The 55,500-nt window shown below is 63.1% G+C and carries 57 protein-coding genes and 2 pseudogenes (2 of these 59 only partly in view); 29 read left to right on the forward strand and 30 right to left on the reverse strand.

The features are described from left to right. The 6 genes in view from ACZ41T_RS06375 to ACZ41T_RS06400 are tightly spaced (at most 40 nt apart) and all read right to left on the reverse strand, a layout consistent with a single transcriptional unit that may run on beyond the window. Positions 1-862: the 5' portion of a 4Fe-4S binding protein gene (locus ACZ41T_RS06375; RefSeq protein ID WP_464923638.1), read on the reverse strand. 125 nt of this gene lie to the left of the window's left edge; 862 of the gene's 987 nt are visible here — the first part of the coding sequence; it begins with the start codon at positions 860-862; its stop codon lies beyond the left edge, outside the window. Beyond that, a complete protein-coding gene (locus tag ACZ41T_RS06380; protein WP_464923639.1) occupies positions 849-1,886 on the reverse strand; it encodes a hypothetical protein in 1,038 nt (345 codons plus the stop codon). The genes ACZ41T_RS06375 and ACZ41T_RS06380 overlap by 14 nt, the downstream gene beginning before the upstream one ends. A gap of 30 nt (positions 1,887-1,916) precedes the next feature. Then, positions 1,917-4,100 carry a TonB-dependent receptor gene (locus ACZ41T_RS06385; RefSeq protein ID WP_464923640.1) on the reverse strand — a complete coding sequence of 728 codons (2,184 nt, stop codon included), beginning with the start codon at positions 4,098-4,100 and terminating at the stop codon, positions 1,917-1,919. A 40-nt stretch (positions 4,101-4,140) separates the two neighbouring features. Then, the gene (locus ACZ41T_RS06390) at positions 4,141-4,554 is read right to left on the reverse strand and encodes an ExbD/TolR family protein (RefSeq protein ID WP_464923641.1); all 414 of its coding nucleotides are present in this window, start codon (positions 4,552-4,554) and stop codon (positions 4,141-4,143) included. Positions 4,555-4,563: 9 nt separating this feature from the next. Beyond that, positions 4,564-5,301 carry a MotA/TolQ/ExbB proton channel family protein gene (locus ACZ41T_RS06395; RefSeq protein ID WP_464923642.1) on the reverse strand — a complete coding sequence of 246 codons (738 nt, stop codon included), beginning with the start codon at positions 5,299-5,301 and terminating at the stop codon, positions 4,564-4,566. Between the two features lie 10 nt (positions 5,302-5,311). Next, positions 5,312-6,013, reverse strand: coding sequence for an energy transducer TonB (locus ACZ41T_RS06400; protein ID WP_464923643.1), 702 nt, complete (start codon positions 6,011-6,013; stop codon positions 5,312-5,314). A gap of 528 nt (positions 6,014-6,541) precedes the next feature. Between ACZ41T_RS06400 and ACZ41T_RS06405 the strand changes: the two are divergent. Further along, positions 6,542-6,748 (forward strand): annotated as a pseudogene (locus ACZ41T_RS06405) (ROK family protein); the annotation flags it as partial. Between the two features lie 65 nt (positions 6,749-6,813). Beyond that, positions 6,814-8,313 (forward strand): helicase HerA-like domain-containing protein, encoded by a 1,500-nt coding sequence (locus ACZ41T_RS06410; RefSeq protein WP_464923644.1) that lies wholly within the window; start codon positions 6,814-6,816, stop codon positions 8,311-8,313. A 93-nt stretch (positions 8,314-8,406) separates the two neighbouring features. Here ACZ41T_RS06410 and trpC read toward each other — a convergent pair whose 3' ends face one another. From trpC to ACZ41T_RS06440, 6 genes are all read right to left on the reverse strand, one after another. Then, positions 8,407-9,195 (reverse strand): indole-3-glycerol phosphate synthase TrpC, encoded by a 789-nt coding sequence (gene trpC, locus ACZ41T_RS06415; RefSeq protein WP_464923645.1) that lies wholly within the window; start codon positions 9,193-9,195, stop codon positions 8,407-8,409. A gap of 5 nt (positions 9,196-9,200) precedes the next feature. Continuing rightward, on the reverse strand, positions 9,201-10,232 hold the full coding sequence (gene trpD, locus ACZ41T_RS06420) for an anthranilate phosphoribosyltransferase (RefSeq protein ID WP_464923646.1): 1,032 nt from the start codon (positions 10,230-10,232) through the stop codon (positions 9,201-9,203). After that, the gene (locus tag ACZ41T_RS06425; RefSeq protein ID WP_464923647.1) at positions 10,229-10,798 is read right to left on the reverse strand and encodes an anthranilate synthase component II; all 570 of its coding nucleotides are present in this window, start codon (positions 10,796-10,798) and stop codon (positions 10,229-10,231) included. Before ACZ41T_RS06425 ends, trpD begins: the two co-directional genes overlap by 4 nt. Positions 10,799-11,015: 217 nt before the next feature. Then, entirely contained in the window at positions 11,016-11,702 is a 687-nt protein-coding gene (locus tag ACZ41T_RS06430; RefSeq protein WP_464923648.1) for a Rieske 2Fe-2S domain-containing protein, read from the reverse strand. Between the two features lie 95 nt (positions 11,703-11,797). After that, positions 11,798-13,153, reverse strand: coding sequence for an FAD-dependent oxidoreductase (locus ACZ41T_RS06435; protein WP_464923649.1), 1,356 nt, complete (start codon positions 13,151-13,153; stop codon positions 11,798-11,800). Between the two features lie 234 nt (positions 13,154-13,387). Then, on the reverse strand, positions 13,388-14,656 hold the full coding sequence (locus tag ACZ41T_RS06440; protein ID WP_464923650.1) for an NAD(P)/FAD-dependent oxidoreductase: 1,269 nt from the start codon (positions 14,654-14,656) through the stop codon (positions 13,388-13,390). A 155-nt stretch (positions 14,657-14,811) separates the two neighbouring features. On the opposite strand from ACZ41T_RS06440, the gene ACZ41T_RS06445 reads away from it, so the two are divergent. Beyond that, the gene (locus ACZ41T_RS06445; protein WP_464923651.1) at positions 14,812-16,125 is read left to right on the forward strand and encodes a sigma-54 interaction domain-containing protein; all 1,314 of its coding nucleotides are present in this window, start codon (positions 14,812-14,814) and stop codon (positions 16,123-16,125) included. 13 nt (positions 16,126-16,138) lie between these two features. On the opposite strand, the gene trpE is transcribed toward ACZ41T_RS06445, so the two are convergent. The 3 genes from trpE to rpe all read right to left on the reverse strand — a co-directional run bounded on the left by trpE (position 16,139) and on the right by rpe (position 19,174). Further along, positions 16,139-17,614, reverse strand: coding sequence for an anthranilate synthase component I (gene trpE / locus ACZ41T_RS06450; protein WP_464923652.1), 1,476 nt, complete (start codon positions 17,612-17,614; stop codon positions 16,139-16,141). Positions 17,615-17,723: 109 nt separating this feature from the next. Continuing rightward, on the reverse strand, positions 17,724-18,407 hold the full coding sequence (locus tag ACZ41T_RS06455; protein ID WP_464923653.1) for a phosphoglycolate phosphatase: 684 nt from the start codon (positions 18,405-18,407) through the stop codon (positions 17,724-17,726). An 83-nt stretch (positions 18,408-18,490) separates the two neighbouring features. Further along, positions 18,491-19,174: a ribulose-phosphate 3-epimerase gene (gene rpe / locus ACZ41T_RS06460; RefSeq protein WP_464923654.1), complete on the reverse strand. Its 684-nt coding sequence runs from the start codon at positions 19,172-19,174 to the stop codon at positions 18,491-18,493. Between the two features lie 95 nt (positions 19,175-19,269). Here rpe and apaG point away from each other — a divergent pair, with 95 nt between their 5' ends. The 3 genes from apaG (at position 19,270) to ACZ41T_RS06475 (ending at position 23,447) form a co-directional block, all read left to right on the forward strand. Further along, positions 19,270-19,653, forward strand: a complete 384-nt coding sequence (gene apaG, locus ACZ41T_RS06465) for a Co2+/Mg2+ efflux protein ApaG (protein ID WP_464923655.1) — start codon at positions 19,270-19,272, stop codon at positions 19,651-19,653. A 108-nt stretch (positions 19,654-19,761) separates the two neighbouring features. Further along, complete coding sequence (gene mltA / locus ACZ41T_RS06470; RefSeq protein ID WP_464923932.1) at positions 19,762-21,018, forward strand: murein transglycosylase A; 1,257 nt, start codon at positions 19,762-19,764, stop codon at positions 21,016-21,018. A gap of 86 nt (positions 21,019-21,104) precedes the next feature. After that, positions 21,105-23,447, forward strand: a complete 2,343-nt coding sequence (locus ACZ41T_RS06475) for a heavy metal translocating P-type ATPase (protein WP_464923933.1) — start codon at positions 21,105-21,107, stop codon at positions 23,445-23,447. 150 nt (positions 23,448-23,597) lie between these two features. Here the strand turns inward: ACZ41T_RS06475 and ACZ41T_RS06480 are convergent, their stop codons facing one another. After that, the gene (locus tag ACZ41T_RS06480; protein WP_464923656.1) at positions 23,598-24,350 is read right to left on the reverse strand and encodes an energy transducer TonB; all 753 of its coding nucleotides are present in this window, start codon (positions 24,348-24,350) and stop codon (positions 23,598-23,600) included. 85 nt (positions 24,351-24,435) lie between these two features. Between ACZ41T_RS06480 and ACZ41T_RS06485 the strand changes: the two genes are divergently transcribed. The 11 genes from ACZ41T_RS06485 to ACZ41T_RS06535 all read left to right on the forward strand — a co-directional run bounded on the left by ACZ41T_RS06485 (position 24,436) and on the right by ACZ41T_RS06535 (position 33,954). Beyond that, positions 24,436-25,158 (forward strand): dienelactone hydrolase family protein, encoded by a 723-nt coding sequence (locus tag ACZ41T_RS06485; RefSeq protein WP_464923657.1) that lies wholly within the window; start codon positions 24,436-24,438, stop codon positions 25,156-25,158. 475 nt (positions 25,159-25,633) lie between these two features. Further along, on the forward strand, positions 25,634-26,203 hold the full coding sequence (locus tag ACZ41T_RS06490) for an ANTAR domain-containing response regulator (protein WP_464923658.1): 570 nt from the start codon (positions 25,634-25,636) through the stop codon (positions 26,201-26,203). Positions 26,204-26,460: 257 nt separating this feature from the next. Beyond that, entirely contained in the window at positions 26,461-27,732 is a 1,272-nt protein-coding gene (locus ACZ41T_RS06495; RefSeq protein ID WP_464923659.1) for a CmpA/NrtA family ABC transporter substrate-binding protein, read from the forward strand. Between the two features lie 35 nt (positions 27,733-27,767). After that, a complete protein-coding gene (locus tag ACZ41T_RS06500) occupies positions 27,768-28,181 on the forward strand; it encodes a globin family protein (protein WP_464923660.1) in 414 nt (137 codons plus the stop codon). A 67-nt stretch (positions 28,182-28,248) separates the two neighbouring features. Further along, positions 28,249-29,163, forward strand: a complete 915-nt coding sequence (gene ntrB, locus ACZ41T_RS06505) for a nitrate ABC transporter permease (protein ID WP_464923661.1) — start codon at positions 28,249-28,251, stop codon at positions 29,161-29,163. Positions 29,164-29,260: 97 nt separating this feature from the next. Continuing rightward, a complete protein-coding gene (locus ACZ41T_RS06510) occupies positions 29,261-30,058 on the forward strand; it encodes an ABC transporter ATP-binding protein (protein ID WP_464923662.1) in 798 nt (265 codons plus the stop codon). 107 nt (positions 30,059-30,165) lie between these two features. After that, on the forward strand, positions 30,166-30,912 hold the full coding sequence (gene minC / locus ACZ41T_RS06515) for a septum site-determining protein MinC (protein WP_464923663.1): 747 nt from the start codon (positions 30,166-30,168) through the stop codon (positions 30,910-30,912). Between the two features lie 23 nt (positions 30,913-30,935). Next, positions 30,936-31,751, forward strand: a complete 816-nt coding sequence (minD, locus tag ACZ41T_RS06520) for a septum site-determining protein MinD (protein WP_464923664.1) — start codon at positions 30,936-30,938, stop codon at positions 31,749-31,751. A 1-nt stretch (position 31,752) separates the two neighbouring features. Then, complete coding sequence (minE, locus tag ACZ41T_RS06525) at positions 31,753-32,007, forward strand: cell division topological specificity factor MinE (protein WP_464923665.1); 255 nt, start codon at positions 31,753-31,755, stop codon at positions 32,005-32,007. Positions 32,008-32,174: 167 nt separating this feature from the next. After that, entirely contained in the window at positions 32,175-32,747 is a 573-nt protein-coding gene (locus ACZ41T_RS06530; RefSeq protein WP_464923666.1) for an acyloxyacyl hydrolase, read from the forward strand. Between the two features lie 259 nt (positions 32,748-33,006). Further along, positions 33,007-33,954 (forward strand): IS110 family RNA-guided transposase, encoded by a 948-nt coding sequence (locus tag ACZ41T_RS06535; RefSeq protein ID WP_464922210.1) that lies wholly within the window; start codon positions 33,007-33,009, stop codon positions 33,952-33,954. 283 nt (positions 33,955-34,237) lie between these two features. On the opposite strand, the pseudogene ACZ41T_RS06540 reads toward ACZ41T_RS06535, so the two are convergent. Beyond that, positions 34,238-34,643, reverse strand: a pseudogene (locus tag ACZ41T_RS06540) (helix-turn-helix domain-containing protein); the annotation flags it as partial. Between the two features lie 143 nt (positions 34,644-34,786). On the opposite strand from ACZ41T_RS06540, the gene ACZ41T_RS06545 reads away from it, so the two are divergent. The 5 genes from ACZ41T_RS06545 to ACZ41T_RS06565 are packed head-to-tail and all read left to right on the forward strand — an operon-like array spanning position 34,787 to position 37,789. Continuing rightward, on the forward strand, positions 34,787-35,155 hold the full coding sequence (locus ACZ41T_RS06545) for a nucleotide pyrophosphohydrolase (protein WP_464923667.1): 369 nt from the start codon (positions 34,787-34,789) through the stop codon (positions 35,153-35,155). Then, positions 35,152-35,469 carry a (2Fe-2S) ferredoxin domain-containing protein gene (locus tag ACZ41T_RS06550; RefSeq protein WP_464923668.1) on the forward strand — a complete coding sequence of 106 codons (318 nt, stop codon included), beginning with the start codon at positions 35,152-35,154 and terminating at the stop codon, positions 35,467-35,469. Before ACZ41T_RS06545 ends, ACZ41T_RS06550 begins: the two co-directional genes overlap by 4 nt. After that, a complete protein-coding gene (locus ACZ41T_RS06555) occupies positions 35,466-36,095 on the forward strand; it encodes an alpha/beta hydrolase (protein ID WP_464923669.1) in 630 nt (209 codons plus the stop codon). Before ACZ41T_RS06550 ends, ACZ41T_RS06555 begins: the two co-directional genes overlap by 4 nt. Continuing rightward, positions 36,089-36,994 carry an ATP-binding cassette domain-containing protein gene (locus ACZ41T_RS06560; protein WP_464923670.1) on the forward strand — a complete coding sequence of 302 codons (906 nt, stop codon included), beginning with the start codon at positions 36,089-36,091 and terminating at the stop codon, positions 36,992-36,994. The genes ACZ41T_RS06555 and ACZ41T_RS06560 overlap by 7 nt, the downstream gene beginning before the upstream one ends. 3 nt (positions 36,995-36,997) lie before the next feature. Next, the gene (locus tag ACZ41T_RS06565) at positions 36,998-37,789 is read left to right on the forward strand and encodes an ABC transporter permease (protein ID WP_464923671.1); all 792 of its coding nucleotides are present in this window, start codon (positions 36,998-37,000) and stop codon (positions 37,787-37,789) included. A 25-nt stretch (positions 37,790-37,814) separates the two neighbouring features. On the opposite strand, the gene ACZ41T_RS06570 is transcribed toward ACZ41T_RS06565, so the two are convergent. Beyond that, positions 37,815-38,387 (reverse strand): hypothetical protein, encoded by a 573-nt coding sequence (locus ACZ41T_RS06570; RefSeq protein WP_464923672.1) that lies wholly within the window; start codon positions 38,385-38,387, stop codon positions 37,815-37,817. Positions 38,388-38,557: 170 nt separating this feature from the next. Then, positions 38,558-39,484 (reverse strand): lipoyl synthase, encoded by a 927-nt coding sequence (gene lipA, locus ACZ41T_RS06575; RefSeq protein WP_464923673.1) that lies wholly within the window; start codon positions 39,482-39,484, stop codon positions 38,558-38,560. 49 nt (positions 39,485-39,533) lie between these two features. Here lipA and ACZ41T_RS06580 point away from each other — a divergent pair, with 49 nt between their 5' ends. Together ACZ41T_RS06580 and ACZ41T_RS06585 are read left to right on the forward strand one after the other, a co-directional pair. Next, positions 39,534-40,094: a hypothetical protein gene (locus ACZ41T_RS06580; protein ID WP_464923674.1), complete on the forward strand. Its 561-nt coding sequence runs from the start codon at positions 39,534-39,536 to the stop codon at positions 40,092-40,094. Beyond that, entirely contained in the window at positions 40,081-40,629 is a 549-nt protein-coding gene (locus tag ACZ41T_RS06585; RefSeq protein ID WP_464923675.1) for a TlpA family protein disulfide reductase, read from the forward strand. Before ACZ41T_RS06580 ends, ACZ41T_RS06585 begins: the two co-directional genes overlap by 14 nt. Before the next feature lie 57 nt (positions 40,630-40,686). Here ACZ41T_RS06585 and lipB read toward each other — a convergent pair whose 3' ends face one another. The 10 genes from lipB to ACZ41T_RS06635 form a co-directional block, all read right to left on the reverse strand. Then, positions 40,687-41,238 (reverse strand): lipoyl(octanoyl) transferase LipB, encoded by a 552-nt coding sequence (lipB, locus tag ACZ41T_RS06590; protein WP_464923934.1) that lies wholly within the window; start codon positions 41,236-41,238, stop codon positions 40,687-40,689. Between the two features lie 95 nt (positions 41,239-41,333). Next, positions 41,334-41,600, reverse strand: a complete 267-nt coding sequence (locus ACZ41T_RS06595) for a YbeD family protein (protein ID WP_464923676.1) — start codon at positions 41,598-41,600, stop codon at positions 41,334-41,336. Continuing rightward, on the reverse strand, positions 41,597-42,460 hold the full coding sequence (locus ACZ41T_RS06600) for a D-amino acid aminotransferase (RefSeq protein WP_464923677.1): 864 nt from the start codon (positions 42,458-42,460) through the stop codon (positions 41,597-41,599). Before ACZ41T_RS06600 ends, ACZ41T_RS06595 begins: the two co-directional genes overlap by 4 nt. Further along, a complete protein-coding gene (locus ACZ41T_RS06605; protein WP_464923678.1) occupies positions 42,457-43,572 on the reverse strand; it encodes a D-alanyl-D-alanine carboxypeptidase family protein in 1,116 nt (371 codons plus the stop codon). The genes ACZ41T_RS06600 and ACZ41T_RS06605 overlap by 4 nt, the downstream gene beginning before the upstream one ends. 14 nt (positions 43,573-43,586) lie before the next feature. Beyond that, a complete protein-coding gene (locus tag ACZ41T_RS06610) occupies positions 43,587-44,420 on the reverse strand; it encodes a septal ring lytic transglycosylase RlpA family protein (protein ID WP_464923679.1) in 834 nt (277 codons plus the stop codon). Between the two features lie 17 nt (positions 44,421-44,437). After that, the gene (rodA, locus tag ACZ41T_RS06615) at positions 44,438-45,538 is read right to left on the reverse strand and encodes a rod shape-determining protein RodA (protein WP_464923680.1); all 1,101 of its coding nucleotides are present in this window, start codon (positions 45,536-45,538) and stop codon (positions 44,438-44,440) included. Next, complete coding sequence (gene mrdA, locus ACZ41T_RS06620) at positions 45,525-47,417, reverse strand: penicillin-binding protein 2 (protein ID WP_464923681.1); 1,893 nt, start codon at positions 47,415-47,417, stop codon at positions 45,525-45,527. Before mrdA ends, rodA begins: the two co-directional genes overlap by 14 nt. A gap of 6 nt (positions 47,418-47,423) precedes the next feature. Next, positions 47,424-47,924, reverse strand: coding sequence for a rod shape-determining protein MreD (gene mreD, locus ACZ41T_RS06625; protein WP_464923682.1), 501 nt, complete (start codon positions 47,922-47,924; stop codon positions 47,424-47,426). Next, a complete protein-coding gene (mreC, locus tag ACZ41T_RS06630; RefSeq protein WP_464923683.1) occupies positions 47,921-48,766 on the reverse strand; it encodes a rod shape-determining protein MreC in 846 nt (281 codons plus the stop codon). The genes mreD and mreC overlap by 4 nt, the downstream gene beginning before the upstream one ends. Positions 48,767-48,803: 37 nt before the next feature. Continuing rightward, positions 48,804-49,844: a rod shape-determining protein gene (locus ACZ41T_RS06635; RefSeq protein ID WP_464923684.1), complete on the reverse strand. Its 1,041-nt coding sequence runs from the start codon at positions 49,842-49,844 to the stop codon at positions 48,804-48,806. Between the two features lie 102 nt (positions 49,845-49,946). On the opposite strand from ACZ41T_RS06635, the gene gatC reads away from it, so the two are divergent. The 5 genes from gatC (at position 49,947) to gatB (ending at position 55,015) form a co-directional block, all read left to right on the forward strand. Then, positions 49,947-50,234, forward strand: a complete 288-nt coding sequence (gatC, locus tag ACZ41T_RS06640) for an Asp-tRNA(Asn)/Glu-tRNA(Gln) amidotransferase subunit GatC (RefSeq protein WP_464923685.1) — start codon at positions 49,947-49,949, stop codon at positions 50,232-50,234. A 3-nt stretch (positions 50,235-50,237) separates the two neighbouring features. After that, a complete protein-coding gene (gene gatA / locus ACZ41T_RS06645) occupies positions 50,238-51,689 on the forward strand; it encodes an Asp-tRNA(Asn)/Glu-tRNA(Gln) amidotransferase subunit GatA (RefSeq protein ID WP_464923686.1) in 1,452 nt (483 codons plus the stop codon). Between the two features lie 48 nt (positions 51,690-51,737). Then, positions 51,738-52,613, forward strand: a complete 876-nt coding sequence (locus ACZ41T_RS06650) for a DNA-methyltransferase (RefSeq protein ID WP_464923687.1) — start codon at positions 51,738-51,740, stop codon at positions 52,611-52,613. A gap of 94 nt (positions 52,614-52,707) precedes the next feature. Further along, entirely contained in the window at positions 52,708-53,574 is an 867-nt protein-coding gene (locus ACZ41T_RS06655; protein WP_464923688.1) for an XcyI family restriction endonuclease, read from the forward strand. A gap of 13 nt (positions 53,575-53,587) precedes the next feature. Continuing rightward, entirely contained in the window at positions 53,588-55,015 is a 1,428-nt protein-coding gene (gene gatB, locus ACZ41T_RS06660) for an Asp-tRNA(Asn)/Glu-tRNA(Gln) amidotransferase subunit GatB (protein ID WP_464923689.1), read from the forward strand. Positions 55,016-55,182: 167 nt separating this feature from the next. Here the strand turns inward: gatB and ACZ41T_RS06665 are convergent, their stop codons facing one another. Beyond that, positions 55,183-55,500, reverse strand: the 3' portion of a protein-coding gene (locus ACZ41T_RS06665) for a DUF4124 domain-containing protein (protein ID WP_464923690.1). The gene runs 276 nt beyond the window's last position; 318 of the gene's 594 nt are visible here — the last part of the coding sequence; its start codon lies beyond the right edge, outside the window — the gene reads right to left on this strand; it ends in the stop codon at positions 55,183-55,185.

A 55,500-nucleotide genomic window follows, 5' to 3' on the forward strand; every position in this document is an offset into this window, starting at 1 on the left:
CGACGCACTTCAGGCACAGGGTGCAGTCGTCCATCATGATGCGCGGGTTGGTCACATCGTCGGCAATCTCGCGGATGTCCATGTCGCAGACGTTGTAGCAATCGCCGCAGCGGGTGCATTTGTCGCCGTCTTTCTTCAAGGTCAGCAACGCCGGCTTCGAGATCAGATACATGAAGGCGCCCATCGGGCAGAAAAAGCAGAAAAAGCGCTTCTTGATGAAGCCACCGACGAAAAACAGGGCAACAACGACCATGCCCAGCGAGGTCAGCACCATCTTGGACGTGGAGGAAAAATCGATCGTCCAATGGGTGAAGTTGAGGTCGAACATCGGGATGATCATGCGGGCGGGGCAGATCATGCAGAAAGGCAGGCCCATGTCCTTGGAGAACCAGCCGGCGCCGATGCCCAGCGGGATCAGGAACATCAGGGCCAGCAGCACGTATTTGATCTGGCCGAGGACGCGAAACTGGCCGATGGTGTAGCGCCCATAGCGCACCCCAAGCCGGCGGCGCAAGGCGGTCATCCAGTCCTGAATGGTGCCGAGCGGGCAAATGAGCCCGCACCAAAGCTTGTTGATAGCGATGAACCACGCCACAAAAGTGAGAAACCCGGTCAGGATCACCAGCGCCGCTGCGGAAAACAGCTTCTCCCAAGGCCACGCCATCTGGTGTTGCAGGATGCTGAGGTAGCACGCGCCGCCCCTCGCCCCCGTGTTATAGATGCAGGAGAAGGTCGGCAGGTGCTTGCCCAGTTCGAGCCCCCAATAGCCGCCGTAGACCAGCAGCAGAAAACAGGACATCTGAAACCAGAAGCGAAAACGGTTCCAGTCGATGAGGTCGAAGCGTCCCTTAAGGCTTCTCATCGAAGCGCACCTCCTGGAAGGGCTTCACCCGGCGACGGCGATAGAGATAGACCCCCAGGCCGCCGAAAGCGAGAACGAAGACGGCGATGCCCAGACCCCAGGCGTAGGACTTGTAGTCATGAGGCGTGGGGGCATACTTGCCGGAAAGCGTCGCCTGGTAAGCCACCTTGGCATAGGGCTGGCCCTGATGCGTGCCCGATTCGGCTTTCTCAGTCTCGGCCACGACCACGAAGCTTTCCTTGGTACGCCGCTTGAAGTCGTCCCAGGCCGGGAAATAGTCGCGGATCATGGTGAACTCGACGCGTCCGTTTCCGTCACTGACCGCCTTCCTCTGCCAGCCCTGCTGGGTCAGCATGGTGACCTGGGCGCCCGGCAACGGTTTTCCCAGGCTAATGACAGTGAAATTAATCTTGTCGCCGGACACGATGCGAGTGAAGAGCTTCTCGTCGGGCTTGTGTTCCCTGACGATTTCCAGGGGTAGCGTCGGGTCGCTGATGGCTCTTGTCTGGGCCGGATCGACGTCCCTCGCCTTCATGCAGCAACTGCCCTTGAGCAGTTCGGCCTTGGCCAGTTGCATCCGCAGCACGCCGTCCTGCACCGATTCGCGCGCCACATGGGCGTTGTAAAAGCCCATTTCCTCGAACTCGAAGTTGGCGTGGGCCAGGCCGCCCATCGGCGTCTGGGCAACCTGGGAGCGGTTGCCTTTGGCATCGATTAGGTTGAACTCCGAGGACAGGGTGGCAGCATTGACATAACCCGCGCTGGCGGGATCGTCCCCCTGCCGCAGCCAGAGGCGCTTGTCGCCGCTATGCAGGCTGCCGCCCTCCTCGCCGCCGATGACCGCATCCAGGTTGTCCTTTTGCTTACCGGTCTTGTCGTGGTTGGCGTGGCCCGTTTCAGCCGCTTTCTTGACGCGCTTGGGTGCCACGTCGGAGAGCCAGAGGATATCCGATGGGTTCGCGGCTCCGGCGGCGGGTGCCAGGCACAACAGTGCCAGGAGAAGATATATTGATCGCTTATTCATGAATTGCCTCCGGTAACTTGCGTCGGCCGCTCAATGTTTGAAGCCGATGCCAAGATAAACGCTACGGCCATCCGCCTTGGAACTGCCCATGAAGTACTCGCGGTCGAACAGGTTCTTGACCGAAAGAGAAGCCGTGAGCGCCTTGTTGACTTTGTAGGCGATTTTGGCGTTGGCCACGAAGTACGGATCGTAGGAGCCGGGCACGTCGTTAAAAGTGTCCGAATTGTCATCGTTGCCATACATCTTGCCAACGTAGGAGCCAATGACGGAGCCTGACCACGGACCGCAGCTGCCTTCCAGACCGATATTGGCCATCTTCTCCGCCTGCAACGGGACCTGTTTCCCGACGGAAGTCGGTCTGACGGAGTTTTCCGTGATCGTCGTACTGACAAAAGTCGCATTGATGAATGCGGTTAGTCCGCCCAGAAGCTTTTGCCGAGCTTCCAGGTCGATCCCCTCTGTTTCAGCCGTGCCGGCGTTGAATTTGTACCTGTCGGCACCGGATGTAGTCGAATAGATGAGATCGGTAATGTCGCTCCGGTAATAGGTGGCGCGCAGCAGTGTGCCTATCTTGAATTCGTGTTCCGCACCGATTTCCGCCGTAGTGACTTTCTCCGGCTTCAGGTCCGGGTTGGACCAGTAGATCGTGGTTGTTCCCCAAGTGGAATACATGTCCGAAAGGTTGGGCGCGCGGAACGCCTTGCCGATCGCCCCCTTGATCACCGTACCCTGGTCGAGCCTATATACCGCGGATACTTTCGGACTAACTGCGGAACTGGTGCGGGTGTCGTATTTATTGAGTGTACTGTTGATGTTGATAGTGCCATCGGTCGACCAGCGGTCATACCGCGCTCCACCATAGACCGTCAGCTTGTCCGAGATCGCAATTTCATCCTGGGCATAGACCGCCATGGACTGGGAGTTGCCGTCGGCCCAGTCGCCAACCGCGCCCTTGTTGTCCTCCTCGCGCCAGTTAGCCAGGCTATAGACCTTTTTGTTCAGGGTTGAATCATTGGCCGACACGCCAACGACCAGGTATTGGTTACTCGCAACCGGAAAACTGACTTGCAACTCTCCGTCGATCTTTTTGGCAGGTATGTCACTTAATTTTCCAGTTCCACTGGTGTTGGTCGCATGGGAATCAATCGAGGTGTACCAGTACTGGTTGTCCTGGGAGCTCAGATTGGCCTTGAGCTTGACGTCGTTGGCAAGCCGGGTTTCGTAAGTGGCAGCATAGCGGGTCAGATCTTCGCCGTTCGTGGCCTTCAGGAAGTCGGTGGCTTTAATGACGGATTTCTTGCCATCGATCAAGGCATCTCCGCTTGTAAAAGGGATGCCGCCGGCGGTCAAATAGGTGTTGCCCTGACCATCCTCGGTCCGGTGAGTGAGGTAGGAGGTATCCAGGATGAGCTTGGATACGGGGGACAGTTTCAGGAAAAACTTCGCCCCGTAATTATCCTGTTCCCATGCCTCCTCCCCCTTATCTCCGATGATGTAAGTCGTGGTGCCGGTGCTGGTGGTGGTTTTTTGCCATCCAGTTACGACGGTTCCACCGCTACCGCTCGGCATCTTGGTCGCATATTCTTTCACATAGCCGTCGCTCTCCTTGTGGCCGTAGGACAGGCTGATGCCGAGGGAATCCGAAAGCTTGTCGCGAAAGCCGAGATCGAGGCTCTTGAAATTGTGGCTTCCACCTTCCCCCTTGATTGAGATTTCTCTTTTTTCAGGAACCTTGGTAATGATGTTGACCACCCCTGCCATGCCGGCGCCGCCGTAAAGCGAGGAGAACGGGCCGGGCACGACTTCGATCTGCTGGATGTCGTCGATCGGCACCACAGACATGTTGACGCCGCCACTGAAAGCATTGTTGATGGAGACCCCGTCGACCAGGATGCCCGTCCGGTAATAGCCGGGAATGCCACGCAGGGTGATCTGATTCTGCCAATTGCTGGGCTGTTCGCCGCCCAGGCTTCGGATAGATACACCGGGTACGCCAGCCAACGCTTCGTCAACCCGGTGTACATTCTTGTTCTCAATTTCCTTGGCCGTCACCACGGTGACGGTCGCAGGCGCCTCGGAAACAACCTTGGCCGTCTTCGTCGCCGTCACCACCATTTCGGGCAGAGTCGCATCGGCCTCATCGGCTTGAGCGCTCTGTTGGCATGGGAATACCGCAGCCAGGGCGAGGGCAAGAACATTTTTTCTGTATTTCATGAAAGTCTCCGGGTTTATTGAAATGGTGCTTGCAGGTTGATTACTTCCCAGCCGCCTCGGTAACGAAGGCGATCTTCATCACCCCGGCGCGCTGCGCCACGGCCAGGATGTCGGCCACCTTTTCATAGGGCGTGACCCGGTCGGCGCGCAGGTGAAGTTCTGGCTGCGACGGGGCCAGTTCGGCGAGGTGGGCCTGGACGCCCTCGCGGCTCGTCGGAACGCCGTCGAGAAACAGGCCGCCCTGGCCGTCCAGCGCCAGGTTGACGACAATGGGCTTGTCGTCGAGGGGGGTCGAGTCCACCTGGGGCAGGTCGATGGGCACCGCCTGATGGAACAGCGGCGCGGTGATGATGAAAATGACCAGCAGCACCAGCATCACGTCCACCAGGGGCGTGGTGTTGATTTCAGCCATGGGCTGGGTGGTGCCGCCGCTGTCAAAGGAACCGAAGGCCATGTCCGCTCCTCAGGCCGCGGCTGGAACCGGGACCAGGCGCGCCGAGGCGGCTTGTCCGGTGACGGCAGGCAGGTGTACGCCGGTGGTCAGGTAGGCGTGCAGGTCGTGAGCGAAGCCGTCCAGCTGGGCAAAGATCAGCCGGTTGGCGCGGGTCAGCGCGTTGTAGGCCAGCACGGCGGGAATGGCGACGAACAGGCCGGCGGCGGTCATAATCAGCGCTTCGCCCACCGGGCCGGCCACTTTGTCGAGCACGACCTGGCTGGAACCGGACAAGGCGACCAGGGCGTGGTAAATGCCCCAGACGGTGCCGAAGAGTCCGATGAAGGGCGCGGTGGCGCCGACGGAGGCGAGAAAGGTCAATCCCGATTCGATGCCGACCTGGGAACGGACGATCTGGCTGCGCAGGGCGCGGGTGACCGTTTCACTGAGGTTGACGCCGGCGCCGATGCCGCGATCCGCGTGACGCTGGTGCGCTTGCGCCGCCTGAACGCCCGCCTGCGCCAGCCCCGCGAACACGCCAGTCTTGTCTTCCCGCTCAATTTTGTCGAGGGCGACCCCGATGCTGTCCGCTCCCCAGAATGAAGCGAAAACGCCGTCCATGGTGCGGTTAAAGCGCAGTTGCTGGAAAAAGCGGGTGATGGTCAAAGACCAGCTGGCGATGGAAAGCACCAGCAGCAGGATGGCGACGCTGTGGGTGACGATGTCGCCCTGTTGCCAGAAATGAGCTAATCCGAGATTGGATGGCATGGCGGTATCCTCAACTTTCATTGTCCAAATTAAATACGATGGGCACTACAACCCAGGCGGTCACAGCCTGTTCGCCGCGCTTTGCCGGCACGAAGCGCCAGCGGGAAACAGCCTTTTCGGCAGCCAGGTCGAGACGTTGGAAGCCGCTGGAACGCTTCACCTCCACCCGCTTCGCGTCGCCATCCGCACTGACAAAGACGCGCAATACCACTTTCCCTTCCTCGCCGAGACGACGGGAGGCACGGGGGTACAGCGGCTTGGGGTTGTCCAGATAATCGGCGTCGAAACGGGCGTCGACGAGAGCGGGCGCGGGCGCCGGGGCGGGGGCGGCAACGATGGCCGGCGCTGAAACAGGAGCGGGGGGCTGCGGCGCGATGGTGAAGGAAGCCGCAACCGGAGACTCAACCGGGCTGGCCACGGCGAGAACCGGCGGGGGAGCCGAAACCGGCGTGACCGGTTTCGGCCGGGGTGGTGGTGGTTTTGGTAGGGGCGGTGGTGGTTTTGGTAGGGGCGGAGGCGGCGCCTCAGGCGCCAATTCAATCAGGCGCACCGCAATGGGGCGAGCCAGTTCCGCCAGTCGCTCGGAGGGTACGGCAACCGCCAGCAGCCCGAGAATGGCGACGTGCGCCGCCGCTACCGCCGCGGCAAAGAGCAGTCTTTGATAGCCAGACCGGCCTGCGGGAACCCCGCAGCTGGGAAAGAAAATTCCCATGTGCGCCTAAGCCAGGAGGAAGGCTTGGCAGCCCCCGCGGGGGAATGCGCCGCAACAGGTAGCGGCGAGCATGGTTCGCTGACTGTTTGAAGATTTTGAATGTTTGTCGAACACCGCAGACATCGGCCTTTGTTTTTTTGTGTTTTGAGAGAAAAGTTCCTGACAACCAAAGTCTGGGCTGTGGCTGCCCGAAATATTTTGGGTGCGCGCAAAGAACATGCGAATATTAAAGGGCATGTTCGGAGTAGGGAATTAGACAAATTGTCGCACCCCCCGGCGGCGAGGCACTTTCTTTGTCAATGCGCCAAATAAAGTGCCTCAAGAACATACCCCCGCATCTCCGAAAACCGAGCCTGCCGGGTGGGCGCCGAAGGACTCGCCACGCGTTGGTAATGCTAGTGTTGCATTAGCCCCACCCCCTTTGAAAAGGGGGAAGTCCACGCCGTGAGAATGGCGCAGAGACATATTGATTTTTGTGAGCGGGCAGTTTGCATGCTTGTGTGAGGACAGCCTGCGGCGCAACGCTGGCGCGCGCTCGCCAGCGTCATCAACCTGCTCGACCAGGACATGATCGTGCTCGGCGGCGGGCTGTCCAACATCGCCCGGTTGTACGACACGGTGCCACGGTTATGGCCACGCTATGTGTTTTCCGACCGCATCGACACCCGGCTGGCGCCGCCCAAGTACGGCGACTCCAGCGGGGTGCGCGGCGCGGCCTGGCTGTGGAACGATTAAGGCAAACGCAGCAGGCAGGCGTCCGGACCCGCTAGAATTCCTGCATCACGCCCACGGGAACCGATATGACCGAACCGCTGCTCGTCGCCCGCGACGCCACCACCGATCTCGTCCTGCTGCCGCAGATGGCCAACCGGCACGGCCTCATCACCGGCGCCACCGGCACCGGCAAGACCGTCACCCTGCAGACGCTGGCCGAACATTTCTCCCGCATAGGCGTTCCATGCTTCATGTCCGACGTGAAGGGCGACCTGTCGGGAATTTCGCAGCCGGGCGGCGGTAACGCCAAGGTGGCCGAGCGGGTCGAATCGCTCAAGCTCGAAGGCTTTGCCTACCAGGGCTTTCCGGTCACCTTGTGGGATCCCTTCGGCACCAGCGGGCATCCGGTGCGTGCCACCGTATCCGATATGGGCCCGCTGCTGCTGGGGCGCATGCTGAACCTCAACGACACCCAGAACGGTGTGCTTAATCTGGTGTTCAAGGTGGCGGACGACAACGGCTTGCTGCTGCTCGACCTGAAAGATCTGCGCGCGATGCTCGCCTTCGTCGGCGAGAATGCCAGGCAGTTCACCACCGATTACGGCAATGTGTCATCCGCCTCGATCGGCGCCATCCAGCGCGGCCTGCTGACGCTGGAATCGCAGGGTGGCGAGCAGATTTTCGGTGAGCCGATGCTGAATATCGACGATCTGCTCCAGGTCGACAGCGGACGCGGCGTCATCAATATCCTGTCGGCCGATCGGCTGATGCAGTCGCCGAAAATGTACGCCACGCTGCTGCTGTGGCTGCTGTCCGAACTGTTCGAGAACCTGCCGGAGGCGGGCGATCTCGACAAGCCCAAGCTGGTGTTTTTCTTCGACGAGGCGCATCTGCTGTTCACCGACGCACCCGGCGCGCTGGTGGAAAAAATCGAGCAGGTGGTGCGGCTGATCCGCTCCAAGGGCGTCGGCGTATTTTTTGTGACCCAGAATCCGGCCGACGTCCCGGACAAGATCCTCTCGCAGCTCGGTAACCGGGTGCAGCATGCGCTGCGCGCGTTCTCGCCGCGCGACCAGAAGGCGGTCCGGGCCGCCGCCGAGACCATGCGCGACAATCCGGCCCTGGATGAAGCGTCTGCCATCACCGAACTCGGCGTGGGCGAAGCGCTGGTGTCGCTACTCGACGAGAAAGGCCGACCCGGCGTGGTCGAACGCGCCTTCATCGTGCCGCCGCGGGGGCAGATCGGTCCCATTACCGACACCCAGCGCCGGCAGCTGATGCAGACCTCGCTGGTCGCCGGCGTCTACGACAAAACCGTCGACCGCGAATCCGCCTACGAAATGCTGAAAGTGCGCGCGGAGCAATCGGCGCGGGCGGCGCAGCAGCAGGAAGTCGGAACCGCCACCCAGCCCGCAGCAGGCGGCGGACTCGGAGACGTGCTGGGCGATCTTCTGGGCGGGCGCGGCGGGCGCCGCGAAAGCGCGGTCGAGGCAATGACGAAATCCGCTGCCCGTTCCATCGGCAGCCAGATCGGGCGCAGCCTCATACGCGGCGTGCTGGGGAGCCTCTTTGGCGGCAAGCGCTGACGCGCAGCTGCGCTGCGCGAGGTTCAAGATTCAAGCTGCAAGATTCAAGAGACAGGCTTTCCTTGAATCTTGCGTCTTGAATCTTGCATCTGTTCAAGCGAACAGCCGTGCCAGTTCGGCGCCGGGGTCGTCGGCGCGCATGAACGCCTCGCCGACCAGAAATGCGTTGACCTGATGGTCGCGCATCTTCACGACGTCCGTCGGCGTGAGGATGCCGGATTCGGTGATGACGATGCGCTCATTACCGATACGCGGCAACAGCGCCAGCGTGGTGTCGAGACTGACCTCGAAGCTGCGCAGGTTGCGGTTGTTGATGCCCTGCAAGGGCGTTTTCAGGTGCAGCGCGGCGTCGAGTTCTTCGGCATTGTGCGCTTCAACCAGTACCGCCATCCCGAGCTCGAATGCCAGCGCTTCCAGCGCCTGCATGGCCGGCAATTTCAGCGCGGCGACGATCAACAAAATGCAGTCCGCCCCCATCGCGCGCGCCTCGTAGACCTGGTAGGGGTCGATGATGAAATCCTTGCGCAGCACCGGCAGTGCGCACGCGACGCGTGCCTCTCTCAAGTATTTGGCGCTGCCCTGGAAATAGTCGCGGTCGGTGAGTACAGACAGGCACGTGGCGCCGCCCTTTTCATAACTGGCGGCGATCTCGGCCGGTTTGAAGTCGGGGCGGATCACACCTTTCGACGGGCTGGCCTTCTTGATTTCGGCGATCACTGCCGGCTGCCCGGCAGCCAGCTTCGTGCGCAGCGCGCCGACAAAATCGCGTGGCGGCAATGCGGCGGCGGCACGCGCGCGCATCTCGGCCAGCGGCACCGTCGCGAGCCCCGCGGCAATTTCGTCGCGCTTGGTGGCGAGGATCTTTTCGAGGATGTCGGACATCGTGCCTACGCTTCCGTGCCGCGATGGGAGAACGCCACCAGCTGTCGCAGCTTTTCGCGCGCGGCACCGCTGCGGATGGCTTCGCGTGCCAGCTCGATGCCCTCGCCCAGGGTGTCGGCACGGTCGGCCACGTAGATGGCGGCACCGGCATTGAACAGCACGATGTCGCGCGCCGGCCCCGGCAAGTCGTCGAGCACGGACAGCAGCATGTGCTTGGCCTGCGTCGCGTCCCACACCCTCAACACCTCGCTGCCGCGGGTCTCCAGCCCGAACTCGCGCGGATGGATCGTGTATTCCCTGATCTCGCCATCTTTCAGTTCGCCGATCAGGGTCTCGCCACTCAGGGTGATCTCGTCCATGCCGTCGGAACCGTGCACGACCATGACGTGGCGGCTGCCGAGACGCTGCAGCACGCGTACCAGAATGCCGACCAGGTCCGGGTGGAACACCCCCAGCAACTGATGCGGCGCGCCCGCCGGGTTGGTCAGCGGGCCAAGGATATTGAACAGGGTGCGCACGCCCAGTTCACGCCGCGCCGGCGCGGCGTGCTTCATGGCGCCGTGGAAATTGGGTGCGAACATAAAACCGATGCCGACAACATCGATGCTCTCGCCCACCTGCTCGGGGGTCAGGTTGAGATTCACGTCCAGCGCCTCCAGCACGTCGGCACTGCCGCTGGTGGAGGAGACCGAGCGCCCGCCGTGCTTGGCGACGCGCGCGCCGGCCGCGGCGGCGACGAAGGCAGCGGCGGTGGAAATATTGAAGGTGTGGGCAGCGTCGCCTCCGGTGCCGCAGGTGTCGACCAGGTGTGTGCTGTTGCGTGCCGGCACCTGGGTGGCGAATTCACGCATCACCTGTGCCGCGGCAACGATCTCGCCGACGGTCTCCTTTTTCACCCTGAGGCCCGTGATGATGCCGGCGATCTGTACCGACGTGAGTTCGCCGCGCATGATCTGACGCATCAGCGACAGCATTTCGTCGTGGAAGATTTCGCGCTGTTCGACCAGCCGCGTGAGCGCCTGCTGCGGCGTGATCATGACGTACCTTTCAGAAAATTCGCGAGCATGGCATGGCCGTGTTCGGTGAGGATGGACTCGGGATGAAACTGCACGCCCTCGACCGCCAGCGTCGTGTGGCGCACCCCCATGATTTCGCCGTCGTCGGTCCAGGCGGTGATCTCCAGGCAGTCCGGCAGCGTCTCGCGCTCGATCACCAGCGAATGGTAGCGGGTGGCGCGGAAGGGGTTGGGCAGGCCCTTGAACACGCCGCTGTCGGTGTGATTGATCATCGAGGTCTTGCCGTGCATCAGTTCCTTTGCGCGCACGATGCGACCGCCGAAAGCCTGGCCGATGCTCTGGTGGCCAAGGCAGACGCCGAGGATGGGAATCCTGCCGGCGAATTCCCGGATCAGCGGCACCGACACGCCCGCCTCGTTGGGCGTGCAGGGACCGGGCGAGACGACGATGTGGTCGGGTTTCAGCGCGGCAATGCCGGCGAGGTCGATTTCATCGTTGCGGATCACCTTGACGTCCTCGCCCAGCTCGCCGAAATACTGCACGAGGTTGTAGGTGAAACTGTCGTAGTTGTCGATCATTAGCAGCATGGTGCCGGTATCCTTTTGACTTGCATGCTGCGCATCCCCGTCGGGGCAGCAAAGTCTGCGATTTTCGCCCAGATCGAAGATGCGGGAAAGCCCGCGATCGGCTCGATGAAAAAAGCCCGCGCGAGTGGCGGGCCTTCTCCTCCCACCGCCCGCTTGAATCAGGGCGAGTTTCAGGATGCGACGCGGAACAGGCAGGCTACCCAAGCGCCACCTTGCCTCAGCAGGTAGGCACCAGCCCGCTATATTGGCTGATCGGAATGCAGGCGGTTTTGTCGCCGACATCCTGGCGATAGCCGCCGGGCCCGAAACGGGCGATCAGGTCGGCCTTGTAGGTTGTGAAGAAACGCTTGATGTAGGCCATTCCCATGATCCCGTCGGCGGACAGTTCGTCGCTGCCCGGGTCATAGACCAGACGAATCGGCATCAGGGGCATGGGGGCCGGTCCTATCACCACCTTGGCGCCATCGGCGGGATCGTACACGCTGCCATGCGCGCAGCACACGATCCTGCCGGACCCGCCTGCCAGTTCGCTGCCGCTGGCCGCATAGCGCAGATAGGACACCTTGGGTTGGGGATAGCTCATCTGGTGGGTACAGATGGCCACGAACGCTACGAACTGTCCCTTGGGACCTACGCCGCCCCGCCAGGGGTAATCACCCTCTTCATTTTTCAGGGCGATATTTGGCTTGGTAGGCCGATCTCCCAGATTGATCAGGAAACAAGGCACGCCCGCAAGCGGATAGGCAAATACCAGCGCCTCTTTGGTGGGGATGTCCGTGCCCTTGAGCGGGGCTCCGGCGTGATCGATCAGTTTCGCAACTGGAAACGTCTCGAAATCGGCAGCGACCGCCGTTCCGTTCCAGCTGGCCAAAGCCATCGCTGCGCTGCCCGCGCACACCTTCATGAATCCACGTCTGTGCATCTTGCTTTGCTCTCCCTCAGGAAAAACCGCCCCAAAGGGCGGCAGTATCGGTGACCGATGAACTCCGGCATGACGGATCAGGCGTTAAACATGTCGCGATAAATGCCACGCGCCCACTCCAGAGTGGCCTGACCTTTGGCCACGTCACGCGTCTCGAAGGTCTTGGTATCCTTGGAAAAGCCCGTGATGGCATCCTTCTCGGTGCTGTAGTCGTAACCGGCATCGACACTGATGGCTTCCATCGGGTGAGCATTCACCATCGAGTAGCAGATGGTGCGCGGACTGGTCCAGCTGATTTCCTTGCCCTGAGCCCTTGCCGCCAGCACCTTGGCGATGAAATGGCCTTCACTGTTGGAGGTATTGGCGCTCTTGGAATACGGATGTGGACGCGAGTCACCCGTGACATAGACATGCGGGTCGCCGATGATGTTGTAAAAGCGCGTGTCGATATCGGCTTCCTTCTGGTTGCTCTTGCTCGGTGGCGCCATCAGGCCGAGCTGCTCGATCAGCGTGGAGCCGCGCACGTTGGCATAGATGGCTGCGTCGTCAAACTTGTATTCGTCGAATTCGGTCTTGATGATTCTCTTTTCGACGTCCACACCTGTCACGCCCTTGGACGGCAGCCACTCGATGTAGTCCTTGTACAACTCGTTGAAGGCCGCGTGGAAGCCGTCCTTCTTGATGGTGATTTCCGGGTTGGCGTCCAGTATCAGCACCTTGCCCTTGATCTTGTTTTTCTTGAAAGTAGAGGCCAGAAGGCAGGCACGCTCGTAAGGGGCGGGCAAGCAGCGGTAATTACCGGAAGGTACGGTCTGCACGAAAACACCGCCTTCGAATTCCTTGGTCTTGCGGTGAATGGTGGCATGCTCGGTAGGCGAAATGAAACCGCCGGGATACGTCTGGCGCAGGGCTGTCATCACCTCCACGTCGTTCACACCTATCTTGCTGTAGTCGTAGGAAATACCTGGGGCCATAACCAGGAAATCGTAGTGAATGTCGCCTTCACTGGTTACCAGTGTGCGGCTGGCGCGATCCAGGCCGGTAACCGTTGCGTTGAAGTAGACATAGCCGTTGTTGACGGCTGCATCCAGGAAGCTGTGGTCGGCCAGGAACTCCAGGTTGACGAGACCGGCGTACCACAGGTTGCTGGAAAAACAAGACGAATACATGTCGCGCTTTTCCACCAGGACCACGTCAAAATTCGGGTATTCCTTCTTGGCATGTTTGGCGATGGTCAGACCGGAGGTGCCGCCACCGACGATGACCAGACGCGGGCCTTTGGCTTTTGGAAGTGCCGCCATCATGTGGGTGGCAACCGCTGGCGCTGCGCTGGCCATGGTCGATCGAGATATGCCAGTAATACCGGCAGTACCCGCGGCAAGCACGACACCACTCATTTTCATGAAATTACGTCTGCTATTGCTCTCTTCCATTTTTGTCCCCTTTTATTACAACGCATGAATGCTCAGCGCCCAGACCCCGGAGCCAAGCTCGGCACAACTCCTTGTATTGAACAAGTGAATCCCGGCGGATCACCTGGTAGTTATTCGTTGCTTGCGAGGACCCTCCAAAATGCCAGGCAACATGGTCCCGCATAGAGGAAGGCCATTCGAGAATCCCGCATCAGGCCTGATCGGCTAATCAGTTCCCGGACGGCATGAATTAAGTCACTTAAGCTTTTTGACACCCAATAAACTGAGTACGTATTTTTCGTACAACGGCTCGGTCGAACCTTTTTTCATTTTCCGCATGAAGTATTTTTCGAACGCGATCTTGGCCAGATGCACCCACTTGCCTTCCTTGAACCAGTTGACGTTGCGCGGCGGAATCTGCGGCAGCGCCACGAAGGCCGCGCCGGTGTCGCCGAAGTCGGCCAGACAGATGGCGTTCCAGGTGGCTTTCTCGGTGGGTTCACGGCCATCGAGCACGGCGCGGATATTGTGCGAGGTGGCGGTGACCATGGATTCGATCATGTAGCCGGTCTTCGGCGTTCCGGTTGGCACCGGGGTGACCTCGACCGGCGGAATGGCGACACATACGCCCACCGAATAGACATTGGGGAATTTCGGGTTGCGCTGGAAGGCATCGATGGTGATGAAGCCGCGCGGGTTGGTCAGCCCCTCGACACCGAACACCGCGTCGATACCCTTGAATGCCGGCAGCATCATCGAGTAGGCAAACGGCAGTTCGTGCTCCTTGATGACTTCGCCCTTGTCGTTATGCTCGGCGACGAACATTTTGCCGGCTTCGACCTTGGTGACCTTGGCGTTGCAGATCCACTTGATATGGCGGTCGCGCATCGCCGATTCGAGCATGCCCTTGGAATCGCCGACGCCGCCCAGGCCCAGATGGCCGATATAGGGTTCAGCGGTGACGTAGGTCATCGGCACGCGGTCGCGGATCTTGCGCCGCCGCAGGTCGGTGTCCATGATCATTGCGAATTCATAGGCCGGACCGTAGCAGGAGGCGCCCTGCACTGCGCCGACCACGATGGGTCCCGGGTTCTTCACAAAATCGTCCCACGCGCGGCCCGAGTTCACTGCATGGTCCACGGTACAGACCGACTGGGTATGGCCTTCCGGTCCCAGCCCCGGCACCTCGTCGAACGCCAGTTTGGGTCCGGTCGCGATGATGAGAAAGTCGTAGTCCACGACCTGGCCGTCGGTAAGTTCCAGCTGATTCTTCTCGGGATGCACGCGTGCCGCGCCGACCCCGATGAAGTCGATATTTTTCTTGTTCAGATAGGGCGCAGCGGGAATCGTGACGTCGTCGCGTTTGCGCCAGTTCACTGCAACCCAGGGGTTGGATGGGGTGAACTGGAAATACGAATTATTGGAAATCACGGTGACCTTGTCTTCGGGCCGTGCCGATTCGCGCATTTCATAGGCCATGGTCATGCCACCCACGCCTGCGCCGAGAATTACGATATGTGCCACTTGTCGTCTCCTGTTGATGGTTGCCAGATCATAATAAAGCAAGCGCCATGCCATCGCCCAACACGCCCAGGTCCGCACATTGGCGTAAGCACTCCCATTTGACATGACGATTGCGTCATGTCAAATTTCGGCCATGTCATGACGAAGGCTTGGCCATGCCCCAATTTGAACTGCAGGAACTCATCGACGCCAACGACCAGCCTTTTGTGGTGATCGATCGCGAATACCGCATCGTGGCGGCCAACCGGCGCTATGCCGAAACCTATGGCGCAACACCAGACGCCATCGTCGGCCAGTACTGCCATGTCGTGTCGCATCACTCGCCGCGGCCCTGCCACGAAAATGGCGAGCAGTGTCCGCACCAGGCCCTGTTCGAGCACGGTGAAGCGGTCGAGGTGCTGCACACGCATTTCCATGCGGACGACCAGCCCGAGCGTACCCGCATCCGCGGCCATGCGTTGCGCGGCATGAATGGCGAGCGCTACCTGGGCGAACAGCTCTATCCGCTGGAAGCCGAAGCAGGCAGCGATTGCGACGCCATGCAGATGGTGGGGAAATCCCCGGCGTTTCTGGCCTGCGTGGACAATCTCGCGCGCGTGGCCGACTGTGAGGCGCCGATCCTGCTGTTTGGCGAGAGCGGCGTGGGCAAGGAACTCGCCGCACGTTTCATTCATGCCCGCTCGCCGCGTACCGGCGGTGCCTTCATCGTGATCAACTGTGCCGCGGTGCCCGAAAGCCTGTTCGAAAGCGAGTTATTCGGCCATGAACGCGGCGCGTTCTCGGGCAGCAGCGGTCTGAAGAAGGGCCTGTTCGAACTGGCGGACGGCGGCACCCTATTTCTGGACGAAGTCGCCGAGATTCCGCTGGGCTTGCAGGCCAAGCTGTTGCGCGTGCTGGAAAGTGGCGAATTCAGACGCGTCGGCGGCACCAAGACGTTGAAGGCCGACGTGCGGCTGGTATCGGCCACCAATCGCCGACTGCTGGACGAAGTGGATGAGAAACGCTTCCGGCTCGACCTGTATTACCGGCTGGCGGGCATCGACGTCGACTTGCCGCCGCTACGCGAGCGGCGCGACGACCTGCCGCCGCTGGCAACGTTTCTGCTCAAGCGCCTGGCTGGCACTCGCCGTGCCTGCCGGCTGGATTCCGCTGCGCTGGCGATGCTGCAGGCGTACGACTTCCCGGGCAATGTGCGCGAACTGCGCAACCTGCTGCAGCGTGCGGTGCTGACCTGCCGTAATGGCGTGATCCGCGCCGCCGACCTGCGCCTGCCCACGGCAACGGCAACGGCAACGGCAACGGCAACGGCAACGGCGTTGCCAGGCGCCCAACCGCTCGCCGAGGTTGAGCGCAGCCACATCCGCGCCCTGCTCGACGTGCACGCCGGCCACCGCAGCCGGGTGGCCACCGCGCTCGGCATCACCGAGCGCACGCTGTATCGCAAACTCAAGCGCTATGGCCTGAGCTAGCGATAGCCCCGGGTCATTCCGTCAGGGTGCCGAAGCGCGCCTGCGCCAGTTCGGCCGCGCGGATGACAGCGCGGGCCTTGTTCAGCGTCTCCACCCATTCGTTGTCGGGCACCGAGTCGGCGACGATACCGGCGCCGGCCTGGGCGTAGAGCCTGCCATCCTTGACCACCGCAGTGCGAATGGCGATGGCCAGGTCCATGTCGCCATTGAAGCCGAGATAGCCCACCGCACCGGCGTAGATGCCGCGCTTGGTCGGTTCGAGTTCGTCGATGATTTCCATCGCCCGCACCTTGGGCGCGCCCGACACGGTGCCTGCGGGAAAGCTGGCGCGCAGCACGTCGAGCGCGGACAAACCGGGTTTCAGCCGGCCCTCGACGTTGGAAACGATGTGCATCACGTGCGAGTAGCGCTCGATCTGCATACGCTCGGTCACCTTGACGCTGCCTGTGACCGCGACGCGTCCGGTGTCGTTGCGCCCCAGATCCAGCAGCTGCAGATGCTCGGCGCATTCCTTGGGATCGGCCAGCAGTTCCTCGGCCAGGCGCTGGTCGTCCTCACGCGTGAGTCCGCGCGGACGGGTGCCGGCGATAGGCCGCAGGGTGACGGTGTTACCCTCCAGCCGCACCAGGATCTCGGGTGAAGAACCGACGACGTGGAAGCCGCCGAAATCGTAATAGAACATGTAGGGCGACGGATTGAGGCCGCGCAGCGCGCGGTACAACGACAGCGGCGAGGCGTTGAAGGGCCGCGACATGCGCTGGCTCAGTACCACCTGCATGACATCGCCGGCCGCGATGTAATCCTTGGCCTTTTGCACCGCCGCCTTGAACTCGGCTTCGCCGAATTCCGACTGCGGCTCGTCCGCCGCCATCACCGGCTCGGTCGGCAGCTGCACCGGCGCTCGCAGCTGGTCGGCCAGCGCCCGCAGACGCAGGTGGCCCTGTGCGTAAGCATCCGGCTGCATCGGGTCGGCGTGGGTGATGAGATAGAGCTTGCCGGCAAGGTTGTCGAACACCGCCAGATCCTCGGTCAGCATCAGGAGAATGTCCGGCGTGTGCAGCACATCGTCCTTGTGCTTGTCGGCCAGCCGCTTTTCGATGTAGCGGATGGTGTCGTAACCGAAGTAGCCGGCCAGCCCGCCGGTGAAGCGCGGCAGCCCCGCCACCGGCGCGGCCTTGAAGCGCGCCTGGAATTCACCGATGAAGGCCAGTGGATCGGGCAGGCTGTGTTCTTCCACCACCTCGCCGTCGGTTTCCAGCGTCAGCCGATGCGCGCGCACACGAATGACGGTGCGCGCCGGCAGGCCGATGAAGGAGTAGCGGCCGAAGCGCTCGCCCCCCACCACCGATTCAAGCAGATAGGTGTAGGGCGCGTTGGCCAGCTTGAGGTACACCGACAACGGCGTTTCCAGGTCGCCGGGCATTTCCCGCACCAGCGGGATGCGGTTGTAGCCCTGGCGGGCGAGGTCGAAGAAGTCTTGTTCAGTCATTTTTTCACCACAGAGACACAGAGGGCACAGAGAAAATAAGCATCAACTATCGGCGGTTTTCACCATCGATCATGCATCGAAAATCTCTGTGTCTCTGTGCCTCTGTGGTTCATGCTTTTCGTACCATCTTTGCCGCTTCGGCCAGCGTCGGCACCACCGCGTCCAGGTCGAGCTCGGCGACCGGACGGCCACGGTTGTAGCCATAAGGCACGCAGAACACCGGGCAGCCCGCGGCGCGCGCAGCCTGGGTGTCGTTGAGCGAGTCGCCGATCAGCAGCAGTTCGGCAGGCGCGACCTTGAACACCTCGCAGGCATGCAGCAACGGCAGCGGGTCGGGCTTGCGCCTGGGCAGCGTGTCGCCGGACAGGATCAGCTCGAAATAATCGAACAGGCCAGTGTCCTTCAGCAGCGGATGAGTGAACGCTTCGGCCTTGTTGGTGATGCACGCGATATGCACGCCCATTGCCTTGAACGCGTCGAGCCCCTCGACCACGCCAGAAAAGACGCGCGAATGCAGCGAGACGTTCGCGCCATAATGCTTCTGGTACGCAGCGATGGCTTTTTCGAACAGTGCCGCATCGGGTTCGGCGTCCATCTCGCCGGTGAGCACGCGCTTGACCAGCCGCGACACACCGTTTCCGATGTAGGTGGAAATCGTTGCCAGCGACGGACAAGGCCGACCGAGGTCGGCCATCATCAGCTCGGCAGCGTGCGCCAGGTCCGGCGCGGTGTCGAGCAGGGTGCCGTCGAGATCGATGACGACGGCCTTGATGGGGAGGGGAAAACTTTTCATATTTGTTTTATCCGCGAAGGACGCGAAGGGTCGCGAAGAAAATCTTTACTTCGCGTTTCTTCGCGTCCTTCGCGGAGGAAAAATCAGACCTTCGCCAGCTCCGCGCGCATGGCGGCGATGACGCTGTTGTAGCGCTGCGGGTCGCTGTCCTTGGCGGCACCGAAAATGGCGGAGCCGGCGACAAAGGTGTCGACGCCTGCGCGCGCGACTTCGGCGATATTGGCCGGGCCGACGCCACCGTCGATCTCGATCTTCACGTCGAGGCCGCGGTCGTCGATCATCTTGCGCACGGCGCGCGCCTTGTCGAGCACGTAGGGGATGAACTTCTGGCCGCCGAAGCCAGGGTTGACCGACATCAGCAACACCATATCGAGCCTGTCCAGCGTGTACTCCAGTACGTCGAGCGGGGTCGCCGGGTTGAATACCAGGCCGGCCTTGCAGCCGTTTTCCTTGATCAGGCCGATGGTGCGGTCGATATGCTCGGAGGCTTCCGGATGGAAGGTGATGTAGGTGGCGCCGGCCTTGGCGAAGTCGGGGATGATGCGATCGACCGGCTTCACCATCAGATGAACGTCGATCGGCGCGATGACGCCGTGCTTGCGCAACGCCTCGCACACCAGCGGGCCGATGGTGAGATTGGGTACGTAGTGATTGTCCATCACGTCGAAGTGGACGATGTCGGCGCCGGCGGCGAGTACGTTGTCGACTTCCTCGCCAAGCCGGGCAAAGTTGGCGGACAGGATGGACGGGGCGATGCGGTAGGTCATGGGAAGCTCCGGAGGATTTGGGAAATCCTGGCATTTTAGCAGTCCGCCACACCATTGCGTTACACTTCGAGCATCCCAACCCATCGAGCAAAACCGTGGCCGAAGGCAAGAAATATCAGATCAGCATCAATGTCGATACGGCATATCTGGCCGAGCAGAGCGATCCCTCGGCGGACCGTTACGTGTTCACCTACACCATCACCATCACCAACAGCGGCACCGTGGCCGCGCAGCTGATTTCGCGCCACTGGATCATCACCGACGCCGAGGACGTTACCCAGGAAGTCAAGGGCCTCGGCGTGGTCGGCGAACAGCCCCTGCTGCGGCCGGGCGAGCACTTCGAATACACCAGCGGCACCGCGCTGGCCACCCCGGTCGGCACCATGCGCGGCACCTACCAGATGGTGGCGGAAGACGGCAACAAGTTCGACGCCGGGATCCCCCAGTTCACGCTGTCGATGCCCAGAGTTCTGCATTGATCGGGGGCAAGGGCGCAGCCGCTCATCCCCTTTGACTCCTGATCCCTGATCCCTATCCCCATTGCTATACTCGGGGCGTGTTTTTGCTGTGAGTCTTCTTTACCCGTGATGCTGTTACGCGCAAACCCGTGGCTGTTCGCCCTGTTGTTGTCAGCCTGCGCGGTGCGCCCGCCCGCGGAACCGCCTGTGGCCCTCCCCATCCCGACGCCCGTCCCGGCACCCGTACCCATGCCTGCACCGGTCCAGCAACCGGTGCCCGAGCCACCCGCCGCGCCGCCGGCGCTCATTCCCACGCCGGCGGCGGCCTACCCCACGCTCAAACCGGTGGGCTGGGCGGCAGTGGCCTTCTGGCAGGACGACACCGTCAGCGAAACCTGGAGCGCTTTTCTGCGCAGCTGTTCCACGCTGGCCAGGCGCACCGCGTGGCAGGCGGTCTGCAGCGAAGCGGCGGCGATGGGGACGCCCGACGACGCGGCGACGCGCGCCTTTTTCGAACGGCGCTTCCGGCCCTACCAGGCCACGCAGGACGACGGTAGCGCCGAGGGCATGGTGACCGGCTATTACGAGCCCCTGCTGAAAGGCGACCGCGTGCGCACCGAGCGGGCGCACTTTCCGCTCTACGCCGCCCCCGACGACCTCGTCTCGGTGGAACTGGCGGACGTCTACCCCGAACTGAAAAACCTGCGCCTGCGCGGGCGGCTGCTCGGCAACAAACTGGTGCCCTACCCCACCCGCAAGGAAATCGGGACGGCTGGCGACGACTTCAAGGGAAAACCCATCGCCTGGGCCGAAGACCCGGTCGACCTCTTCTTCCTGCAGGTTCAGGGCTCGGGACGCATCGAGCTGCCCGACGGCTCGCATATGCGGGTCGGCTACGCGGACCAGAACGGCCATCCTTACCAGTCGATCGGCAAACTGCTGGTCGAGCGCGGCGAGCTGAAACTCGAACAGGCCTCAATGCAGGGGATCAAGAACTGGGGCGCGAAGAACCCCGACAAGCTGCCGGATCTGCTCGCCAGCAACCCCAGCTTCGTCTTCTTCCGCGAGCTGCCCGACAACCTGCCCGGCCCGCTGGGCGCGCTCGGCGTGCCGCTGACCGGCGGCCGCTCGATCGCCGTCGACCCGCGCTTCATCCCGCTCGGCGCGCCCGTCTTCCTCGCCACCACCCAGCCCAATTCGACGCTGCCGCTGAACCGGCTGGTGATGGCGCAGGATACCGGCAGCGCCATTCGCGGCGGCGTGCGCGCCGATTTCTTCTGGGGCTTCGGCGACAAGGCCGGCGAACTCGCCGGCCGCATGAAGCAGCGCGGCCGCATGTGGGTGCTGCTGCCCAGGGACTATCCCCTGTTCAGCGTCCGCCGCTGAACAGGCATTTCTTGAATCTTGCTCCCGATCGGTAGCCATTGACGAACGCCACGTCCCCCTCCTCCCTCACGGTCGGCATCCAGGGCATGACCTGCGCCAGCTGCTCGGCGCGGGTGGAAAAAGTGCTCGGCCAACTGCCGGGCGTCACCGACGCTACGGTTAACCTGGCGACCGAGACCGCGACGGTTTCCGGCGAAACCGACGTGGTGTCGGTACAGCGTGCCATCGAAAAAGCCGGCTTCGGCATGCCGACCGAATCCTTCGTCTTCGACGTCACCGGCATGACCTGCGCCAGCTGCTCGGCGCGGGTGGAAAAAGCCTTGAACAAGGTGCCCGGCGTGCTCGAGGCCAGCGTTAATCTGGCCACCGAACAGGCCACGATCAAGGTGGCGCGGGGCGTCCCGGCGGCCGTGCTGATCGCGGCGGTGGAACGCGCCGGCTACGGTGCGCAGCTGCCGCAATCCGCCGGCGAGGCCGCAGCCGCGCCGGCGCGCGTGCTGCCCGACTGGTGGCCCGTGGCGCTGGCCATCGCACTGTCGCTGCCGCTGGTTGTCCCCATGCTCGGCAGCCCGTTTGGTGTGCACTGGATGCTGCCGGGCTGGCTGCAGCTGGCGCTCGCCACACCGGTGCAGTTCTGGCTCGGTGCGCGTTTTTATCGCGCCGGCTGGAAGGCACTGCGTGCCGGCAGCGGCAACATGGATCTGCTGGTGGCCGTGGGCACCAGCGCCGCCTATGGCCTGAGCCTGTACCTGCTGCTGACGCATGCCGGCGCCACGCACCTGTATTTCGAGGCCTCGGCGGTGGTGATCAGCCTGGTGCTGCTCGGCAAGTGGCTGGAAGCGCGTGCCAAGCGCCAGACCACCGAAGCCATCCGCGCCCTGCAGGCCTTGCGTCCGCTCACCGCACGGGTGCGCCTCGACGGTGTCGATCGCGACCTGCCGATCGACGCCATCCACGTCGGCGACCTGGTGGTGATCCGCCCCGGCGAGCGGGTGCCGGTGGACGGCGAAGTGATCGAAGGCGCAAGCCAGATCGACGAATCCATGCTCACCGGCGAATCGCTGCCGGTCGACAAGCAGGCGGGCGACGCGGTCACCGGCGGCGCGATCAACGCCCACGGCATGCTGGTCGCGCGCACCACGGCGGTGGGTGCCGAGACCACGCTGGCACGCATCATCCGCCTGGTGGAGAACGCACAGGCTGCCAAGGCGCCGATCCAGCGGCTGGTGGACAAGGTGAGCGCGGTGTTCGTGCCGGTGGTGATGGGCATCGCGCTGGTAACCTTCATCGCCTGGTGGACGCTCGGCGGCGACGCCGAAGTCGCCATCCTCAACGCGGTGGCGGTGCTGGTGATCGCCTGTCCGTGTGCGCTCGGCCTCGCCACCCCAACCGCGATCATGGCCGGCACTGGCGTCGCCGCGCGCCACGGCATCCTGATCAAGGACGCGGAGGCGCTGGAGCTGGCGCACAAGATCACCACCGTGGTGTTCGACAAGACCGGCACGCTGACCGACGGCACGCCGCAGGTGACGGCCTGCGTGGCCACGGACGGCATTGAGCGAAATGAAATCCTGGCGATCGCGGCCGGCCTGCAGGCGGGCAGCGAGCACCCGCTGGCGCGCGCGGTGCTGGCCGAAGCGGCTGCGGCAGGGGTCGCGCCCACTGCCGCGCGGGCACAGCAGGCGCTGCCGGGGCGCGGCCTCGCCGGCGAGACGGCGGGCGAACTGTATTGGCTGGGCAACCGCCGGCTGATGGTCGAGAACGGCGTCGACACCGCCGCCCTCGATGCCGCCGCGGCTGAACAGGAAGCCGCGGGCCGCAGCGTGTCGTGGCTGGCGCGTGCGCGCGACCGCCGCGCGCTCGGCGTGCTGGCGTTCGGCGACGCGGTCAAGGCCACGGCCGCCGCCGGGATAGCGAACCTCAAGGCGCGCGGCATCGCCACCGTCATGCTCACCGGCGACAACCGCGGTGCGGCGCAGGCCGCAGCTACGGCGCTCGGCATCGACCGCGTGCTGGCCGAGGTGCTGCCGGCGGACAAGGAAGCCCAGGTGAGCCAGCTGAAGACTGCGGGCCAGACGGTGGCGATGGTCGGTGACGGCATCAACGACGCGCCTGCCTTGGCCACCGCCGATGTCGGCATCGCCATGAGCAGCGGCAGCGACGTCGCCATGCACACCGCCGGCATCACCCTGATGCGCGGCGACCCGGCACTGGTGGCCGACGCCATCGATATTTCCAAACGCACCTACGCCAAGATCCGGCAGAACCTGTTCTGGGCGTTTGTCTACAACGTGGTGGGTATTCCGCTGGCGGCGGCAGGCTTCCTGAACCCGGTGATCGCCGGCGCCGCAATGGCGTTCTCCAGCGTCAGCGTGGTGACCAACGCGCTCACCCTCAAACGCTGGCGGCCGGCCCGCCGCGTCGAATGAGCGCCGGCGTGGCCGCTTGAATCTTTAAGCCTTTGGCTCCCTGACGGGTCACCAACGACACAACTTGCAGGCGCGCCCGCAAGGGGCAGGCCGTGGTTGGTAAGGCCGTGAAGCGTCAACAACCACGCACGGCCCCCCCTCACCTCCGTATTAGCGCCGACCTTCCCAGTCGTACACCACCTCGATCATCACCAGCGCACGCACCGGACGGCCGCCCTTTTGCGCCGGCGCAAAGCGCGCAGCGCGAAATGCCTTGAGCGCCGATTCGTCGAATACGCCGGGGGGGCTGGCGCTGACGATTCCGATGTCGCTGACGCGGCCGTCGACTTCCAGTTTCAGCTGCAGGCGCACCTTGCCCGACAGCCGTCGGCGGTCGGCATCGAAGGGATAGTCCGGCACGATTTCACGCAGTGCGCGCGGTTGCACATCGAGATCGCGTGCAGTGTAAAAGGTGAGATCGACCGAACTGGTGATCGTCGCGACCGGCGCCGGCGCAGCCGGTGGAGCGGCAACGGGCGCCGGCCGGGAGTCAGCTGGGGCGACAGACGGCGCTTCGGCGACAGGTGATGCTTCAGCGGCAGGCGGCTCAGGCTCAGCGGGCGGCGGAGCAGGCGGCTCGGCCACCGGCAGCGCCTCGGGCGTCTCGCTCGGCGCGAGCAGCGGCACGGCCTTGGGGGGCTTTTCAGGCGCTTTCACTGCGGGCGCCGGGGGCGTCTCTGCAGCCGGCGGCGTATCCACAGCCGGCGGCGCGATGGGCGCCGACACCAGCCGCGCCTCGATCGCCGGCTCGCCCAGGCTCAGCGACGTCGGCGGCACCACCTGCACCAGCGCAATCAGTGCCGCATGCAAGCCCAGCGAAATCCACGCAGCAGCCAGCACTCGCCGCAGCCGGGGCGGAATCATCGGTTCCTCAATGGAAGCATTCACCGGCATTAATGCCCTTCAGGGTACTTTTTGACAGCGCAGGAAATCGGGGTGCCAGCCTGGAATGAGGGCCGGAAAAACGACAGGAGTAGATCATGAGAAGACTCGCCATTGCGGGCGCCATCTTAGCATCGGCGCTTGCCGCGCCGGCGTTGGCCAACGACATCGAACTCGTCAAGGCCACCATCAAGGCCGCCGACGGCTCCGAGGTGCCGGTCGAAATCGCCACACCGGCGGGCAAGGGCCCCTTCCCGCCGGTGTTGTTCATCCACGCCAAGCGCGGCCACGAAGGCGACGAACGCGCGCACGTGCGAGAACTTGCCGCCCAGGGCTTTCTCGTCGTCGCCCCCGACTGGCAGAGCGGCCGGTCGGCATCGTCGGCCTCTCGCGCGGCCCCTATTACGCGATTCGGCTGGCCGCCAAGCGCGGCGGCGATGTCGCCGCCATCGTCAGCTACTACGGCCACATGCAGAACCCCAACGCGCCCGAACCGGATCAGCTGTTCCGCGTCGCCCCGGAGATCATGCTGATCACCACGCCGATGCTTTATCTGATTGGTGATGCCGATTACGAACTGCGCCGCATGAATGGCGGACGCGCCTTCTATGCGCTGTGGGAGCGCGGGGTGCCGGTGGAATGGCAGGAGTACCCGATGGCGCGGCGTGCGTTCGACTTCCGTCCGGACCAGACGCCGGAGGAGAAGATTGCCACGCGGCATGCGCGGACGCGGACGAAAAACTGGTCGATGCAGTGGATGAGGCTGACGACGGAGATGAAGTGTCAGTGATGTAGTTGAATGGGGCGATGTGCTGGGGTTCGTTGGCCGGGGTAACCCGGTCAACGGTCAGCAGCTCCGTGAAGGCTCAACCGCCAAGCGTGCTCCGCGCGAAACAAAAGACTGGATTGCTTCGCTGCGCTCGCAATGACGAACGTCGTTTGTGCCCCGTTTTGATTCCATTTCCCCACCCCACGCACCACAACCGTTCACCCCAACTCACCTCACAGCAGCCAAAAATCAATATAAGCATTTGATAATTAACCACTCTCAGAGCTGGCACGACACCTGCTGCATCCCAACTGAGTGTCCAAACCGCAAGGCCCGGTTGCTCCATCAAAGGGTAGGCCGTGGTTGTCCCCGCAAGGGAGAGGCCGTGGTTGTAAGCTGCTGACGCGGCAACAACCACGCACAGGCAGTCTCCTCCGACTTTGCGGCCTCTCCGGAGACCGCCTTTTTTCGGTCGGGTAAAAACATTGAGACGAACATGCGTGTATTGATTGTCGAAAATCAGCCCGAACGGCTGGCAATGCTGGTGCCCGCCCTGGAAGCGGCGGGCTGCGTGGTCGCGGCCACGTTGAATTCCGCACGCTGTCTGGACGCGCAGATGCAGGCGCTGCGCCCGGACGTGGTGATCATTGCGCAGAACTCGCCCGATCGCGACACGCTGGAACACATCTGCGTGGCGAACCAGGATTGCCCGCGGCCGATCGTGATGTTCACCGGTGACGGCAGCGCGGAGTCGATCCGCGCGGCGACGCAGGCGGGGGTGACCTCCTATGTGGTCGACGGCCTCGACACGGCGCGCATCCGCCCGATTCTCGACGTGGCAGTGTCGCGCTTCGAAGCGTACCAGGCGCTGCACGGCCAACTGGAGCAGACGCGCCTTGAGCTGTCGGAACGCAAGCTGGTCGATCAGGCCAAGGCCTTGCTCATCAAGCAGACAGGCGCATCGGAACCCGAGGCATATCGCGAGATGCGCCGCGCGGCGATGGATCGCGGTCTGAAGCTGGCGGACATCGCGCGGCAAATTCTGCAAAAAACAGCAGTCCGATAAGTGCTGCACCGATTGGTGCATGGCACCACGAATACGCACCGCACGAGTGCGCAGCACAGGCTTCCAGACTTGTGCGCCGCAAGACAGATTCCACGCCAAGCCTTGCACTGCAAGACAATCAAGCATCTGGCACGGCGGTTGCTAATCCTCAACTGAACAGTCGCAACGATGTGGCTTTCAGCGTAACCGTCAACTCTTTCGCAACTGGACAAAGGCGTCCGCCCTCAAGGCGACGCCTTTTTATTTGGAGAACCACCGTGAGCGACACCCAGGACAAATCCCTCGTGCAGGATCCGGGCAAGCGTGACTTCATGAAAAAGACCACCGGACTTTCCGTCGCCGCCGCCCTGATGGCGCTGGTGCCTCCGGGCGTGCGCCAGGGCGCCTGGGCCGCCGGCTCCGACGCGCCGGAAAAACCCAGGCTCAGCATCGGCTTCATTCCGCTGACCGACTGCGCGTCGGTGGTAATGGCCTCGGTGAAGGGCTTCGACAAGAAGTACGGCCTCACCATCATGCCGAGCAAGGAAGCCTCGTGGGCGGCGGTGCGCGACAAGCTGGTCAACGGCGAGCTCGGCGCGGCGCACGTGCTGTACGGCCTGATCTACGGCGTGCAGCTCGGCATCGGCGGGTCGAAGAAGGACATGGCGGTGCTCGCCAGCATCAACCATAACGGTCAGGCGATCTCGCTGTCGAATCAGCTCAAGGCCAAGGGCGTGACCGACGGCGCCTCGCTCGCCAAGCTGGTGAAGGCCGAACCCCGCGAATACACCTTCGCCCAGACCTTCCCCACCGGCACCCACGCGATGTGGCTGTATTACTGGCTGGCCGCGTACGGCATCGATCCGTTCCGCGACGTGAAGAACATCGTGGTGCCGCCCCCGCAGATGGTCGCCAACATGCGGGTGGGCAACATGGACGGCTTCTGCGTGGGCGAGCCATGGAACGCGCGCACGATCCGCGACAACATCGGCTTCACCGCCGCGACGTCGCAGGAAATCTGGAAGGACCATCCGGAGAAGGTGCTCGGCGCCACCGCCGAATTCGTCGAGAAGTATCCGAACACCGCGCGCGCCATGGTGGCGGCCATTCTCGACGCGTCAAAGTACATCGACGACATGAAGAACCGCGCCGAGGTGGCCAAGGTCATCGCCGCCAAATCCTACGTCAACACCGACTTCGACTCGATCGTGGGCCGCATGCGTGGGGTGTACGACAACGGCATCGGCAAGAAGTGGAAAGACCCCGACTACATGAAGTTCTACAACGGCGGTACGGTGGGCTTCCCCTACCTGTCGGACGGCATGTGGTTCCTCACCCAGCACAAGCGCTGGGGCCTGCTGAAGAATCACCCCGACTACCTGGCGGTGGCGAAGAAGGTCAACCGTATCGACATCTACAAGGCCGCTGCGGCGATGACCAAGACGCCACTGCCGAAATCCGACATGCGTTCGAGCAAGCTGATCGACGGCGTGGTGTGGGACGGCAAGGACCCGGTGAAATATGCCGACAGTTTCAAAATCAAAGCCTGACCAAAATCAAGGTCTGATCACAGAAAGGATACGTCATGACACCCGAAAAAATCACACTGGTTCGCAGCAGCTGGCAGCAGGTGCTGCCGATCAAGGACAGCGCGGCCCAGCTGTTTTACGGCCAGCTGTTCGCGCTGGATCCGTCGCTGCGCAGCCTGTTCAGGGGCGACATGATCGAGCAGGGGCGCAAGCTGACGACCATGATCCACATGGTCGTCAGCAGCCTCGACAATCTGGCACCCCTTCTCGGCGCCGTCGAGGATCTGGGACGCCGTCACATCGCTTACGGCGTCACGGAAGCGCATTACGACACCGTGGGAAGCGCGCTGATCTGGACCCTGGCCAAGGGGCTGGGACAGCAGTTCACCCCGGCTGTCGAGGACGCCTGGGCGGAAGCCTATGACACGCTGGCATCCGCCATGAAACAGGCCGCCTACACCCCGGCATGAAAGCCTCGGCCGCCTGCCCGACAGGCACTGGCGGCCGCCAGGCGCCATTAACACTCAGGAGTGCGATATGAGCGCAATCAATGCAACACCCGAAAGTCTGAACGAAATCCTGTCGGGCGAGGATATCGCCCCGGCATCCAAAGCATCCGCTGGCGCAGCGCCCGTCCGGTGCACGCCCTATTTCGAAACCGAATCGGGCAAGCGCTTCGTCGAAGGCACGCGGACCCTGCTCAGGAATGCCATCCCGCCGCTGCTCGGCATGCTGCTGTTCGTGGCGCTGTGGGCGCTGGTCGCCAACAGCGGCGGGCAGATTCCGGGCCCCGGCGAAACCTGGGATGCCGCGGTGAAACTGTTTTCCGACCCGTTCTATGACAACGGCCCCAACGACCAGGGCATCGGCTGGAACATCCTCAACTCGCTGGGCCGGGTCGGCATCGGCTTCGGTTTTGCCGCCGCCGTCGGCATCCCGCTCGGCTTCATGATCGGCCGCTTCGACTTCCTCAACCGCATGCTCTCGCCGATCATCAGCATCCTGCGCCCGGTGTCGCCGCTGGCCTGGCTGCCGATCGGCCTCCTGGTGCTGCAACGGGCCGAACCGGCGTCGATCTGGGTGATTTTCATCTCCAGCATCTGGCCGATGGTGCTCAACACCGCCGCCGGCGTGCAGCGCATCCCGCAGGACTACATGAACGTTGCGCGCGTGCTCAACCTGTCCGAGTTCAAGGTGTTCACCAGGATCCTGTTCCCGGCGGTGCTGCCGTATGTGCTGACGGGTGTGCGGCTGGCGATCGGCGTCGCCTGGCTGGTGATCGTCGCCGCCGAAATGCTCACCGGCGGCGTCGGCATCGGCTTCTGGGTGTGGGACGAATGGAACAACCTCAACGTCGCCCACATCATCATCGCCATCTTCGTCGTCGGCATCGTCGGACTGCTGCTGGAGCAGATGCTGATGCTGATCGCGAAGCGGTTTAGTTACGAATAAGTGGTGAGCGGAGAGTCGAGAGCGGAGAGCAGGTAAGCCAGCTCTCGCTCACAAACTCTCGACTCACAGCTCTCGACTCTCCACTAAAGGAAAAACGATGCAAAGCTACGTCCAGATCGAAAACGCCTCGATGGTGTTCAGCACCAGAAAAGGCAAGTTCACCGCCCTCACCGGCATCGACCTCCACGTCAATCAGGGCGAGTTCATCGCGCTGATCGGCCACTCCGGCTGCGGCAAGTCGACGCTGCTGAATCTGGTGGCCGGACTGCTCGACGTCACCGACGGCGTTCTGCTGCTCGCCAACAAGGAGATCAAGGGGCCCGGGCCGGAACGCGGGGTGGTGTTCCAGAACCACTCATTGCTGCCCTGGCTCAGCGCGTTCGAGAACGTTTACCTCGCGGTGGAAAAAGTGTTTGGCCGCACGGAATCCGGAAAACAACTGAAGGCGCGCACCAACGCCGCGCTGGAACTGGTGGGGCTGACCCACGCAGCCGCCAAGCTGCCGGGCGAAATCTCCGGCGGGATGAAGCAGCGCGTCGGCATCGCCCGCGCGCTGGCGATGGAGCCGAAGGTGCTGCTGATGGACGAGCCCTTCGGCGCGCTCGACGCGCTGACCCGCGCGCACCTGCAGGACGAACTATTGAAAATCGTCGCGGCGACGCAAAGCACGGTCATCATGGTCACCCACGACGTCGACGAGGCGGTGCTGCTCTCCGACCGCATCGTGATGATGACCAACGGCCCGGCGGCCACCATCGGCGAGATCCTCACGGTGGACCTGCCGCGCCCGCGCGACCGCCTGCAACTGGCGCACGACCCGCACTATCACGGCCTGCGCAGCCAAGTGCTGGAATTCCTCTACAGCCGCCAGATGCGGCCGAAGGAGGCGGCCTGAGGCAAAAACAACGGGGCAATGCGCCTTGCCCCGCATAGCGGGTGCGGATAGACTCTCGGGGTTGCTTTCGATCGTCTGTTTCGTGAATTTCCATCCCCCTGCCCGCCATGCCGCGCCGACGTGAGCCCCGCCCCGCGCCCGCGCTGGAACTGAAAACCACGCGGCTCGCCGGGATACAAGTCATCCTCAACAGCGCCGAACATGCTGTGCTGGCCACCCACATCGGCACGCTGTTTGCCGCGACGCCGGACTTTTTCGGCGGTGAGGCGGCGGTGTTCGAGTGCGGCCGTTTGCCGGTCGACGCGGCCGCGCCCGACTGGGCTTGGCTGGCGCAGGAACTGAAAAGTCGCGGCCTGAATCCGTTCGCGGTGCAGAATGCATCAAACGAACTGGCCGCAGCCGCCGCCAGGGCGGGTCTGCTGGTGCTGAATGCCGCCGCGCCTGCGCCGGCTGCGGTCGAACTGGCGCCTGAACCCGAACCCGTGGCGGCGCCGGTTGAAGCACCCGCAGTATCCGCCGCTGTCCCCACCCGCATCATCGACAAGCCGCTGCGCTCGGGCCAGCGGGTCTATGCGGCGGGCGGCGACATCGTGGTGCTGGCCGCGGTCAATCCCGGCGCGGAAGTGATCGCCGACGGCAGCATCCATGTGTATGCACCGCTCAAGGGGCGGGCGCTCGCGGGCGCTCGCGGCGATGTCACGGCGCGGATTTTCACCACCCATCTCGAGGCCGAACTGGTCTCGATCGCGGGCGTGTATCGCACCTTCGACACGGCGCTGGATGCCGCCGTGGCGAAAAAGCCGGCGCAAATCCGCCTGGCCGACGCCAGCCAGCTCGTCATCGAACCTCTCTAACTCCACGCAAAAAAGGAAGCTCCGTGACCACCATCATTACTGTCACCTCCGGCAAGGGCGGCGTCGGCAAGACCACTACCAGCGCCTCGATCGCCAGCGGTCTCGCGCTGCGCGGCTACAAGACGGCCGTGATCGATTTCGACGTCGGCCTCAGGAATCTCGACCTCATCATGGGCTGCGAACGCCGCGTGGTGTACGACTTCGTCAACGTCATCCAGGGCGACGCCAACCTGCACCAGGCGCTGATCAAGGACAAGCACGCCGACAACCTGTTCGTGCTGCCCGCCTCGCAGACCCGTGACAAGGACGCGCTCACCGAGGAGGGCGTGGAAAAGGTGCTGCAGGAACTGGCGCATCAGGGATTCGACTACGTTGTCTGCGACTCGCCCGCCGGCATCGAACACGGCGCGGTGGTGGCGCTGACCTTCGCCGACGTGGCAATCGTCGTCACCAACCCGGAAGTCTCGTCGGTGCGTGACTCCGACCGCATCCTCGGCATCATCCAGTCGAAAAGCCGCCGTGCCATCGAAGGCCGCGAGCCGGTGAAGGAACACCTGCTGGTCACCCGCTACTCGCCCAAACGCGCGCACGAGGGCGAGATGCTGACCTACACCGACATCCAGGAACTGCTGCGTATTCCGCTGCTGGGCGTCATCCCCGAATCCGAAGCGGTGCTGCAGGCGTCCAACCAGGGTATCCCGGCAATCCACCAGAAAGACACGCCGGTCGCCGACGCCTACCAGGATACGATCGGCCGCTTTCTCGGCGAAGAACACCCGCTGCGTTTCGCCGAGTACGAGAAGCCGGGCCTGATCAAGCGTCTATTCGGAGGCAAGTGACATGTCCTGGCTCACCCTCATATTCGGCGAAAAGAAAGCCACTGCCTCGGTCGCCAAAGAGCGGCTTCAACTCATCATCGCTCGCGAGCGCGTGGGCCTGTCCGGCCCCGATTTCCTGCCCGATCTGCAGAAAGATCTGGTCGCAGTGATCTCGAAATATGTCAAGATCAACCCGGAAGACATCAAGGTCGGGCTGGAAAAACAGGGGAATTTCGAGGTGATCGAAGTCAACATCGTGCTGCCCGAGATGCGCTGATCTCGCACACGCATCCCTGAATTGCCCCGCGGGCGGTGGCTACGCCGCCGTCGATGTCCGACTGGAAAGCATCTTTCGCTTCGATCGATATACCTATATTGAATTGAGGTCGCGGGCGTCCGATCGGCACGCGCCGCGCAAGTCAAATCAAAACATGGAGAACGCACATGAACCGCCATCCAAAGGTTTTATCGCAACCCGGTTGCCGCCTGCCTGCGGCGTTCGCCCTCTTGGCGTTCGCCCTCACGCCGTTCACCGCCGCATCGGCTGCAGCGGAGGGTCGGGAAATCGCCCTGCTGGTTGGCGAAGGGGGCAGCGATTATGAAAGAGCGGGGCTTAGCCTGCGCTTCGGTCCAATGTGGTCCGCCGACTGGGGCAGCTGGAAGGCCTCGCTGCGCCCCGAACTTGAACTGAGCCACTTCAGGTTCACCGGCGCGGGTCCGGGGCCGGACAGCCTGAACCAGTTCGGTGGCATCGGCCGCCTCCACCTCCATTACGGCGAAGGCCGCCTGCGGCCCTATGCCGAAGCCGGACTCGGCGTCTCCCTGTTCAGCCGCGACACGCTGGGCAACAAGGATTTTTCCACCCGCTTCCAGTTCTCCCAGCACCTAGCCGTGGGCGTCGAGTTTGCCCAATGGGGATTCGCCGGCCTGCAGTATTCCCATTACTCCAATGCCGATATCGAGGAGCCGAACGACGGCATCGACCTGCACCAGATCGTACTTGGCGCGCGTTTCTAGGGAAGCACTGATTAATTCAATATGGCCGTCATCCTATGCTTGCGCCAACTCGTTTTGAATAGGATATTCGAGACGAGCCAGGAGTAGGGTCTGAAGCCGAAGTTGTCATGAGTCGTTCGAGGCTGTTCGCAATGGTGGTTGCCCTTCTCCGCCCTTACTGATTCCGGACAGTTCATTGGGGCGTGACCCCGCATTCAGGATGGATGGAAAGTGTAAGTGGCTGGTTTTTCATACATTTCCAAGGATTCAGGGGTGATTGATGATTGTAGGCATTGATATCAGCAAGAAATGGTTTGATGCGGCCTGGCAGGTGGATGGTCAGGGCCGGCATCAGCGCTTTGAGTACACCGATGAAGACATCGGCCAGTTGTTGGCGCAAACGCCCGAGGCGGCACACTACGTGATGGAAGCAACGGGAACCTACCATGCGCGCTTGGCGCTCAGGCTGCATGAGTCGGGGCGGCGAGTGAGCGTAGTCAACCCGCTGGTCATCAAGCGCTTTTCCCAAATGCAGCTGTCACGGGTAAAGAGCGACCGTGCGGATGCCGAGTTGATCCGGCGCTATGGCGAACAGCAGCCCTTGTCGCCCTGGGCGCCCGCCACGGATGAAGTACTTGAATTGCAGCAGGCGCATGGCTGGCTGAACGACCTGATCGGGGAGCGCACCCGGCTGCTCAACCGGCGCGAAGCCCATGCCCACCACGCCAAACCCAACGCCTTCGTCATTTCGCAGATGGCAGCGCAGTTGCAGCAACTGGACGGACAGATCAAGACATGCGAACGGCATCTGGAGGTGATGGTAAAAAAGTCTTTTACCGAGTTGTTTGAGCGGCTGCTCACGATTCCCTCGATCGGCGCCAAGACGGCGATCGAGCTGATCATCGTGACGGACGGCTTCAGGCGCTTCGAGGACGTCAAGGCGCTGTGCGCCTATATCGGGGTGAGCCCGACGACATTCCGCTCGGGCAGCTCGGTCAATGGCAAAGGCGGGATCGCCAAGCTGGGGCAGGGGCGGATGCGTCAATTGCTCTACCTGTGCAGTTGGACCGCGAAGACCTGCAATCCGGCCTGCAGGGCACTGTATGCCCGCTTGAAAGCACTGGGCAAGCCGCCGAAGGTCATCAACGTCGCAATTGCGCATAAATTGTTGAGGCAGGCCTTCGCGGTGGCAACGACCAATGCGCCTTTCTCGACAGAATATGCTTGACGAGAAGCACAGTTCATTGCGAGCGCAGTGAAGCAATCCAGCGTATTTGATTAAGCGGGCATTTCTGGATTGCCGCGTCGCTGCGCTCCTCGCAATGACAAATTAATCAGCGGTTCCCTAGGCCACGGTTGCCGCGAGGCGGATAAGGCTTCTCGGCTCGGTCGAATCGAGAGGACATCAAGGTCGGGCTGGAAAAACAGGGGGATTTCGAGGCGATCGAAGTCAACATCGTGCTGCCCGAGATGCGCTGACCCGCCTCGCATCACCGGTGTCCGGCCTGCAGGGGCGTAAATTCCCGGCGTGCCAGGTAGTCTCCCACTGCACGCACAGACAGCTTGATCCCCAAGTCGCGCTCGATGAGTTGGCGCACTGCGGGCCGACTCCACAGCGCAAACTCCATCTTTGATCTGCTCGGGGCGTTTGTCGATGACGATGGCCTGAATGGCGCGCTCTTGCTCAGGCGTCAGGCTGCGTCCCGTGCCCGGCTTCTTGCCTCTGGCGTGGGGCTTGAGTGCGCCAGCCCCGCCTTGCTCGAACAGGCGCAGCGCAGCGTTGACGCCGGACCGGCTCAAACCAGGTTGTTGGGCGATTTGCATCACGCCCACGCCTTTGCGATGCAAGCGGATGACTTGTTTTCGGCGTTCATGCAGCACTTCCCGCGACTGCTTGCGTGCATCTTCTTTTTCCATGGAAGTGGGCGTCGCAAAATCTGCAAAAGTTCATGAATATTATGATGCCGGGTCTATAAGCAAGGGCCGCACGCCGGCCAGGGCGTCGGCAAACCGGCACGGGTGTCGTAAGTCCGCCGCCTGTCGCGGTATCATGTCGCCCCATGCGCCCTCACGAAATCGACAGCCTCGACACCCTGCGTCTGCGCATCCGCGAATTCGCACGGGCGCGCGCATGGGAAAGCTACCATACGCCCAAGAACCTGGTCATGGCGCTCTCCGTTGAAGCGGCGGAACTGCTGGAACCCTTCCAGTGGCTGACCCCTGAGCAAAGCCAGCACCTGAACGCCGAGCAGCACGAGGCGGTGCGCCAGGAAATTGCCGACGTGCTGATCTACCTGACCCGGCTGGCCGATCTGCTGAGCATCGACCTGCTCGATGCCGCTGCCGACAAGCTGGCGCTCAATGCGCGAAAATATCCGGTCGAAAAAGCGCACGGCAATGCCCTCAAATATTCGGAATTCGAGAAATGACTGACCTGTATTACAAGCACCACGTCTTTTTCTGCACCAACCTGCGCGAGGACGGCGCCAAATGCTGCGGCGCCTCGGGCGGCCAGCACATGCGCGATTACCTGAAGAAGAAGGTCAAGCAGGCCGGCCTCAACGGTGAAGGCAAATGCCGCATCAACAGCGCCGGCTGCCTCGACCGCTGCGACGAAGGCCCGCTGCTGGTGGTGTATCCGGAAGGCGTCTGGTACACCTACGTGGACGAGACCGACATCGATGAAATCTTCGAGGTCCACCTCAAGCAGGGGCGTATCGTCGAGCGTCTGCAACTGAAGTGAAGCGGCCGGGCGAAGCGGCCAAAATAAAACGCTACAAGCTGCGCATCCCGGTTTCAGTCGGCAAGCTGGAAACCGTGATCGACGACCCCGAAACCGATCGCCGCGGCCTGCTGCTGGTGGCCCATCCGCATCCGCTGCACGGCGGCAGCCTCGACAACAAGGTCGTCACCACCCTGGCCCGCGCCGCCAACGAGGCCGGCTGGGTCAGCGTGCGGCCGAACTTTCGCGGCGTCGGCATGAGCGACGGCGCATTCGACGCCGGGATGGGCGAAACCGAGGATCTGCTGGCGGTCGCCCGCTTCGTCGAAGCGAGCTACCCCGGCCTGCCGTGGGCGCTGGCCGGGTTTTCCTTCGGTGCCTTCGTGCAGCACCGGCTGCGCCAGGAACTGCAAGCCCAGCGCCTGATCCTGGTCGCGCCGGCGGTCACCATGTACGAGTTCGACCCGGTACCGGCGGACACCGTGGTGATTTTCGGCGACGCCGACGAACTCATCCCGCCCGCCGCCATGCGGCTGTGGGCCGAACAGCAACGGCTTGCCATGAAAACCATTCCGGGGGCCGGGCATTTCTTTCACGGCAAGCTCAAGGAACTGAAACAAGCCTTCATGGAGGCCTGTCCGTGCTGAAGGTGCGTGGCCTCACCAAGCGCTACGGCGACATCGAGGTGGTGCGCGGTCTTGACCTGAACGTGCGGCGCGGCGAATGCTTCGGCCTGCTGGGCCCCAACGGCGCCGGCAAGACCACCACGCTCAGGTTGCTGCTCGGGCTGATCGAGCCCGACGCCGGCAGCATCGAGCTGGCCGGCATCGCGGTGCCGCAGCATGCGCGCGAGGCGCGCATGAAGATCGGCGTGGTACCGCAGATGGACAACCTCGACCCGGATTTTTCGGTGCGCGAAAACCTCCTCGCCTACGGCCGCTATTTCGGTATGGACAAGGCCGCCATTGCCGCGCGCGTGCCTCAGCTGCTGGAGTTTGCCGGACTCGCCAGCAAGGCCGACGCGCAGATCGCCCAGCTGTCGGGCGGCATGAAGCGACGGCTGACGCTGGCGCGTGCGCTGGTGCACGACCCCGACATCCTGTTTCTCGACGAGCCCACCACCGGCCTCGATCCGCAGGCGCGCCACCTGATCTGGCAGGGCCTGCGGCGGCTGATCGCGGACGGCAAGACCATCGTGCTGACCACGCATTTCATGGAAGAGGCCGAACGCCTCACCGACCGGCTGGCCATCCTCGACCATGGCCGCATGGTGGCCGAAGGCGCACCGCGTACGCTGATCGAATCGCACATCGAGCCGGCCGTGGTCGAGGTCTACGGCGAGGGGCTGGACGCCTGGAGGCGCGATCACGCCAACGCTGTCTGCCAGCGCTTCGAGACCGTCGGTGAAACCCTGTTCTGCTACACCTGTAATGCCGAGCAGGTGATCGACGTGCTGAAGCGGGCGCCCGCGCTGCGCTACCTGCACCGGCCGTCGAACCTGGAGGACGTGTTCCTCAAGCTCACCGGGCGGGATCTGCGGGATTAGATGATGAAAATGCGTTCCAACCTGCGACTCCCCCGCCTGTCCTGGCGCTTCATCCCGGTGTGGCAGCGCAACTACCTGGTGTGGAGAAAGCTCGCCATTCCGTCCATCCTCGGCAACCTGGCCGACCCGATGCTGTACATGCTGGGTCTGGGATACGGCCTCGGCAGCCTCTTGCCCGACGTCGGTGGCATGCCCTACCTCACCTTCCTCGCCGCCGGTACGGTGGCCTACAGCACGATGAACGCCGCCACCTTCGAGGTGCTGTATTCGAGCTTCTCGCGCATGCATGTGCAACGCACCTGGGACGCCATCATGAACGCGCCGCTCACGCTCGACGACGTAATGCTGGGCGAACTCACCTGGGCGGTGGCCAAGAGCCTGCTCTCGGGGCTGGCGATCCTGGCGGTGATCTGGGGGCTGGGACTGTACGGCAACTTCTGGATGACGCTGTGGATCATCCCGGTGGTGGCGCTGGTCGGCTTCTGCTTCGGCGGCCTGGGGCTGGTAATGAACGCGGTGTCGCCCAGCTACGACTTCTTCCTCTACTACTTCAGCCTGGTGATCACGCCAATGGTGCTGTTGTGCGGCGTGTTCTTCCCGGTGTCGCAACTGCCGCTGCCGGTGCAGGCGGTATCGGCCTGGTTGCCGCTCACCCACGCCATCGACCTGGCCCGCCCGCTGGTCGTCGGCATCGCGCCCGGCAACATCGCACTCCACGTCGTAGCGCTGCTGATTTACGGCAGCCTGGGCTACGTCATTGCGCTGGCGCTGACGCGGCGTCGGCTCCTGAAATAATGTAGCCGCACATCGATTTCTCGACTCATTGCAGATCGGGCATCACGCGTTTCATATAGCCGTCAAACAGCGGTACGGTAAAGCTGTTATCGCCATGCGATGGACTGTACACCATCCCTTTGCCAATCAAGGTTGAACGAATCGGCGCTACGGCCTGGACATCCCGGTTCAGTAAATGGGCGATATCACCGGAGCGGTGCGGCCCCTCACCCAGCTCCGCCATAGCACGCAAGTACCGCTTCTCTGCCGGCGTGAGTCGGTCGAATCGAACCCTGAAAAAGCTGGCGTCCAATTCCTGGATGGCAAGCTCGGTTGCTGAAACTGCGTCCGCTCTCGTTATGGGTGAAGCATGTGCGCAGTGCCAACTGTGCTTACCCCACTCTTGAAGGAAATAGGGATAGGCCTTGGTTTGTGCCAGGATTTCCTCCAGCGCTCTTTCTTCATAAGCCACGCCCAATTCCTTCGCAGGCACCACCAGCGCCCTCCGCGCCTCGCTCTCTTTAAGCGGCCCTATTTCGGGGTATTCGAACAGTCGCTCGGCATAGGATTTGGCACGGCCTGCGCGCCCAACTAATTGCGGCTTTCTCGATAATTTCATCGCGCCCTGCCAGTTCAGGAGGCTGCGTACCGGCGCCAGGGGCGTATGGGCTGATGCGCGGATCCATATGTAACAACCTTATTATGGTTTATCTAAATAACATAACTTTGGATAATATAGATATACATTCGGATCGTCCATTGGCCACAAGCCATCGACCAAGAAACCGGCTATACCCCCGCCGCCTGCTGGTCGGCGTGGTAGCTCGACCGCACCATCGGGCCGCAGGCGGCATGCTTGAAGCCCATCGCCAACGCTTCCTGCTCGAACTGGGCGAAGCGCTCGGGGGTGACGAAGCGCAGCACCGGCAGATGATGCTGCGAGGGCTGCAGGTACTGGCCGAGGGTGAGCATGTCGACGCCGTGCGCGCGCAGGTCGCGCATCACCTGCAGGATCTCGTTGTCGTCCTCGCCCAGCCCCAGCATCAGGCCGGATTTGGTGGGGATGCCGGGATGGCGTGCCTTGAAGTTCTGCAGCAGTTTCAGCGAATGCGCATAGTCGGCGCCGGGGCGCACCGCCTTGTACAGGCGCGGTACGGTTTCCAGGTTGTGGTTCATCACGTCGGGTGGCGCACGATCGAGCATGGCGAGCGCCTTGTCGAGCCGACCGCGGAAATCCGGGGTGAGAATTTCGATGCGGGTGGCCGGCGAGGCTTCGCGTACCGCCGCGATGCACAGCGCAAAATGCCCGGCCCCACCATCGCGCAGGTCGTCGCGGTCGACGCTGGTGATCACCACGTATTTCAGCGCCATCAGCGCGATTGTCTCGGCCAGATGGCGCGGCTCATCCGCGTCCGGCGGCAGCGGGGTGCCGTGGCCGACGTCGCAGAACGGGCAGCGTCGCGTACAGAGGTCGCCGAGGATCATGAAGGTGGCGATGCCGTGGCCGAAGCATTCGCCCAGATTGGGGCATGAGGCTTCCTCGCACACGGTATGCAGCTTCGCCTCGCGCAGGATGTCCTTCAGGCGTCCGACATTGGGCACATTGGACGATTTGGCGCGAATCCACGACGGCAACCTCATTCTGGGTTGCGGCACGATCTTGATCGGGATGCGTGCGGTCTTCGCCACGCCTTTGTGCTGGATGGGATCTGCCATAATGGGCTCGGAACAACTCTGGGAACATCAACCCTGTGGATTTTAGCCTATGCAACTGCTGACCCTGGCCCTTCTCGCAGCATGGCCGCTTGCCGCCCTCGCCACCGAACAAAGCGTCGACGCGGATACCGGGCTTGCCACCTGGCAAACCGAAACCGCCGGCATCCAGGTGCGCCTGACCCAGATCAGTCCGGACCAGGCACGCGGTTTTTATCAGGCGCGCGGATTCGCGCCCGAAGCGGCGGAACGCTACGCCACCGAGTGCGTCTTCATGACCGTAGTGCGCAATATCGGCAGCACGCCGATCCGTCACCGGCTGGCCGACTGGCGCTATGAATCGGTCGGGCAGCCGCCGCGCGCCATCCGCAGCAAGACCCAGTGGGAGCGCCTCTGGAAGCATCTGGACGTACCCGAAGCGGCACGCATCGCCTTCACCTGGGCGCAGTTCCCCGCCACGCAAACTTTTGCGCCGGGCGACTGGAACCAGGGCATGACGAGCTACAGTGTGCCGCGCGGCGGTGCGTTCACGCTGCGCTTCGTCTGGCGCGCCGACGGCAAGCGACATTCAGGAAAACTCGAACAGGTGAGGTGTGCCGATGAAAATGCGTAATCGATTGACGAGCATGGCGTTTGCCGTGCTTTGCTTGCCGGGCGTGCCGGTGGCGAGCGCCATTGCGGCCGACCTGCCGCCCCTGTCCCGCAGCCTGACCAGGCAGGCGCCCAAGCCCGCCCCGATGCTCAAGCTCAAAGACCTCGACGGCCAGCCGTACGACCTCGCGCAATTCAAAGGCAAGGTCGTGCTGATCAATTTCTGGGCCACCTGGTGTCCGCCGTGCCGGCGCGAAATGCCGTCGATGGAACGTCTGTCGCAGACGCTCAAGGGCGAGGCCTTCAGTGTGCTGGCGGTGGATGTCGGCGAGAATGCCGACACCATCGAGACCTTTACCGGGCAGCTCGACACCGTCCCGACCTTCCCCATCCTGCTCGACACCCGCAGCCGCACCATGCAGGCGTGGAAAGTAGCGGGGCTACCGACCACCTTCCTGGTCGACAAGCAGGGGCGCATCGTCGCCAGCGCCATCGGCGGGCGCGAATTCGATCACCCGGAAATTATCCGGGCGATCCGGGAGTTGCTGGAGAAGTAGGGGTCAGGGAAGACCACAGGGCATCCCGATCGGGAACGCCTTTAGCTGGAGAATCAGTCAGGAATAGATCGTGTCGAGCAAGGCACGGGCGAGCGCCTGCCCGGCCTGCGGCGGGGACAGCTTCACGCCGAGATCGCGGCATTGCATCACCGGCATCCCGGCGTAGCCGCACGGGTTGATGGCGGCGAACGGCGCCAGGTCCATGTCGACGTTGAATGCCAGCCCGTGATAGGTGCAGCCGTGCTTGACGCGCAGACCGAGCGCGGCGATTTTGGCGCCGTCGATATAGATGCCGGGGGCGCCGACCAGCCGCGCGGCAGTCACGCCCTGGGCCGCCAGCACGTTGATGACAGCCTGCTCCATGCGCGCCACCAGTTCGCGGATGCCGTAGCCGCGCCGCCGCAGATCTACCAGCACATAGGCCACCACCTGACCCGGTCCGTGATAGGTGATCTGGCCGCCGCGGTCGATCGGCACCACGGGAATGTCGGTTGCAGCGATCAGATGCTCGGCACGGCCGGCCTGCCCCTGGGTATAGACCGGCGGATGCTCCAGCAACCACAGCTCGTCCGGGGTATCGGCCGTGCGTCGCGCAGTGAAATCCTGCATCGCCCGCCAGGTCGGCTCATAAGCCACTTGCCCCAAGCTGCGCACGACCGCCACGCCTCCCTGATCCCTGATTCCCGATCCCTGATCCCTGGCACTCACAATGCCATCTTCACCCACGGATGCGCCGTGATCTCGCGATACAGCGCATCGAGCTGCGCCTTCGAGGTGGCGCGCACCACACAGGTCACCGACAGGTAGTTGCCGCCGCTGGATGCCCGCATCTCGATGGTCTCGGCCCTGAAATCGGGGGCGTGGCGCAGCACCAGTTCGACCATGGTCTGCGCGAAGTCGTCGCGCCGCTCGCCCATGATCTTGACCGGGAAATCGGTGGGGAATTTCAGCAGTGTCTCTTCTTCGCTCATGCGCGCATGACCTGCTGCTTGAAAGTTTGATACAAGCCGTCCATCCGCTGCGCCAGCGGCCCCGGCACGCCGGCGCCGACCGGTACGCCGTCGAGTTTCACGATGGCCATGATCTCCTTGGTCGAGGAGGTCATCCACAACTCGTCGGCACTGCGCACCCCGGCCTCGGAAATCGCCCGTACCTCATGCGGAATGCCGTGCGCGGCGGCGAGTTCCAGCACCACGTCGTAGGTGACGCCGGTCAACATCAGGCTGGACGGCAGCGGCGCCCGCAGCACGCCGTCCTTCACCACGAAAATATTGCTTGCCGCGCCTTCGGTCAGGAAGCCGTCGCGCAGCATCACGGTCTCGGCACAGTCGGCGTCGACCGCCTGCTGCCGCAGCAGGATGTTGGCCAGCAGCGAGATCGCCTTGATGTTGCAGCGCTGCCAGCGGTTGTCGACAGCGCTGACGGCGCACACCCCGGCGGCCTTTTGTGCGGGAGTCGACGTCGCCAGCGGCTGTGAAAACATGAAGACAGTCGGCGGCACGCCCTGCGGAAAGGCATGATCGCGCGGCGGCTGTCCTTCAACAGGCATGCCGCGCGTGACCTGGATGTAGACCGACTGGTCGGCGAAGTCCTGCAGTTCGACCAGCCGCAGGATCAATTCGTGCCAAACCCCGGTGTCATGTGGGTTGGCCAGGCGGATGCCGTCGAGGCTGCCCTGCAGGCGGCGCAGGTGTTCGTCGAGCCGGAACGGCTTTTTCGAGTACACCGGCACCAGCTCGTAGACGCCGTCGCCGAAGACGAAGCCGCGGTCGAGCACCGAAACCTTCGCGTCGGCAAGCGGCAGAAACCGGCCGTTCAGATAAGCGCTCATTTCGCGAAGAAGAGCCGGATCGAATCCCAGCCACGGCCGAAGATGCCGGCCACGGCGACATCGTGCAGCGCAACCAGGGGATAGTCGCCGACCGGCGTGCCGTCGAGCACCAGCCGCAGCGTCCCCATGCGCTGGCCTCTGCGCACCGGCGCCACGATCGGCTGCCGGGTGATGACTTCGGCCTTGACGCGAACGGCGCTGCCCGTGGGAACCAGCAAGTGGAAATCCTGCGCAAACCCCATGCTCACCATCGAGCGCGCGCCGCGGTAGAGGGGCACCACCTTGACCGGCTGCTGCGCGCGGTAAAGCCGCACGCTTTCGAAATTCTCGAAGCCGTAATTCAGCAAGCGCAGGGCATCCTGGGTGCGCTGGGCGTCGGATCGCCCGCCCAGCACCACGGCGATGCGACGCTGATCGCCGCGCCGGGCCGATGCCGCCATGCAATAACCGGCCTGGACGGTACGTCCAACCTTGAGGCCGGTCACCGTGCTGTCGCGCCACAACAGGCGATTGCCGTTGTAGTACGTGATGCCCTTGAAGACCAGTTCCTTTTGCGTGAAAAAATCCTGCCGCTCGGGAAAATCGCGCGATAGTGCGCGCGACAGCAAGGCAAGGTCGCGGGCACTCGATTCGTGTCCCGGCTCGGTCAATCCGGTGGCGTTCATGAAACGGGTTTTGGACATGCCGAGCCGCCTGGCTTCGCGGTTCATGCGCTCGACAAACGCCGCCTCGCTGCCGTCGGTCGCGGTCACCAGCGCAAGCGTGGCATCGCTGGCCGACAGTACCAGCATCGCCTGTAGCAGGATGTCTACGCTCACCTGCTCGCCCGCCTTGAGAAACACGCGTGCGCCGTCGGCCTCGGTGGCGGCTTCCGGCACGGTCAGCGCCTCGCTCAGGCTCAGCTTGCCCTTGCGGATATCACCCAATAGCACGTAGGCCGTCATCAGCTGCGTCAGCGAGGCCGGCGCCAGCGGCAGATCGGCCTGATACGAAGCCAGCTCGCGTCCGCTGGTCTGGTCGATCACTACCCAGGCGCGCGCCATGATGCCGGCAGGCGCCGCCCAGGCCGATGCAGAAAACAGGAGCGCCAGCCCCAGCCAAAAAATATTCATGCCTGGCCCTTAAATCAATCGCGTCTGACCAAGACAGCATTCAGGTCGAGACGTTCCCGCACCCGCGCGCGATCCGCCTGCGCCGCATCGTCACCGGGATAAGGCCCGAGCTGCACGCGGTGCAGGGCGCCCTTGAGCACCACGCGGGTGCGGTCGGTGTCGAGGTCGAGCGCGCGCGTCAGGCGGGTAAGCAATTGCTGCGCATTATCGGCGTGCGAAAACGCGCCCACCTGCAGGTAGATCCCTTCTTGCAACGCCTCGCCCTGCGCGTCATAGGCGGCCGGGTCGAGGCTTTCCACCCGTACCCGGGTGCTGCCGCGCTTCAGGTAGCCCAGCTTGTGGGCGGCGGTGTACGACAGGTCGATGACGCGCTTGCTGTGAAACGGGCCACGGTCGTTGATGCGCACCACCACGGACTTGCCGTTGTCGAGCGCGGTGACCCGCGCGTAACTCGGAATCGGCAGGGTGGGATGCGCGGCGGTCATGGCATACATGTCGTAGACCTCGCCCGATGCGGTTTTTTTGCCGTGGAAGTGGCGGCCGTACCACGAGGCCAGACCTTCCTCGCTGTGCGCGCGGCGTTCGACCTGCGGCGTGTAGGTGTTGCCCAGCACAGCATAAGTGCGGTTGGCGAAGCGATGCAGCGGTTCGTCGCGCGGCACCGCGTCGGGAACGGCATCCAGATTGGCCGGCGGCTGGGCCTCGGGACCGTCGTCGAGGTAGTAGCCGCCGCTTTTGGCCGTCGTGGCGGGCTCGGGCCTGGCTGAAACGGATGGGCCGCTGCCGCAACCGGCGAGCGCCAGCACGGCGGCAAGCATGCCCAGAGTCAGTATCGATATCTTGTTCATGGCTGTATTTTATCGCGTCACGATTTGTTGAGCTGGCGATGCGTCGCCACGCTCATCAGGATGCCCATCCCCAGCAGCAGCGTAATGAGCGCGGTGCCGCCATAGCTCATCAGCGGCAACGGCACGCCAACCACCGGCAGAATGCCCGACACCATGCCCATGTTGACGAATGCGTAGGTGAACAGATTGAGGCTCAGCGTGGCCGCCATCAGCCGGCCGAACAGCGTCGGCGCCCGCGCCGCGATGACCAGGCCGCGCGCGACAATGGCCAGATACAGTCCCACCAGAAAAATCACCCCGACGTAGCCGAATTCCTCGCCAAACACGGCAAACACAAAATCGGTTGTCCGCTCCGGAATGAAATCGAGCTGGCTTTGCGGGCCCTGCATCCAGCCCTTGCCGAACATCCCGCCCGAGCCGATCGCGATGGTGGACTGGATGATGTGATAGCCGGCGCCCAGCGGGTCGGACGTGGGATCGAGCAGGGTCAGCACGCGGCGCTGCTGGTATTCGTGCATCAAGCCCCACACCACCGGCAGGCTGGCCGCGCCGAGGATACCGCCGCCGAGAATCACCTTCCACGACAGGCCGGCGAAGAACAGCAGATAGAAGCCCGAGGCGCCGATCATCAGCGCCGTGCCGAGATCGGGCTGGCGCAGGATCAGCAGCAGCGGCACCAGAACCAGCACGCCGCCGACCAGATAGTGCTTCGCGCGCCGCACCGCCTCGTTGCGCTGGAAATACCAGGCCAGCGTCAAGGGCAGCGCCAGCTTCAGCAGTTCCGACGGCTGGAACGCCATGAAGCCCAGGTTCAGCCAGCGCCGCGAGCCATTGTGGACCTCGCCGAACAGCGCCACTCCGATCAGCAGCAGCACGCCCGCGGCAAATAAGGGTGGCCCCACCCTGGACAGCAGATGCGGCGGCACATTGGCCATCACCATCATCACTCCCAGCGCCAGCCCGATGTTGACCAGGTGGCCGCTGATGCGCGCCGGGCTCTGTCCCGAGGCGCTCGTCACCACCGCCAGGCTGATGCCCAGAAGCAGCAGCACCAGCACCAGCAAAATGCCGTCGAGATGGCTCAGCCGGCGCACGATCCAGTGGCTAGTCCGCGCCATTTTCCGCCTCCAGTTTCATGTCGCCGGGTCGCTTCCCGGTCAGGTAATAATCGAACACCGCACGCGCGATCGGCGCCGCGGTGCCGCTGCCCGAGCCGCCGTTTTCCACTATCACCGCCACCGCGATGGCGGGGTTCTCGGCCGGAGCATAGGCAATGAACAGCGCATGATCGAGATGCTCCCGCGCCAGCCTGCCGGCGTCGTAGCGCTCGCCCTGCTTGATGCCGACCACCTGCGCGGTGCCGGTTTTGCCGGCGACGGTATAGGGCGCGCCGGCCACCGATCTGGCCGCGGTGCCGCCCGTGCGCATCACGTCCATCATGCCTTCGCGTACGACCTCCAGGTGCCTCGGGGCGATCGCCAGCTGGGCGCGCGCACCACCCGGCTGCGGCTGCCAGGTATGGGTAAGCGGGTCGCGCACCGCCTGCACCAGGCGTGGCTCGATCCGCACACCGCCGTTGGCGAGCATGGCCGCCGCCACCGCCAGTTGCAGCGGGGTGGTCAGGTGATAACCCTGACCGATACCGGCAATCACCGTCTCGCCGGGATACCAGGGCTGCTTGAAGCGGCGCCGCTTCCAGTCGGGCGAGGGCAGCAGGCCGGCCGACTCACCGTCCAGGTCGATGCCGGTTTTTTCGCCCAGGCCGAACTGCGCCAGGTAGTCGTGCATGCGATCGATCCCCATGTCCACCGCCAGCTGGTAATAATAGACATCGCACGACTGGGAGATGGATCGACGCAGATCGACGACCCCATGCCCACCGCGTTTCCAGTCACGGAACTGATGGCTGCTGTTGGGTAGACTGAAAAAGCCGGGATCGTTGATGCTGTCCGACGGCTTGCGCAGCCCCAGTTCGAGACCGGCCAGCGCCATCAGCGGCTTGATCGTCGAACCGGGAGGATAGATGCCGCGCAGGGCGCGGTTCACCATCGGCCGCTCCGGCGATTCGTTGAGCGATTTCCAGGTTTCCGGGTCGATGCCGTCGATGAACAGGTTGGGGTCGAATCCGGGCCGGGAGACCAGCGCCAGCACTCCGCCGGTGTTGGGGTCGAGCGCCACCAGTCCGCCGAGGTAATCGCCGAACGCATGTTCGGCCACCGCCTGCAGCGCCGCATCGAGATACAGGCGCAGATCCTTGCCCGGTACCGGCGGAATCCGCGACAGCATGCGCACCGCCCGGCCGCTGGCGTCGGTCTCCATCTGGTCGAAGCCGGTGCGGCCGTGCAGCAGGGTTTCGTAACTCTGCTCCAGCCCGGTCTTGCCGATGTGGGCGCTGCCCTTGTAGTTCTGCTCGCGGCCGTCGTCGCGCAGCTGTTTCAGGTCGCGGTCGTTGATGCGGCCGATAAAGCCCAGCACATGCGCCATGCCGGGCTCAGCCTGGTAGTTGCGGAACAGCCGCGCCTTCACTTCCACCCCCGGCAGGCGATAGCGGTTGGCGGCGACGATCGCCACTTCCTCGTCGGTCAGCTTGCTTTTCAGTGGCACAGTTTCGAACTCGTGCGATTCGCTCAATAAGCGGCGAAAACGCCGCAGCTGTCCCGGCGTAATCTCGATCAGCGTGCCCACCTCGGTCAGCGTGGCCTCCAGATTGTCGGTCCGCGCCCGCGTCAGCTCCAGCGTGTAGGCCGAATAGTTTTCCGCCAGGATGCGATCGTTACGATCGAGAATCAGCCCGCGGTTGGGCGCGGTGGGTACCCGCGAAATACGGTTGCTTTCGGCGCGCTGGATATAGTGCTCGTGCTGCACGACCTGTAGATAAAATCCGCGCGCCAGCAGTGCGGCCGCCAGCAGCGCGACAAGGGCCGCGCCTACTTTCAGCCGCCCATGAAAGTGGGCCAGCTCACGATCCAGATTTTTCAGTTGCGTGACGAAACCCATTCGGAATCAGGCCCGATCCTGCATCCCCTTGCCGTGCCACAGACGCACAAACAGGGCAATCAGATACCACAGCACGGTGCTGCTCAACACCGGCAGCAGCATGGCCAGACCGGTCGGCGGATTGACCGCCAGCCAGCCGATCAGCAGCACCAGCAGCTGTACCGTCAGCAGAATGGGGAACAGCTGCGCGGCCTGGCGGAGCGGATCGAACTGCAGTAGCCGCAGGCGCAGAAACAGCACCAGATAGACACCGGCCACATAGGCGATGGCATGCTGCCCGAATACTGCGCCATCCTGGAAATCGGCCATCAGGCCAAGAAAAAACGCCGCGCCGAAGCTGATGCGCGCGGGCTGATGCAGGGTCCAGAACAGCACGCCGACCAGCACGAAGTCCGGCCGCAGGGCCAGTGCCAGGCCCGACCACGGCAGCTGCTCCAGCAGCACCGCCAGGGTCAGGGTGCCGAGGATGCGGCGCCAGCTACCCGGGGTCTGGGTCGCCGCGGTCATGGCCTGGTCACCTGCGGATCGGCGATCAGCACCAGCACGGCACGGGAACGGTCGAGGCCCGCCAGCGGCAGGCTTTCCACCCGCAGATAGGGGCTGGATTGCGAACGCGAGACCCGGCTGACGCGCGCCACCGGAATACCCGCCGGATACACCCGGTCGATGCCCGATGTCAGCAAACGGTCGCCCGGCCGGATATCGGTCTGCGCCGGCATGTAACGCAGCTCCATCCGGCTGTGCCCGTTGCCGGCGGCCAGCCCGCGCTGGCCGGTGCGCTCGACCAGCACCGGGGTCAACTGCTGCGGGCTGCTCACCAGCATGACTTCGCTCGATCCCGGATACACCCGGCTCACCTGCCCCACCAGGCCGCTGGCATCGACTACCGGCAGGCCGCGACGCAGCCCCGCGCCGCCGCCCTGGTCGAGGGTGATGCGCTGGGCAAACCAGTCGTGCCCCCGATACAGCAGGGCAGCGTGGATTACCCTTTGGCCGGGGCGCGATTGCAGCTGCAGCAGGGTACGCAATTCGGTATTTTCGCGAACCAGTTCTTGCGCGGTGTTCACATCGACCAGAAGCCGCGCACGTTCGGTCAGAAGGGCATCGCGCTCTTTTTGCAGAAGGCGGTGACGGACGAAGAAGCCACCGAGTTCGGCAGCGATGTCGAAGGGGGTGCGCATGATCGCGCGGGCGGGCTGCAGCACCAGCGAAAACCCGCTGCGCAAGCCATCGAGCGCGTGATAACGGGCATCGACCGCCACACAGGATGCGCCGGCCAGGAGCCAGATCAACAGGCGTGCCGTCGGCCCCAGCCGGCGGGCGAACATGAGCTGGCCTGGCATCGCCATCAGTCGTTCCCGTCAGCCGTGCCGCGCGCAGCTACATTCACTCGTTGGTAAACACCGACGCCAGTTTGTCCATGTCTTCCAGGGCAAGCCCGCAACCGCGCACCACGCAGGTCAGCGGGTCGTCGGCGACAATCACCGGCAGCCCGGTTTCCTCCATCAGCAGACGGTCGAGGTCGCGCATCAGCGCGCCGCCGCCGGTCAGCACCATGCCTTTTTCGGCGATGTCGGCACCGAGTTCCGGCGGTGTCTGCTCCAGCGCCATTCTCACCGCGCTGACGATGGCATTCAGCGGTTCGGTCAGCGCTTCGAGAATTTCGTTGGACGACACATTGAAGCTGCGCGGCACGCCCTCGGCCAGGCTGCGGCCCTTGACTTCCATTTCCAGCACCTCGGCGCCGGGAAAAGCCGAGCCCATTTTTTTCTTGACCTGCTCGGCGGTCGCCTCGCCGATCAGCATGCCGTAGTTGCGGCGAATGTAGTTGATGATGGCCTCGTCCATGCGGTCGCCGCCGACACGCACCGAGTTGGCATACACTACGCCGCCGAGCGAGATCACGCCGACCTCGGTGGTGCCGCCGCCAATGTCGACCACCATCGAACCGGTGGCCTCGGCCACCGGCAAGCCGGCGCCGATTGCCGCCGCCATCGGCTCCTCGATCAGGTAGACCTGACGCGCGCCGGCGCCGATCGCCGATTCGCGGATCGCCCGGCGCTCCACCTGGGTCGAGCCGCACGGCACGCAGATGATGATGCGTGGACTGGGGCGCAGCATGCGGGTGTCGTGCACCTTCTTGATGAAATATTTGAGCATCTGCTCGGTGACGGTGAAATCGGCAATCACCCCGTCCTTCATCGGCCGGATCGCCTGCAGGTTGCCCGGGGTGCGGCCCAGCATCTGCTTGGCATCCACACCCACCGCCTGCACCGTGCGCTTGCCGCCCACCGCATCGGTACGGATCGACACCACCGAGGGTTCGTCCAGCACAATGCCGCGGCCGCGCACATAAATCAGCGTGTTGGCGGTACCGAGGTCGATCGCAAGATCGGTGGAAAAATAGCTGGTCAGGAACTTGAACATGGTGGCGGCAACGCCCGCGTCAGGCGGGGCGAAAGGGCATAAAAAACAAGGGAGCTATGATACCCTAACGCGCTTCGTTCCCGTAAGTCATCAGGTGCTTCCATGTCCCTCACCCTGGACGACGTCAAGCGCATCGCCCGCCTTGCCCGCATCGAAATCGACGATGCCCAGGCGCAGACCACGCAAACCCAGCTCAACACCATTTTCGACCTGATCGCCACCATGCAGGCGGTGGACACGGCCGGCATCGCCCCGATGGCGCACGCGCAAGAGGTATATCAGCGCCTGCGCGACGACGTGGTGACCGAAACCGACCGCCATGCCGCCTTCCAGGCCGTCGCCCCCGCGGTCGAGAATGGCCTCTACCTCGTCCCTAAAGTCATCGAATAAATCATGCCAGACGCCAGCCTTTCCGCGCTCGCCGCGCAGCTCGCCGCAAAACAGGTTTCCAGCTGCGAACTTGCCCGGCAGTACCTCGACCGCATCGCCGCGCTGAATCCGGCCATCAACGCCTTCATCACGGTGAACGCCGAGAAGACCCTGCTCGAAGCCGCCGCCGCCGATGCACGCATCGCCGCGGGCCAGGCGGGCCCGCTCACCGGCGTGCCGATCGCGCACAAGGATATCTTCTGCACCGACGGCTGGCTCACCACCTGCGGCTCGAAGATGCTGCACAACTTCGTCGCGCCCTACGACGCGCATGTGATCCAGCGTTTCAAGGCCGCCGGCATGCCGAGCCTGGGCAAGACCAACATGGACGAGTTCGCCATGGGCTCTTCCAACGAGACCAGCTATTTCGGTGCGGTGAAAAACCCCTGGAATACGGCCTACGTGCCCGGTGGATCCTCGGGTGGCGCAGCCGCCTGCGTCGCCGCACGCATGGCGCCTGCCGCCACCGGCACCGATACCGGCGGCTCGATCCGCCAGCCCGCCGCGCTGTGCGGCATCACCGGCTTGAAGCCGACCTACGGCCTGGTGTCGCGCTACGGCATGATCGCGTTCGCCTCCAGCCTCGACCAGGCCGGGCCGATGGCGCCGTCGGCCGAGGACTGCGCGCTGCTCCTGAACGTGATGACCGGCTTCGACCCCAACGACTCGACCAGTCTGGAGCGCGAGAAAGAGGACTATACGCGCGACCTCGACCGGCCGCTTGCCGGCCTGCGCGTCGGCCTGCCGCGCGAGTTCTTCGCCGAGGGCCTCAACTGCGAAGTCGCTGCCGCCGTCGAAGCCGCGGTCACCGCGCTGAAGAAACTCGGCGCCACGACCGTCGAGATCTCGCTCGCCAACTCGAAACTGGCGATCCCGGTGTACTACGTGCTGGCGCCCGCCGAGGCGTCCAGCAATCTGTCGCGCTTCGACGGCGTGCGCTACGGCTACCGCGCACCGGACTACGCCAGCCTCGACGACATGTACTGCAAGACCCGCGCGCAGGGCTTCGGCGCGGAAGTGAAGCGCCGCATCATGATCGGCGCCTATGTACTCTCGCACGGCTACTACGACGCCTATTATCTGCAGGCGCAAAAAATCCGCCGCCTGATCGCCGACGACTTCAACCAGGCCTTCAAGGCCTGCGACGTCATCCTCGGCCCCACCGCGCCGGGCACCGCGTTTGCCCTCGGCGAAAAATCCGACGACCCGGTCGAGATGTATCTCAACGATCTCTACACCATTCCCGCCAACCTCGCGGGACTGCCCGGCATGTCGCTGCCGTGCGGCTTCGACGCCAAGGGCCTGCCGATCGGCCTGCAGCTGATCGGCAACTATTTTTCCGAGGCGAAAATGCTCAACGTCGCCCACCAGTACCAGCGCGTCACCGACTGGCACAGCCGCATTCCGGCCATTTGATGGTTTAATTCAAGCTACGGCAGATTAAAAATAATTGGAGAGTAGGTCATGAGGCTGGAAACCGTACCATCGCCAAAACGCCATGAACTGGTGGAATCTACGATCTTCGAAGGCGATGCCTTGCATGCATTGCAGCGCCTGCCTTCACAATCCATCCAGTGCATCGTGACCTCCCCCCCCTATTGGGGCCTCAGGGACTACGACATCGAAGGTCAGATCGGCCTAGAAGAAACCCTGCCGCAGTTCATCAACCGCCTGGTCGCCGTCTTCGCCGAGGCCAAGCGAGTATTGCGCAACGACGGCGTGCTCTGGCTAAATATCGGCGACGGCTATACCAGCGGCAACCGTGGCTACCGTGCGCCAGACAAGAAAAATCCAGCACGCGCCATGTCGGTCCGCCCCGACACGCCCGAGGGTCTAAAACCCAAAGACCTGCTCGGCATACCTTGGCGCTTGGCCTTCGCGCTTCAGGATGACGGTTGGTATCTACGCAGTGACATTGTCTGGCACAAGCCCAATGCCATGCCCGAAAGCGTGAAGGACCGCCCCACCCGCTGCCACGAATACTTGTTCATGTTCAGCAAGTCGGAACGCTACTTCTACGACCATGCCACTGCCAAGGAGCCAGCTGTAAATGGCGCCCTGCGCAATCGACGCTCGGTCTGGAGCATCAATACCCAGGCCACGGAACACGCCCATTACGCCGTATTTCCACCGCAACTCATCGAACCCTGCATTCTCAGCACCGCACGGGAGAATGACTTCGTGCTCGACCCTTTCTTTGGTTCCGGCACAGTGGGCCTCGTCTGCCAAAAACTAGGGCACCGCTATCTCGGCATCGAGCTGAATCCGGAATATGTCGATCTAGCGGTCGAACGCCTGAGGCCGCTCACGCATAATGTATTGCGCTTGAAGGCAGCCTGATGTTCCAGTTCCCCGCCTTCGAACAGCAAATCGACTTCTCCTTCGCCTTGCTAAAGCACGCAGCCTTTATCTTCAGGATGCCTTGGGGCTGGCTGTGGAAAGTCTAGACATCGCTGACGTGGATAAAGAATTGGCACGCCTCACACCCAAGACCAGCCTTGCTGCGTTGGCCAAGCATGGCCTGCGCGGCGAGTTGGCCTTCGCCACACCGTCGGTACTGCGAGCCAATCCGAAATTGCTCGCCTACTATCGCCTGCTGCTCGGCTACAGCCAGAAGGAATTCTTCACAACAGCAACCGGCGCATCGGGCCCTAAGTGCATGGAAACCGAGGCCCAATTACCCTCAAAAAGGAATGGCACCTTAGATGACTTATGCAAAGCACTCAATAAAGTTGCCTCCCAATTAATCGAAGGCATTGGCCCAGAGCGCGTAAGCAAGCGCCTGCTTGACGATCTATCCCTGCTCACCTTCGGCCCGCAATTGCGCGGCGGCGCCAACGTACGCAAGGGCGATGCCGCCATTTTAAAAGTATCCGAAATCATCCACGCCATCGTCAAAAAGGCAGCGCAGACCACCGAGGCAAACCGGATCGAAATCAGGAACGCTCCCCGCCGCATGGTGTTGATCGAGTTTGCCGCCGACCCCGACATCATCATCCGCGAGCAAATGGCAACAGGCTTCCGCAACATCATCGCCATCGAGATCAAGGGTGGAACGGATTTCTCCAACATCCACAACCGCATCGGCGAGGCCGAGAAGAGCCACCGTAAAGCCCGCTCGGAAGGCTATACGGAGTGCTGGACCGTGGCCAATGTCAATCGCCTGGACATGCCGATGGCCCATAAAGAGTCGCCGAGCACGGACCAGTTTTACCTCATGGACCGCTTGGCCGATTCCAAGAGCAGCGAATACCAGGATTTCAAAAACAGAATCATCTCCCTCACAGGAATTAAAGGTTAAGCGAGCACTAATTATGCAGTGGGAAACCGTCATCGGGCTGGAAGTGCACACCCAGCTCGCAACCAAATCAAAAATTTTTTCGGGCAGCAGCACCGCCTTCGGCGCGGCGCCCAACACCCAGGCAAGCGCGGTTGATATCGCCCTGCCCGGTGTGCTGCCGGTGCTGAACAAGAAAGCGGTGGAATGCGCAATCAGGTTCGGCCTGGCGGTCGACGCGCACCTCAACCGCGTCAACGTGTTCGACCGCAAGAACTACTTCTATCCCGACCTCCCCAAGGGCTACCAGATCAGCCAGCTGGCCAAACCCATCGTCGAGGGTGGCGCGCTGAAGATCGTGGTCGAGGGTGAAGAAAGAACCATCCACCTCACCCGCGCCCACATGGAAGAGGACGCCGGCAAATCGCTGCACGAGGATTTCCATGGCATGACCGGAATCGACCTCAACCGCGCCGGCACGCCATTGCTGGAGATCGTCTCCGAGCCCGAGATGCGCTCAAGTGCCGAGGCCGTGGCCTACGCCCGCGCACTGCACACGCTGGTGACCTGGATCGGCATCTGCGACGGCAACATGCAGGAAGGCAGCTTCCGCGTCGACGCCAATGTCTCGGTACGCCCGGTCGGGCAGGCCGAATTCGGCACCCGCCGCGAAATCAAGAACCTCAACTCCTTCAAGTTTCTGCAACAGGCGATCGACTTCGAAGTCCGCTGGCAGATCGAGACGCTGGAGGACGGCGGCCGCATCGAGCAGGCCACGGTGCTGTTCGACCCCGACACCGGCGAGACACGCATGATGCGCAGCAAGGAAGACGCACACGATTACCGCTACTTCCCCGACCCCGACCTGTTGCCGGTGAAGCTCGACGAGGACTGGATCGAAGCGGTGCGTGCCGGCCTGCCCGAACTTCCGGCTGCGATGCAGGCACGCTTTCAGGCTGGCTATGGCGTATCGGCCTACGACGCGGCGGTGCTGACGAGTTCGCGTGCGCTCGCCGATTTCTTCGAGGCAGCCGCCCGTGTCTGCGGCCAGGGCAAGCTTGCCGCCAACTGGGTGATGGGCGAACTCTCGGCCGCGCTGAACAAGGCCGAGCTCGACATCGCGCAAAGTCCGGTCTCGGCAGCGCAGCTCGGCACACTGATCGTGCGCATTCAGGACGGCACGCTCTCCGGCAAGCTCGCCAAGCAGGTGTTCGAAGGGCTGTGGGAAGGCGCCGGCGAGGTCGACGCCATCATCGAGGCGCGCGGCTTGAAGCAGATGTCCGATTCCGGCGAACTGGAAAAGATCGTCGACGACGTGCTCGCCGCCAATCCGAAATCGGTCGAGGAATTCCGTGCCGGCAAGGAAAAGGCTTTCAATGCCCTGGTGGGACAGGTGATGAAGGCCAGCCGCGGCAAGGCCAATCCGGCGCAGGTCAACGAATTGCTGAAAGCCCGGCTGCGGTAATCCAAAAACCAAGAATCTCACCACAGAGGCACAGAGACACAGAGAAAATCAAGAAACAACAAGTGATTGGCATCCCCCATCGGGTGATGTGCCCAACTGAAATAACGCTTTGTTTTACCTCTGTGTCTCTGTGCCTCTGTGGTTCAAACGCTTTCCCCACGAGACCCTTATTTGCCCGTCAGCTCGCGGAAGCGCGCCTTGTCGGCCGCGTATTTCTCGCCCACTTGCACCATCGCCTCTTCGTTGCTGAAGATGGTGCGCTTCAAGTCCAGACCCTCCTGGATGACCTGATCCAGCCGTTCCTTCAGATTGGGCGAAACCGGGCGGCCTGCCTTTTCGATATTGGCGATACGCGCCTTCAATTCCGCCAGGTTCGCTTCCACCGCCTTGCCGCGGACTTCAGCCCCCTTGATCGCCAGTTTATGATGCTCCAGCGCACGGTCGCGTGCGAGGTCGATTTCCGCTTCGGTGGTGTAGGTCTGGGT

The organism is Thiobacillus thiophilus (assembly GCF_055378705.1).

What these genes read in the sequence shown, in the direction of transcription:
- mrdA (WP_464923681.1), bottom strand. Translation starts at nt 47,417, where the DNA reads ATGGGTTTCGTCACGCAACTGAAAAATCTGGATCGTGAGCTGGCCCAC.
- ACZ41T_RS06585 (WP_464923675.1), top strand. Translation starts at nt 40,081, where the DNA reads ATGAAAATGCGTAATCGATTGACGAGCATGGCGTTTGCCGTGCTTTGC.
- ACZ41T_RS06490 (WP_464923658.1), top strand. Translation starts at nt 25,634, where the DNA reads ATGCGTGTATTGATTGTCGAAAATCAGCCCGAACGGCTGGCAATGCTG.
- ACZ41T_RS06480 (WP_464923656.1), bottom strand. Translation starts at nt 24,350, where the DNA reads ATGATTCCGCCCCGGCTGCGGCGAGTGCTGGCTGCTGCGTGGATTTCG.
- ACZ41T_RS06510 (WP_464923662.1), top strand. Translation starts at nt 29,261, where the DNA reads ATGCAAAGCTACGTCCAGATCGAAAACGCCTCGATGGTGTTCAGCACC.
- ACZ41T_RS06610 (WP_464923679.1), bottom strand. Translation starts at nt 44,420, where the DNA reads ATGAACAAGATATCGATACTGACTCTGGGCATGCTTGCCGCCGTGCTG.
- gatB (WP_464923689.1), top strand. Translation starts at nt 53,588, where the DNA reads ATGCAGTGGGAAACCGTCATCGGGCTGGAAGTGCACACCCAGCTCGCA.
- ACZ41T_RS06535 (WP_464922210.1), top strand. Translation starts at nt 33,007, where the DNA reads ATGATTGTAGGCATTGATATCAGCAAGAAATGGTTTGATGCGGCCTGG.
- ACZ41T_RS06395 (WP_464923642.1), bottom strand. Translation starts at nt 5,301, where the DNA reads ATGCCATCCAATCTCGGATTAGCTCATTTCTGGCAACAGGGCGACATC.
- minC (WP_464923663.1), top strand. Translation starts at nt 30,166, where the DNA reads ATGCCGCGCCGACGTGAGCCCCGCCCCGCGCCCGCGCTGGAACTGAAA.
- rodA (WP_464923680.1), bottom strand. Translation starts at nt 45,538, where the DNA reads ATGGCGCGGACTAGCCACTGGATCGTGCGCCGGCTGAGCCATCTCGAC.
- ACZ41T_RS06635 (WP_464923684.1), bottom strand. Translation starts at nt 49,844, where the DNA reads ATGTTCAAGTTCCTGACCAGCTATTTTTCCACCGATCTTGCGATCGAC.
- ACZ41T_RS06605 (WP_464923678.1), bottom strand. Translation starts at nt 43,572, where the DNA reads ATGAATATTTTTTGGCTGGGGCTGGCGCTCCTGTTTTCTGCATCGGCC.
- lipA (WP_464923673.1), bottom strand. Translation starts at nt 39,484, where the DNA reads ATGGCAGATCCCATCCAGCACAAAGGCGTGGCGAAGACCGCACGCATC.
- ACZ41T_RS06410 (WP_464923644.1), top strand. Translation starts at nt 6,814, where the DNA reads ATGACCGAACCGCTGCTCGTCGCCCGCGACGCCACCACCGATCTCGTC.
- ACZ41T_RS06380 (WP_464923639.1), bottom strand. Translation starts at nt 1,886, where the DNA reads ATGAATAAGCGATCAATATATCTTCTCCTGGCACTGTTGTGCCTGGCA.
- trpE (WP_464923652.1), bottom strand. Translation starts at nt 17,614, where the DNA reads ATGACTGAACAAGACTTCTTCGACCTCGCCCGCCAGGGCTACAACCGC.
- ACZ41T_RS06650 (WP_464923687.1), top strand. Translation starts at nt 51,738, where the DNA reads ATGAGGCTGGAAACCGTACCATCGCCAAAACGCCATGAACTGGTGGAA.
- ACZ41T_RS06565 (WP_464923671.1), top strand. Translation starts at nt 36,998, where the DNA reads ATGAAAATGCGTTCCAACCTGCGACTCCCCCGCCTGTCCTGGCGCTTC.
- ACZ41T_RS06600 (WP_464923677.1), bottom strand. Translation starts at nt 42,460, where the DNA reads ATGAGCGCTTATCTGAACGGCCGGTTTCTGCCGCTTGCCGACGCGAAG.
- ACZ41T_RS06545 (WP_464923667.1), top strand. Translation starts at nt 34,787, where the DNA reads ATGCGCCCTCACGAAATCGACAGCCTCGACACCCTGCGTCTGCGCATC.
- trpD (WP_464923646.1), bottom strand. Translation starts at nt 10,232, where the DNA reads ATGATCACGCCGCAGCAGGCGCTCACGCGGCTGGTCGAACAGCGCGAA.
- ACZ41T_RS06400 (WP_464923643.1), bottom strand. Translation starts at nt 6,013, where the DNA reads ATGGGAATTTTCTTTCCCAGCTGCGGGGTTCCCGCAGGCCGGTCTGGC.
- ACZ41T_RS06455 (WP_464923653.1), bottom strand. Translation starts at nt 18,407, where the DNA reads ATGAAAAGTTTTCCCCTCCCCATCAAGGCCGTCGTCATCGATCTCGAC.
- ACZ41T_RS06530 (WP_464923666.1), top strand. Translation starts at nt 32,175, where the DNA reads ATGAACCGCCATCCAAAGGTTTTATCGCAACCCGGTTGCCGCCTGCCT.
- mreC (WP_464923683.1), bottom strand. Translation starts at nt 48,766, where the DNA reads ATGGCGATGCCAGGCCAGCTCATGTTCGCCCGCCGGCTGGGGCCGACG.
- mreD (WP_464923682.1), bottom strand. Translation starts at nt 47,924, where the DNA reads ATGACCGCGGCGACCCAGACCCCGGGTAGCTGGCGCCGCATCCTCGGC.
- ACZ41T_RS06445 (WP_464923651.1), top strand. Translation starts at nt 14,812, where the DNA reads ATGCCCCAATTTGAACTGCAGGAACTCATCGACGCCAACGACCAGCCT.
- ntrB (WP_464923661.1), top strand. Translation starts at nt 28,249, where the DNA reads ATGAGCGCAATCAATGCAACACCCGAAAGTCTGAACGAAATCCTGTCG.
- trpC (WP_464923645.1), bottom strand. Translation starts at nt 9,195, where the DNA reads ATGTCCGACATCCTCGAAAAGATCCTCGCCACCAAGCGCGACGAAATT.
- ACZ41T_RS06550 (WP_464923668.1), top strand. Translation starts at nt 35,152, where the DNA reads ATGACTGACCTGTATTACAAGCACCACGTCTTTTTCTGCACCAACCTG.
- ACZ41T_RS06570 (WP_464923672.1), bottom strand. Translation starts at nt 38,387, where the DNA reads ATGAAATTATCGAGAAAGCCGCAATTAGTTGGGCGCGCAGGCCGTGCC.
- mltA (WP_464923932.1), top strand. Translation starts at nt 19,762, where the DNA reads ATGCTGTTACGCGCAAACCCGTGGCTGTTCGCCCTGTTGTTGTCAGCC.
- ACZ41T_RS06500 (WP_464923660.1), top strand. Translation starts at nt 27,768, where the DNA reads ATGACACCCGAAAAAATCACACTGGTTCGCAGCAGCTGGCAGCAGGTG.
- gatA (WP_464923686.1), top strand. Translation starts at nt 50,238, where the DNA reads ATGCCAGACGCCAGCCTTTCCGCGCTCGCCGCGCAGCTCGCCGCAAAA.
- ACZ41T_RS06485 (WP_464923657.1), top strand. Translation starts at nt 24,436, where the DNA reads ATGAGGGCCGGAAAAACGACAGGAGTAGATCATGAGAAGACTCGCCAT.
- ACZ41T_RS06390 (WP_464923641.1), bottom strand. Translation starts at nt 4,554, where the DNA reads ATGGCCTTCGGTTCCTTTGACAGCGGCGGCACCACCCAGCCCATGGCT.
- gatC (WP_464923685.1), top strand. Translation starts at nt 49,947, where the DNA reads ATGTCCCTCACCCTGGACGACGTCAAGCGCATCGCCCGCCTTGCCCGC.
- ACZ41T_RS06595 (WP_464923676.1), bottom strand. Translation starts at nt 41,600, where the DNA reads ATGAGCGAAGAAGAGACACTGCTGAAATTCCCCACCGATTTCCCGGTC.
- ACZ41T_RS06435 (WP_464923649.1), bottom strand. Translation starts at nt 13,153, where the DNA reads ATGGAAGAGAGCAATAGCAGACGTAATTTCATGAAAATGAGTGGTGTC.
- ACZ41T_RS06580 (WP_464923674.1), top strand. Translation starts at nt 39,534, where the DNA reads ATGCAACTGCTGACCCTGGCCCTTCTCGCAGCATGGCCGCTTGCCGCC.
- ACZ41T_RS06430 (WP_464923648.1), bottom strand. Translation starts at nt 11,702, where the DNA reads ATGAAGGTGTGCGCGGGCAGCGCAGCGATGGCTTTGGCCAGCTGGAAC.
- lipB (WP_464923934.1), bottom strand. Translation starts at nt 41,238, where the DNA reads ATGCAGGATTTCACTGCGCGACGCACGGCCGATACCCCGGACGAGCTG.
- ACZ41T_RS06475 (WP_464923933.1), top strand. Translation starts at nt 21,105, where the DNA reads ATGACCTGCGCCAGCTGCTCGGCGCGGGTGGAAAAAGTGCTCGGCCAA.
- ACZ41T_RS06425 (WP_464923647.1), bottom strand. Translation starts at nt 10,798, where the DNA reads ATGCTGCTAATGATCGACAACTACGACAGTTTCACCTACAACCTCGTG.
- ACZ41T_RS06385 (WP_464923640.1), bottom strand. Translation starts at nt 4,100, where the DNA reads ATGAAATACAGAAAAAATGTTCTTGCCCTCGCCCTGGCTGCGGTATTC.
- rpe (WP_464923654.1), bottom strand. Translation starts at nt 19,174, where the DNA reads ATGACCTACCGCATCGCCCCGTCCATCCTGTCCGCCAACTTTGCCCGG.
- minE (WP_464923665.1), top strand. Translation starts at nt 31,753, where the DNA reads ATGTCCTGGCTCACCCTCATATTCGGCGAAAAGAAAGCCACTGCCTCG.